Source organism: Larkinella soli (assembly GCF_003703975.1).
GTDB lineage: Bacteria > Bacteroidota > Bacteroidia > Cytophagales > Spirosomataceae > Larkinella > Larkinella soli.
In genome coordinates this window covers 1-57,671 of the sequence record NZ_QTJY01000019.1, presented here as the reverse complement: position 1 = coordinate 57,671, position 57,671 = coordinate 1, and the positions used below count along the sequence as shown (strand labels likewise).

Here is a 57,671-nt window from a genome sequence, read left to right as displayed (position 1 = left end):
TTTTACCTCTTCGTATATTTGAATTTGTTGCTTAGTCTGACTACTCAACAAAGATTCCTTTCAACTGTCTTTTTTTAAGCTTGTAGCAAACCGGCCGGCGGCCGGGCACGGATGGATGCGTTTACGGTCGGCTTCGGGTAAAATCGGGGCCGGTGCGGTCATTTTTAACTTACCGACCCAATTCTGACATGAAAGTTTCCCCTGCTGAACCCTTTCGGCTGGTTTATTCCCTGCTGGAACACGAGTTTCTGGGCTATTTATTCGAAGCGTTCGTCGTGCAGCTAAATGCCCGCGGTGAGCTGACGCTGCTCAACCAGACGCTGTCGGTCAAAAATGCCGGTGAGTTTTCCGAAGGGCTGGATGAGGCCGATTTCGACCTGGTCCGGATCATTGACGAAATTCAGCAGGATGTCATTCTGAAAAAATTCAATCCGAAAAAATTACCGGCGGTCGATTTCTTCCTGAAAGTATACGATACCCAGAAGGGCGACAAGGACCTGCAGGACCGCATCTGCGAATACCTCGAAGTCCGGCGGGCCCAGATCCTGGAGCGGCTGACCGACAAGAAGCTGCATATCATGGGCAATGACGGCAACCCGGCCTGGATGCCGGTCGAGAGCATGCCCGAAAAAGCGCGCGTCTACTTCAATTTCGTCCGGACCGAAGCCGCCACCGAATACTTCCCGATTATCAAGTACCAGGGCGAGCGCGTCGAATTTCAGTTCAAGGATGCCCTGCTGATCTGCGACGATCCGGCCTGGATGATGGTCGGCAACCGGCTGTATCATTTCGACCGGAACGTCGACGGCAAGAAACTCCGGCCGTTTCTGAATAAACGAAATATCGTCATCCCGAAAAATATTGAGGATCAGTACTATCACCGGTTCGTAGCTCCCCTGATCGCTTCCTACGACGTGTATGCCAAAGGGTTTGAAATCCGCAGCGAGACGCTGACGCCCACGCCGGTGCTGACGGTGTCGGAGCAGGCGGTTCCTCACCGGGTTTCGACGCCCCTGTTCGATCAGGATACCCGGAACGGCACCCCCCTCCGGCCGTCGGCCGCCCGGAGCAATCTCACCCGGCTGAATTCGGCGGCCGACCAGGCCGTGGTCGAGGAAGCCGAACCCGTGGCCGTCGACGACTCGCAGGTGGTGTTCGATCTGCTGTTCCAGTACGGTGGGTTCACCTTCCGCTACGACGGTTTTACGGATTCTTCCAACGTCAGCATCGAGAAAAAGGGCGACGATTATATTTTCCACAAAATCCGGCGCGACATCCGCAAGGAACGCACGACGCTGTTCTGGCTGCGGGAAAACGGACTGGAACTGCGGGAAAACGGTCACGCCCGGTTTCTGAAAAGCTCGGCCTTCGAATGGCTCCAGCAGAACCATAACCTGCTGGTCGAAGCCGGGTTCCAGATTCGCCAGAACGCCGACGACGCCAAGCGGTATTTTCTCGGCTACTCGTCCATCGTGGTCTCGATCAACGAAACCCGCGACTGGTTCGACATCTACGCCAAGGTGCAGTTCGGCGAATTCGAGATACCCTTTATTCGCCTTCGTTCGCTGATTCTGAACAAAAAGCGGGAATTCGCCCTGCCCAACGGCGAAATTGCGGTCATCCCCGAAACCTGGTTTACGAAATACTCCGAGCTGTTCGCCTTCATGGAACACGAGGTCGACGGCGACCGGCTGATGCTACGGAAGCACCACATCGCACTGGTGCAGGAGTTGCAGCAGGACAGCCTGGCGTCGGCCGTGATCAGCCAGAAACTCGAAAAGCTGCGGAGTTTCGAGGAAATCGGCGCCCATCCGCTGCCGCATGGGTTCAAGGGGACGCTGCGGCCCTACCAGAAAGCCGGCTACGATTGGTTACAGTTTCTGAACCAGTACCGCTTCGGCGGCTGTCTGGCCGACGACATGGGCCTGGGCAAAACCGTCATGACGCTGGCGATGCTCCAGTCGCAGAAGGAGATTGCCGCTTCGGAAGGGGCCTCGGCCGGCCGACCGACACTGCTGGTCATGCCCACCTCGCTGCTGTACAACTGGGAACTGGAAGCCCGGCGGTTTACGCCCCACCTGCGCGTGATGTCCTATACCGGCACGTACCGCGACAAGAATACCGAACAGTTCGACAACTACGACCTGATTCTGACCTCGTACGGGATTGTCCGGATCGACATCGACCTGCTGAAGAATTACCGCTTTAACTACATCATTCTGGACGAGTCGCAGGCCATCAAAAATCCCTCGTCGCACATTACGCGGGCGGTGATGCAGCTCAACGCGGCCCACCGGCTCATCCTGACCGGCACCCCGCTGGAAAACAGCACGATGGATCTCTGGACCCAGATGACCTTCATCAATCCCGGATTGCTGGGCAGCCAGACCTTTTTCCGGAACGAATTTCAGGTGCCGATCGAGAAGAAGAACGACGAGCAGAAAACCCAGCGGCTCTACGGCATCATCAAGCCCTTCATGCTCCGGCGGCACAAATCGCAGGTGGCGCTCGATCTGCCCGAGAAGGTGGAGAGCATCCATTACAGCGACATGACGCCCGAGCAGGAGAAGCAGTATGAGGAGGCCAAATCGTATTATCGCAACCTGATTCTGGAACGCATCGAGGAAGACGGCATGGCCAAGTCGCAGATGGTGGTGTTGCAGGGCCTGACCAAGCTCCGTCAGATCGCCAACCACCCGCGCATGATCGACGAGAAATACGAAGGCAATTCCGGCAAGCTCGAAGATGTGGTGATGCGGCTCGAAGGGGCCATGGCCGACAATCACAAGATTCTGGTCTTCAGTCAGTTCATCAAGCACCTCGACGTCTTTCAGGAATACCTCCAGGAGCGCAACATCCCGTATGCCTATCTCGACGGTTCGACGCAGGACCGCCGGGGCCAGGTGAACCTGTTCCAGACCGACGACTCGATCAAGCTGTTTCTGATTTCGCTGAAAGCCGGCGGGCTGGGCCACAACCTGACTGCAGCCGACTACGTCTTCATCCTCGACCCCTGGTGGAACCCCGCCATCGAGGCTCAGGCCGTAGACCGCGCCCACCGCATCGGGCAGCAGAAAACCGTCTTTACCTACAAATTTATTTCCCGCAATACCGTCGAGGAAAAAATCCTGGCGCTCCAGCGTTCGAAGCAGAAGCTCGCCAGTGATCTGATTACCAGCGAGGAAAACTTCATGAAGTCCCTGACCAAAGAAGATATTCTGGTGCTGCTGGAGTGATCCTCACCGCAGCAGTTCGACCCAGCCTTTCAGGTCGCGGTTCAGTTCCCGGCTTCGGAGCAGGTAGTAATACAGCCCGGCCGGCTGGTTCTGGCCCGCCCAGTCGTTGGCGTAAGCGTCGGCTTTGTAGATGAGCCTTCCCCAGCGGTTGTAGATTTCCAGCCGCCAGGGAAGCAGGTCGATGTTGGGGATGAAAAAGGTATCGTTTTTCCCGTCGCCGTTGGGCGTAAAGACATTCGGAACCTGCCCCGGACAGTCGGCGAAGGCAATGCGGACGGTGTCGGTGAGGGCGCAGAAATCGGACGGCACCCGGACGGCGTAGGTTCCGGCTTCGGCTACGGTAATCCGGGCCTCGGTCGAGCCGGTATTCCAGGCATACCGCCCGATAGGGTGGCTGACCGACAGCGTCAGTTGTTCTCCCTTGCAGAGCAGGGTGTCGGGCGGCAGGCTGACCCTCGGTTCCACCCGGACCTGAATCGAATCGTAGGCGATGCACCGGCCCCGGGTGGCCGTCACCCAGTAAATGCCGGATTGCCGCACCGTATAGCGGGCCTGCGTCGAGCCGTCCTGCCATCGGTAGGTCGTTCCGGCGGTATCGGTCAGGGCGAGGGCCAGCGTCTGGGGGGCACAGAGCGTGGTGTCGGCCCCCAGCCGGACGGCGGGCGGCCCGGCGGTCACCGGCTCGACCGAGACGTCGTCGATGAGGTAATACGCCAGCCGGTTGCGGGGGGCGGTGGCGAACGAGGCCGCCTGCGTCTGGGCATCCTCGAAAAAATTGCCGACGGTCAGGTATTCATAAGCCTCGTCGGCGATGAAACAGCCGGAAACCGGCACCCATTTGAGCCTCTCCTGCAGCACCTGCGTCTGGTTGACCTGCGGCTTGTAGTTCAGCACGCTCCCGAACCGGAACGCCACTTCCCGCAGCACCAACGAGTCTTTCGAGAAATGCATGCCGAGGTTGTTCGTCGCCGTGTTGGACGTGACGCCCTCCGACGGGTTCGGGGGCGTGTAGTCGAAGAGCAGCACCCACATCTCCGCCCGGTAGGCTTTTCCTTTCACCAGCGGCTGTTTCAGCCGGACCTGGGCATATTCGCGGTAGGAGAAAGAGGAGGAGCCGGTGACGTAGGTGTACAGGCCGATGCACTGGTTGCCGTCGTGCACCGGGAGGGCGGTCGGGCTGAGGTATTGGGAGCAGGTGGTCGACAGGCCGGGATCCGACGACCAGACGTCGGAGGTGCCGCCCGTGGGCGCATACCAGTCCGTCAGGTAATTGCTGAGGTTGTCGGGGCGGCTGATGAAACTACAGGCCAGAGCCTTCTTCTGTTCGAATCCCGGGTTCGGCACCAGGTTCTGGCCGAAAACCGCTCCAGGAAGGAACAGCAGCAGAAAAAGCAGGCGAAAAACGCGCATCGACGGCACTGCCGGGAAGGTTTAGGATTCGATCGTTCTTCAATATTAGCGATTGTTTGTTAAATTTTTAGCCCTCATAAAGGCTCTTTTTCCGGTTCTTTGGCCCGGTGCCGGGAACGGTCGAAGGCAGTAAGCCGGTGACCGGTTAGCCTTTAAGGGAGCTTTCCCGGGGGCGTTACCGGATAACGGACACCGGTCATCTCTTCGCTCACCCTCCATAAGCGGTCTGCCACCTGTTGGTCCTTCGAATAGGCGTCGGCCTCCACTTTGACCGGATAACCCCGCATCTGCCGGAACCCATCCGGGCCGATAAAGTCTCCGCCCGCCACTTCAGGGCTCAGCGCAGCGTATAAAACAGGGAGCGCTCCCTGCCTGGCGGGTTGCAGAAACAGGCTTCCCAGCGGCCGGATCAACACGGGGAAATATTGATCCAGATTGGTTTTTGCAAGCCCCGGGTGGGCCGCCACCGAAAGGATGTCATATCCGGCGGCCGAGAGCCTCCGCTGTAGTTCGAAAGCGAAGATAAGACAGGCCCGTTTACTTTGCCCGTATGCCTTGCGACGGCTGTAGCCTTTCCCGGCGTGCAGATCATCGAAATCAATTTCCGCCCATTTGTAGGACAGACTGCTCAGGGTAACGATTCGGGACCCGGGCGTGCCGGTAAGCAGCGGAAGCAGCAGACCGGTAAGGGCAAAGTGGCCGATGTAATTGGTAGCCAGCTGGTTCTCAAAACCGTCTTCGGTCACCTGATAGGGTGACATCATGATCCCGGCATTGTTGATGAGCAGGTCCAGTCGGTCGTAGTGCTTCCGGACCTGTTCGGCCAGTCTTCGGACGTCCGATAACTTAGTCAGGTCGACTGTCACCGGATCGACCAGTGCGTTGGGATAACGATCGAGTATTTTACCCTTCGCTTCCTCCGCCTTTTTGCCGTTCCGGCAGGCCAGCAGCACCCGAACGTCTTTTTTCGCCAGTTCGAGGGCCGTCTCAAAGCCGATCCCGCTGTTGCCGCCTGTAATGAGGGCGACCCGGCCGGGCTGCCGGGGCAATGATTCGATGGTCCACTTACCCATTCCGTTAACGGATTGCTTCTCAACGCTGGTCGGCATTGGTGAATACGCTGCCACAGCTTGTTAACTTAAAACACTTCAAACAGCTTTATGTCCTGCGGCTTTGCCGGGGGACCGTAATCAATCCGGGCGGCTTCGAATGTTGGCTTGCCGAACGGCCGGTAGTTATTTCCAAACCCGACCGGCTCTCTCGGAACCCCAAGGAAGTTGCGGTCCAGCTCGCCATTGTCGTTGATGTCCTGATAGATGGATACGGCATATTTACCGGTCGGCACGTCAAACGAAGCCAGAGCCGTCGCATCGTTGGTGGACAAAACCACTTTCTGAAACGGATTTTTCAGCCAGCTCGACGGGTTGTTGTAAATCTCCACCACCAGTTTGCCCTTTTTCTTCTGCACATTGGAAATCCGGATCGTTAACGACGACGACTGACCGAACGAATCCGGGGTGGCCGAAGACAGGAGGAACAGGCCTGGAAGGAGGATGAACTCTATACAGCGCATAGGTTACTCGTTTTGAGTGGACGACATCTTCCGGGCAAAGGTGCGAAGCGGAGCGGATTGACGGCTAACAGAAAGCTTGCACTTATTCGGACAAATCCTGCCTGAGCCGGTTTCGATACTCGGAAGGCGTCAGGGCGGTCAATTGCCTGAACAGCCGGCCGAAGTAGGAAGGATCGGAAAAGTTGAGTTCGAAAGCCACCTGGGCAATATCGCGGGAGAAGTCCTGCAGGAGTACCTTGCTGTGATAAATAACCATCTCGTTGATGTGCTGCTTGGGCGGTTTGTTCGTAATCTGGTTCACACACCGGTTGATATAGTTTTCCGAGACGGATAGGGCATCCGCATAAAACTTTACTTCCCGGGTTCGCATAAAATGATCATACAACAGCTCTTTGAAAAGCATGGTGATCTCGGCGCTGCGACCCGGTTTGAACAGGGCCAGGGGCCAGGTTTCCGCTAATTTCAATATCACGGCTTTCAGCAACAGCACGTTGAGCTGACCGGCATCCGCAAGACGATTCTGCCGGATGATTAACTCACAGCACTGGCAGAGCCATCCCATATCCTGAGCCGAAACCGAGTGTTTGGGGTTGAATGTGAAGCGATTGAGCAGCGGCTTCCCGAAAAGTTGAGCCAGCAGGACACTGTCTATGTAAATAAAATAGCCGTCGGTGGCCGGGTGGATCGATTTGATGGCATTCAGGTGGCCTTCCCTGATGAAAAGGATATCGTTGGCCTGCAATTCGAACTGGTCATTATCGACCTGCTGCTCGCCCCCGCCCGCCCGGAACAGCAGAAAGAAGTTGTATTGTGCCCGAAACAGGGTAGTCGGGGCTTTGATGTAGGCAGGGGCAAAGGATAAGGGATAAATCTGTATCAGCTGTTGGGTGTAAACGAACGGTTCACCTGCGTTGCCCATAAACCGGGCAACAAACTGGTTGGAGCTGACGATATCGAAGTGATGGAGGCTCATCCTCAGGGATCGATCGGCGGGTCGGTTCTTAATGGTTACGGCGTAGCCCTGCAACGGCAAGTTACATACAAAGTCATTAGAAGCCGGGCCGATCGGGCGGCCATTTTCAGGGCCGGGGCGGGCCCATTTTCCCGACGGGCAAAAGTCCGTCAAAAATGTTAGCGCGGCCGGTATGGGGAAACGCCTGAATTGGAATTACTTTTGCGGACGGATTTTATGAATATGCCCACCTTCAACCCCAATACCCGCATCGGCATTCTTGGCGGAGGACAACTGGGCCTGATGTTACTACAGGCCGCCGTCGACTGGAATCTGAGCGTTCACATTCTCGACCCGGACGCCGAAGCCCCCTGCCGCCACCTGGCCGAGTCGTTCACCCAGGGCTCGCTGACGGATTACGACACGGTATACCGGTTCGGCCGGCAGGTCGATGTGCTGACGATCGAGATCGAGCGCGTCAACGTCGATGCGCTGGAAGCCCTGGCCCGGGAGGGTAAGCGGGTGTTTCCGCAGCCGGCCGTGATCCGGACCATACAGGACAAGCGCGAACAGAAGCAATTTTACCGCCGGCACCACCTGCCGACGGCCGACTTCATCCTGACCGAAAACCGGGCGGATGTGGCCCGCGTTCCGGAATCGGCCCCCGGGTTTCTGCCCGCCTTTCATAAACTGGGCCGCGACGGTTACGACGGCCGCGGGGTGCAGCGCATCGCGTCGGCCGGGGATTTCGCCAAGGCGTTCGATGCCCCCGGCGTACTGGAAAAAGCCGTCGATTTCGAGAAGGAACTGGCCGTGATCGTGGCCCGCAGCGAGCAGGGCGAAACCGCCACTTTCCCGACCGTCGAGATGGTGTTCCATCCGGAACAGAATCTGGTCGAATACCTGTTTGCGCCCGCCGACATTCCGGAGGCCGTCGACCGGCAGGCGCAGGAGATTGCCCGGAAAACCGCCGAGGCATTCGGAATCGTCGGGCTGCTGGCCGTGGAGCTGTTCCTGACGCGGGAGGGCGAGGTGCTGATCAACGAGGTGGCTCCACGCCCGCACAACAGCGGCCACCATACCATCCGGGCTAACGTCACCTCCCAGTTCGAACAGCACTGGCGGGCCATTCTGAACCTGCCGCTGGGCGATACGGCCATCCTGACCCCGGCCGCCATGATCAACCTCCTGGGCGAACCCGGTTACAACGGACCGGCACAGTACGAGGGCATGGAAACGCTGCTGGGCCTGTCGGGCGTGTTTCCTTTTCTGTACGGTAAAAAAATCACCCGGCCGTTTCGCAAAATGGGCCATATTACCGTTATTGGTTCGGATTTGAATGCGTTGCGGGCGAAAGCCGACCTCGTGAAAACAAGTATTAAAGTACGCAGTGAGCAGTAGGCCGCACCGGCCGGCGTTACGGCTGACTTTCCTCTGAAAAGTATGATTGGTATCATAATGGGCAGCAGTTCCGACCTGAAAGTGATGAAGGAAGCTGCCGAGATTCTGGCTGAACTGGGCGTACCGTACGAAATCGACGTGGTGTCGGCCCACCGGACGCCGGAAAAAATGGTCGAATACGGCAAAACGGCCCGCCAGCGGGGCCTCAAAGTAATTATCGCCGGGGCGGGCGGGGCGGCCCACCTGCCCGGCATGATAGCCTCCCTGACCACCCTGCCCGTGATCGGTGTGCCGGTTAAATCCAGTAATTCCATCGACGGCTGGGATTCGGTGCTGTCCATCCTTCAGATGCCCGCCGGGGTGCCGGTGGCGACCGTCGCCCTGAACGGCGCCCGGAATGCCGGGATTCTGGCCGCCCAGATCGTAGGCACCTTCGACGAAACCGTGGCCCGCAATCTCTACGAGTACAAGGAGGGGTTGAAGGTAAAAGTGGAGCAGATGAGCCAGGAGGTAAAATCGAATTGAACTTTAAGATCACAACCCCGGTATGGAAACCGAAAATGCGAAGCGTAACCCCCAGCCCGCAGGCGGCTCCAGCCTGCCCACGATTACGCTGGCGGTCCTGATTCTGACCATCCTGGCGCTGTTATACGTCGGTTATGAGTACATCGCCGACGACACCAAAGGCTCCGAGGAACTGACCAACGTTCCGCTGGACACCACCGTGCAGAACCCCGTTCAGCAGCCGATCGAGCCGGAACTGGCCGCCCCTATCGAAATCGACACGTCGAGCCGCAACGCTCCGGTCGATCTGTCGCAGTCGACTCCGGCAAAGATCGACGAGCCGGAAGAAGTCCGCAAACCGGCCCCGGCCCTGGATTCGGAAGAACGCCCGGCCGCGGGTAAACCGGCCGAAGAGAAGCCCGTAGCCGAAGCCCGGGAGGAAAAGCCGAAGAAGGAGCCGGTGGAAGAAAAACCGAAGGAGGAAAAACCTAAAGAGGAGAAAAAGGAACCGGCCCGAGTCAGTGTGCCCTCCGGTGGAGTGACGCACACCCACACCGTCCGGCCCGGCGAAACCATCTACAGCGTCGCTACCAAATACAACCTGAGCATCAATACCCTCAAGGCGCTCAATCCTGACCTCAAGGACAATGCCGTCAAAGCCGACGTGACGAAGCTGAACGTGAAGGTCCGGGCGATGCATACCGTCGGGCCGGGGGACATCCTGCGCGTAGTGGCGGAAAAATACGGCGTATCGGTCGATGCGCTCATGAAGGCCAACGGAAAAACCAAAAACCATGCGCAACGCGGGGAGAGACTGATCATTCCGTACGCTGATAAACAATAAAGGCTAACTTAATTTTTATGAAATCCCTGTTTCTTTCCCTTTTCCTCGTTGCAGCCGCCATGACCGGCTCGCTTGCCCAGAACAAAATGAATAAAGTCCAGCACATCGTCCTGTTCAAATTCAAGCCGGAAGCCGGCCCGGAAAAAGTAAAGGAGATCGTGGCCGCTTTCGAAGCGCTGCCTTCCAAAATCAAGGAGATCAAAGGTTTCGAGTGGGGAACCAACCACAGCCCGGAGAACCTCAACAAAGGGCTTACCCACGCCTTCATCCTGACTTTCGATAACGAAAAAGACCGCGACACCTACCTGCCGCACCCCGCCCACAAGGAGTTCGGCAAGATCGTAGGGGCCTGGCTGGCCGACGTGACGGTGGTCGACTTTACCAATCAGGCGAAGTAATTACATAGAATTATTTGATATGGGCCTGTAAGGCAGTGGCTTAGTCCGGTTGCTTTACAGGTTCTTTTCGATGAAGTCCGTCAGCATCCGGTAGAGGTGCAGCCGGGTATTGCCGCCATAGATGCCGTGGTTCCGGTTCGGGTAATAGAACGACTGGAACGGCTTGCCGGCCCTGATGAGCGCGTCGGCCAGGGCCACGGAATTCTGGAAATGCACGTTGTCGTCGCCGGTGCCGTGGACCAGCAGGAACGGCCCTTTCAGCTTGGCCGCGTGCGTCAGCGGGGAGTTGTCGTCATAGCCCGAGGGGTTGTCCTGCGGCCGTTTCAGATACCGCTCCGTATAGATGGTGTCGTAAAAGCGCCAGGTCGATACGGGTGCCACCGAAATACCGGTTTTGAAGACGTCGGCTCCCAGCGTCATGCAGAGCGCCGACATATACCCGCCGTAACTCCAGCCCCAGATGCCGATCCGGCTTTTGTCGACGTAGGGCAGCGTGCCGAGATAGCCGGCCGCGTTGATCTGATCCTGCGTTTCGAGTTTACCCAACTGGGCGTAGGTGGCCGTCCGGAAGGCGTTGCCCCGCCCGCCGGTGCCCCGGTTATCGACCGAGACGATCAGGTAGCCGCGTTCGGCCAGCGTCTGGTACCAGAAGAAATCCCGTGTATCCCAGCTGTTATTGACCGTCTGCGATCCCGGTCCGCCGTAGACGAACATCAGCACCGGGTACCGTTTCGTGCTGTCGAAATTCATGGGCCGGATCATCCAGCCGTTCAGGCTGACGTTGCCGGTCGTCGTAAACCGGAAAAACCGCTTCGGAGAGAGGGCATACTGACCCATGCGGGTCCGCAGCTCGCGGTTGTCCTCCACCGTCCGGATTTCTTTAGAAGCCGCCCCGTTCACCGTCTGCTGCACCGAAACCGTCACGGGCGAGGCCGCCGAGGTGTGGTATTGAAGGTAGTAACTGAAATCGGGGCTCATGTTGACGGTGGTCGTGCCGGTTTGACCGGTCAGCCGCAACTTGTTTTTCCCGTCCAGACCGATGCGGTACAGGTGCCGTTCCATCGGCGACACTTCCGTCGACGTAAAATACACCGCCTGGTTCTTCTCGTCGACCCCCAGCACACTGGCCACCTCCCACTCGCCCGTAGTGACGGGCCGGATCAGTTTACCGCTCAACTCATAGAGATACAGGTGTTTGAAGCCGCTGCGTTCACTGGAGTGCAGGAACGTCCGGCCGTCGGCAAGGTAGGTCAGGTCGTCGGTGAATTCCAGATCGACGTAGGTAGGGCTTTGTTCGGTCAGGACGACGGTGGTTTTGCCGGTGCGGGCGTCCGCGTGGAGCAGGTCCATGCGGTTCTGAAGCCGGTTCATGCGCCGGATCGACACCAGGTTCGGATTTTTGGTCCAGCCGATGCGCGGCAGGTAGGTATCCGGGTCGGTGCCGGTATCGATGCGGGTTTTCTTCTGCGAAGCCACCTCCACTACCCAGGCCGTCACGACGGAGTTGGGCTCACCGGCTTTGGGGTATTTGAAGCGGTAATCGGTCGGGTACAGTTCCCCCCACAGCTGGAGGTTGTATTCCGGCACCCGGCTTTCGTCGAAGCGCAGCCAGGCGATGCGTTTGCTGTCGGGCGACCACTCGAACGCCCGGGCGAAGCTGAATTCTTCCTCGTAGACCCAGTCGGCCCCACCGTTGATGACGGCATTCCGTTTGCCGTCAGTGGTCAGCCGGGTCTCGCGGCCGCTCGTCAGGTCGGTCACGAACAGGTCGTTGTCGCGCACGAAAGCCACCTGTCTTCCGTCGGGTGAGAACGTGGCATACTGCTGCTTGCCGTTTGCCGAAAGCCGGGTCAGTTTTTTGGTGTTCAGGTCGTAGACAAAGAACGACGCCCGGGTCGACCGGCGGTAGATAGGTTCTTCTTCGGTGGTAATAAGCAGTTTGCGTTCGTCGGCGCTGAGTTGGTAGTCGCTCATCCGGACCGCCTGGGCCGGTCCCTCAGCCCGGGCCTGCTGCTCGTCGAACAGCGTCTCGACGGCTTCGCCGGTGGCAATCGACCGCCGGACGACCCTGCCGCCTTCCAGGGCGGTATAAAAGCCGCCCGCCTTCATCCAGTTGACGCTCTGGACGGTTTTCTGGGTAAAGGTGCCGGCCCGGCTGCCCCAGATTTCATCCAGCGTCACGCTTTTTTTGTCGCGGGTCGTTTCGGGGGCGGGGGGGGCCGTCGTCTGGGCGGAAACCGGGAGGGAAAAGAGGCCCATCCACCCGAAAAGAAGGAATTTTTTCATAAAGGATCGGTCAGAAACAAAGCATACGCCGACGAAACGATCCGGTCTGGTCCATTTCGCCCGCGTATGCTTTGTGTTCAGGAAATGAATCAGGCCAGCAACCCTTTCCGTTTCAGCAGCGTATCCATAAAACGCAGGTCGTTTTCGCTGGTGAAGATGGAATAGGGCAGATACAGGAACTGGGCATCTTTCATGCCTTTGGCGACGGTTTTCGCCAGCCAGTTGGCTTTCATGCCGTTCATGGCCTGCTCGTTGGAGACCACCAGCACGTAGGCTTCCTTATCTTTGAAGGCGCTGCGGATCTGGTCCCACTTCAGAATGCCGCCCTCACGGGCGTTCAGTTTCAGGAGAATCTGGCGGCTGTCGATTTCGTAGACATATTTCTGAAACAGGGCTTTGGACTGTTCCATCTGGGTGATTCCGGTGAACTGCACCGCCCAGAAGATGACGTACAGGAGGGTGAGCAGAACGATCACAACGTAAATCCACCAGTTCTCGTAAACGCCGGTCAGGTTCAGAAGGACGTTGGCGATGATCAGGCCCAGCGGAACGAAGCCCCAGTACCAGTTGTGCTTCAGCCAGCTGCGCATGGTCAGACTGATGTAGGTCTTCTGGTCGAGAGCGTACTTTTTGGTTTTAATGATCATGAAAAGGAAAAACTTTAAGGTCACAAAAATACGAAAGGCGCCGGTTATTTTGAGCCTTAGTTGTTTGCGATTATTTTTCAATTTTGCAGGGAAAATTAAAAACGGCGTATGACTTCCCAGACCACCCAGATTCTGACGCGCGTGCAGGTCGAACAGAAAATCCGGCGCATCGCGTTCGAGATATATGAAAACAATTTTGAAGAGTCGGAAGTCGTGCTGGCCGGCATTTCGGGCGAGGGGTACGCGCTGGCCGGGCGGTTGGCGGAGGTGCTGCGGCAGATTGCCCCGCTGGCCGTCAGCGTCATGAAAATCAGCCTGGACAAGAGCCTGACGCAGCAGTCGCCCATTCAGCTCGACGCCGAAACGGAGGATTTTACCAACAGATCGGTGATCGTCGTGGACGATGTGCTGAACACCGGCCGGACGCTGGCCTTCTCGCTTCAGCCCTTCCTGAACGTGCCGCTGACGAGCCTGAAAGTGGCCGTCGTCGTCGACCGCGACCACAAACGCTACCCGATTGCCGCCGACTACATCGGCTACAAACTCTCCACCACCCTGACCGAACATGTCGAAGTCGTCCTGAGCGACGAAGAGCGCATGGGGGTGTATTTGCGATAAAAAGTGTTTAACTTTTTTGGAGATACAAATGATCCGTCGCCATGCGTATTCAATATCTGACTGATAACCAGGGGAAGAAGACCGGGGTCTTTATTCCGATCAAGGATTGGGAAGCTTTGAAAAAGCAATACCATCTGTCCGAGACCCCCGAGGAGGAATACCGGGAACCGACTAAAGAAGAGATTCTTCAAGGCCTGAAAAGCGCCATGGAAGAAGTAAAACTTCATCAGGAAGGAAAAATCAAGCTGAAATCTGCCCGTGATTTTTTAAATGAGTTATAAAGTAGTCGTTTCCACAAGCTTTCAACAGGAAGCGAAGCGAATGCTTAAAAAATTCGCTTCGTTAGCCCGAGACATTGAAAAGTTAATTGATTCACTGAAAGTTGAGCCGAAGCAGGGCACCTCTCTCGGAAAAGGTTGCTACAAAATCCGGATGGCGATCACTTCCAAAGGCCGGGGGAAACGAGGAGGAGCGAGGGTGATCACCTATGTAAGGGTGGTAGAGGAAACCGTTTTTCTGCTCTCCATTTAAGATAAATCAGAAAAAGAGAGTATTTCCGATGAAGAACTCGATCTGTTCATAACGGATTTGGAATAACAAAAAACCGGGTCGGCAACGACCCGGTTTTTTGTTTACTGTGTCTTCTGCGCGAGGCCGCCCTTGCGGCTGTCGACCTCGACGGTGTATTTGCCTCCGCCCTTCACCAGCCAGCGCACCTTGACGAAGCCCATGCCGGGGATGTTCGGCACCTCGATGGTGGCGGGGTTGTTACGTTGCTCACGCGTGATGTTCAGGTCTTCGTTCTCGACGATCATCCCGGCCAGCGGGGTGCCGCCCTTCAGGGTGATGTAATCCGGCCGCTCGATTTTGTAGCGGACGTCGTGCGACGAGTGGGTCGGAATCACCCGCTGGTTCACGATGGTGGCCGTCACCTCCGTCAGCCCGTTGCCCACCGCCCGGGTGTTGATCGACTGCACCTCCAGCTTCGGGGTCTGGTGGGCGTGGTAGAGCGTGAACGACATGTTGCGGTGGGCGTCCTCCTCCAGCATGAAGCCGGGGTGGTTGCGGACGTAGTTCTTCTTCGGACCGCCGATCTCGATGTCGCCGTACTGCGGGTGTTTGAACGGTTTCCACGCAACATACGCGTCGTCGAAGAGCAGGTATTTTCCGAACTGGTTGAACTCGTCGTTTTGGAAGCGGTTCGGGTCGTTCGGTTTCTGCCGGAACAGCAGATACGAGGTCATCAGCTCGTTCGAGAAGGTGAAAATGCCGCGCCCCAATGCCAGCCAGTCGATTTCCCCGCCGTAGACCGTATACAAATCCTTGTAAATCACGTAGTAATTGTAGCCGGGAATGATCTTTTCGCCCATCCGGCCGATGACGTCGTACACGGCGATGTCGCTCTGGTTGTAATACTGCTGGTCTTCCTCGGCGCCCGGCCCGCGCAGGAACATCCCGCCGTAGTTGTGATAGCTCTGCGCACCGGCAATGTTCGGATGGCGCATGATGTAGCGTTTGATCGCCTGCGTCTCGGGCAGGGAGCCGGGGTAATAGAGCGCCCCGTTCTGGACGTAGTTGGGCTGCCAGCTCCAGCCCCAGTCGCGGTTGGGATCGTAGTAACCGGTGACGTCTTCGTTGACCTGGCCGTCGCCGTCGTTGTCGATGCCCTCATAGCCCAGCAGTTCGTATTCGCCCGCTTCGTCGGGTTTGGCCGGGATCATCCGCGTCGGGTCGCCGGGGTCCTGTTTCATGCGTCCGAGCGGGGTTTTCCGGCGCATCAGCACGATGTTGCCGTCGCCGTCGAGGTCGTCGTATTTGTCCTCGTCGGCTTCGCCGTCGCCGTCGTCGTCCAGCGGCACCATGCCCGAACGGGGAGAGTTGGCGTTGTTCGGGTTCTTGATGAAGTCCTCGCGGGCGTCGGGGTTGATGGTCGGCGTGATGTAGAACACCTTGTCTTTCAGCAGTTCCGTGGTAAAGGCCACATTCCCGAAGTTTTCGGCCAGGTACCAGGCCGTATACATGGCGATTTCAGACCCCTGAAGTTCGTTCGAGTGGATGTTACCGTCGATGTAAAAGCCGGGTTTGCGGTCGGGGTTGCCGGTTTTGAAGTCGGTGACAACCAGCACCCACAGGTCGCGGCCCTGGAAGGATTTGCCCATCGACTCGATCCGCACCAGGTCCGGGTGCGCTTTGGCCATGTCCTGGCAGAACTTCGTGATGCCGGCGTAGTCGTTGTAGTGGTTCCAGCGCATCGGTACTTTCGGGTTGGCCGGCGAGCCGACGGCCCGCATCCCGCTCAGTTCGTCATTCTGGGCCGGTTTCTGCTGCGCCCATACGCCGAGCGGCAGCGTGATCAGGAGAAGAAGGAATATCTTTTTCATGAGTGCGTTAGCGGAGGGTGATTTCGACTGATTTCATACCGGTCATGGCGTTGCCGGCTTCAAGGGTAGCCCGTCCCGTTCCCGAGACGATGAAGCTGACCTCCATCGACTCTCCGGCGGCCATCGGCGCGCGCAGCAGCCGTTTGCGCCCCGAAACGACGGTCTGGCCGGTGCCGGTATTCATTTCCACCTTCATTTTCGGCACGAACCGCACCCGGTCGCCGATTTCGGAGCCGGTCGGCAGCAGGCCGGTGTTGACCACCTGCGCCGTGACGCGCGTCAGACCGTCGCTGAGCTTTTCGGTGCGGACATTCACGATGTCGATCACCGGCATCCGGCGCGCGAAGGCCGTCAGGAATTTCAGGTGGCGGTCGGCTGCGTCGTTCAGAAAGGAAACCGGCGGGTTCAGCCGGGCGTAGGGGGCCAGCCCGCCCACCTCGGCTTTGCGGCCCGGAAAGTCCGGGTGGTCGATGGGCTGCCAGGGCACGAAAACGTCGCGGAGGTTCTGCGACTCGGCCCAGCGCAGAAACTTCACCTCCTCGTTGTCGGAGGGTTTGGCGTCCGGTTTTTTCCCTTTGGCGGTATCGGCCGGAGTGGCGGCTTTCGGAACCCACCAGCCGGGCGTCGAGAAGCTGAAGCGGCCGTAGTGATAATAGGCGGTCTGCGCGAAATTGCCTTTGGCGGGCGGCCCGGCCGGCGCGTCTTTCAGGCCGGTCTGGCTGTTGTACAGCCGGGACACCTGCTCGCCGACCGGAGCGTCTTTCTCCAGCACGCCGGTAATGATGCGCCGGGTGGTTTTGGACCGGTCGAACTTCGGCGCTTCCGACAGATTGTTGTAGGGGCCGAAGGTAAAGACCGCATACACGTTCGGCGCTTTATACAGAAAGTCGAGCAGGGCGCGGTTTTCCGGCTCCGACACGGCCATTTCGCCTGATCCGGGGATAAAGATGGGGTAGTCGAAGGTGAAGTTGCGATCGAGGGAAACGCCCCCGGCCCCGTCTTCGTTGAAGGCGCCGTCCCTGTCGTTGTCGTTCCCTTCCGAAATGACGATGTAACGGCCGGTTTCCCCTTTGCCGGGGTCGGCTTTCACCAGCACCCGCGGGTCGTCGGGGCTTGGAACGAAGGTGCCGGTGGGGTCTTCGATGCGAATATGGGTGATCAGACCGTCGCGGTTCAGGTCCTCGAAGGGGTCTTCATTCAGGCGGCCGTCGCGGTCGTCGTCGGTGTCGGCGCCGTTGCCGCTGCGTTCGTAGCGGGGCCGGGCCGTAAACTGTTCCTGGGCGTCGGGGTTGATACTCGGAAAAATATAAAACATTTTGCCGTTCAGCAGCCGGGCGACGCTGTCCTGCCCCGAAGCCGCCAGCAGCTTTTCGGCCAGCTGCACGGCCAGTTCGGTACCGGCGAGGTGGCCGGCTTCCACGCCGGCCACGACGGCGACGGCCGGTTTCCGGGCCGCGTTGCCGCGCCCGACGGTCAGCAGCCAGATGTCCCGCCCGCCATGCGATTTGCCGATGGACTGCAGCTGCGCCAGGCCGTTATGACGGTTGGTCAGGGTGCGAAGCCGGTTGGTCAATTGAGTGAAATTCGGATACGGTCCGGTGGGTGGGGCCTGCGCAAAAGCCGCAGGATCAGAAGAAAGAAAGAGGAAAAGACTGCCCGCCAGCAAGGCTGAGAGGAAAGGTTGTTTCATGAAATCGGTTTTCAATCAGGTTTGTAGAATGGAGTGAAGCTTTAAATTTAAATAAATTGCGTTAATGTTACCGCAACCCCTCCTTTCGACTATGCATTTTGACCGACGTAATTTTCTGCAATCCCTGGCCGGCCTGACCGGCGCACTCTGGGCGGGGGAGGCCGCCGGAAGGCCGTTCCGACAGACGCGGCTTCCGATTGCCTGTAACCAGTATACCTGGCATACCTTCTACCAGCGGGAAGGGCGCGACTGGTCGGCCAATCTGGATGCGTCGCTGGATGAGTTTGTCCAGTCGGGCATTCCGGCCTACGAACCGTCGATCAACTCGGCGGACGATATTCGAAAACTGGCTCCGCTCCTGAAGAAATACCGCCTGGCGATGCCCTCGATTTACGTCAACAGCACCCTCCACCGAACCGACGAGGTGGAAAAGACCATCGGAACGGTAGCCGCCATCGCCGATGCTGCCAAACCGCTGGGGCTGAAGATCATCGTGACGAATCCCAGTCCACTGAAATGGGGGAGTCCGGAAGACAAGAACGACGGAGAACTCGCCACCCAGGCCGCCGGTCTGAATCAGCTGGGCGCGGAACTGAAAAAGCGCGGCATAACCCTGGCCTATCACACGCACGACATGGAGATGCGGAATGCGGCCCGTGAGTTTCACCATATGCTGCTCAATACCGACCCGGCCAACGTCTCGCTCTGCCTCGACGTCCACTGGATTTACCGGGGTGCCGGTAACTCGCAGGTCGCGCTGTTCGACATCGTCAAATTATACGGGAAACGGATTACGGAGCTGCACCTGCGGCAGTCGAAAAAGGGCGTCTGGACGGAAACCTTCGGCGAGGGTGACATCGACTACCCGCGTCTGGTACACGAACTGAAAGCCCTGGGCGTCAGCCCGCATCTGGTGCTGGAGCAGTGCCTGGAAAAGCAGTCGCCGAATACGATGGACGCCGTGTCGGCGCACCGGCGGGACCTCGAAAATACGCGCAAACTGTTCAGCGTGTGAACATAAAAAAGGCGGTGGCTATCTGATAGCCACCGCCTGAGAATTTCTAAAACCGCCTTCTTACTGAACCGAGAAGGATTTATCCTGCAGGCCTTTGTTGACGGCGATGGACTGGGTGGCGATTTTCATCTGCATCGGCCCCATGTTCTGCGTCCGGGTATGCGGAAACTTCACGCCGTTGACGTCCTTGTAGTCGCTCAGACCGACGTCGACGGCCATTTCACCCTGCGGCCCCGGACGGGTCGAACTCACCTGCACCTTGAGGCCGGTTTCGGTATCGAAGTATTCCGTGAATTTCTGGCTGCCCAGCGCGACGTCTACTTTGTAAGCATCGCGGCCGTTGATCTTCTCGACACCGGCCAGGGTGGTTTTGGCCCCCAGCGCTGCAAACTGAAGCTCGGGGAACAGGCTGTTCTGGAGAATCTGCACCCGGGCTTCGTCGCCCTCGATGGTCTGCGACTGGCCCATGCCGCCCATTTTCACCTTGCTGCCGTCGGAAACGATCTTCTGCATTTCCTGGCCGTTCATGGACACCGACATGGCGTATTTGTTCGGTGATTTCTGGAGGCTTTCGATCTCCAGCGTCCGCCCCTGCATTTCGGTCGACATCTTGTAGGTCACGTCCGAAATTTTGGCGATGGCGTCCTTTCCACCGACGGCCGTCAGGTACTTGTCGATCACCTGCTCGGCGCTCATCCCGGCCGGAACGGCTGCGGTGGTCAGGCGGCCGGGAGCCGGGGCTTCCACCTTCGTGCCGTTGAGGTCGAAGTATTCGATGTCGCCGAATTTCTTCAGTTTATCGGCGATCTCGGCTGCTTTCCCCACTACCACGATGTAGGCGGTCTCCGGGTTGACCAGCTTCTGGGCCGTGGCCTGCACGTCGGCATCCGTGACGGCGTCGACGTTCTTCAGGTAGTTCGAGAAGAAGTCTTCGGGCAGGTTGTAGCGGGCCGTGTTAATGGCGAAGTTGGCGATGGTCTGCGGGTCTTCGAGGGTAAAAATGAAGTTACCGGCAAAGGCGCTCTTGGTCCGGGCCAGCTCGTCGGCGGTCGGTTTGGAGTCGCGGATGGCCTTCAGTTCGTTCATAAACTCGGCGACGGAGCTGTCCGTCACGGCATTGCGGACGCTGGCGCTGGCCCGGAAACGGCCCACGAGCCGGTCGCTGGTCAGGGAGGAGTAGGCGCCGTAGGTAAAGCCGCGTTTTTCGCGCAGGTTGTTGAACAGCCGGGCTTCGCTGCCGCCCAGAATATCATTGGTGATGCTGGCCTGAATCGACTCCTTCGTATACGGTTTCAGCAGGACCGGATGCGTCACATACACCACCGACTGCACCGAGTTGCCGCGATCGACCAGCGCGATTTTAGTCTTGGCGGGCGGCTTCGGCAGGTCGTAGGTCGGTTTCGGCACCTCGCCTTTCTGCCATTTGCCGAAGTATTTCTCCACCATCGTGCGGGCTTCGGCGGGGGTGATGTCACCCACGACGGCCAGATACCCGATGTTCGGGCGGTAGTAGGTCTCGTAGAACTTCTTACAATCGTCGAGCGTGATCCGGTCGACGGTTTCTTCGGTATCCGGTTCGCCGTAGGGGTGGTCCTTGCCGTAGACGAGGATGCTGCTCACCCGCGACGCGATGGCGTTCGGGTTGTCTTTCTGAGCCGCCAGGGCGGATTTGGTCTGTTTCTTCAGCTTGTCCAGTTCCTCCTGCGTGAACTTCGGGTTCAGCACCACGTCCGACATCAGTTCGAGCAGTTTGGGCGTGTGCTTTTTCAGCGACATGGCGTAGACCCCGGTCGGCGAGGTGTTCAGCGTGGCGCCGATGAAATCCACCGCTTCGTCGAGCTGGTCCTTGGTCATTTTCTGCGTACCGGTACGCATCAGCTGACCGGCGATGTCCACATAACCGGCCTTGTCGCCTTCCCGGAAGGGCAGGTAGTCGAGCAGGAGGCTGAACGCCACCCGGGGCAGTTTGTTGTTCTGGACCACAAACACCTTCAGCCCGTTGTCGAGCGTAAAGGATTCGGGTTTGCCCACCTTGATGGTCGGAGCCGGCGCATCGGCGGGGAGTTTGGAGCGGTCGACCTTCTGGGCTGAAACCGTCAGGTTGAAGGCCAGCAGGCCGAGGGCGATACCGTATTTCGTTTTCATTGAATTCATCCAGCGTTCGTTATTCAATCGTTTTTATACCTTTCGTACGCTTACTTGCCTTTGTCCTCTTTCTTCGGTTCCATCGATTTCGGCAGGTAGTACAACACGACGCGGTTTTCTTTGGTCAGGTATTTATTGGCCACCCGCCGGAGGTCTTCCTTCGTCACCTTGTTGTAGCGTTCCAGTTCGGTGTTGATCAGATTGGCGTCGCCCAGATACATTTTGTAGTTGGCGAGGCTCTCGGCGATCCCGGAAACGCGGGAGTTTTGGTTGATGAAGTTGGTTTCGATCTGGTTCTTGACCTTCTGGAACTCTTCGTCGGTCACCAGCTCCTTCTTCACCTTGTCGATCTCGGCGTTCATGGCGGCTTCGAGGTCGGCGGCTTTCACGCCCATGTTGGCAATCCCGAGGGAGATGAACAGGCCGGGGTCTTCGGTCTGAAGCGGGAACACGCCCGTTTGCAGCGCTTTCTGCTGCTTGTCGACCAGTTCCTTGTTCATGCGGGAGCTTTCACCGCCGGCCAGCAGGGTTTGCAGCACGTCGAGCGCATAATAGTCCGGCGTTCCCTGGGCGGGCATATGGTAGGCCTGGAAGACGCCCGGCAGCGTGACGTTGTCATACACGATGTCACGCACTTCGGCCTTCTGTTCAGGTTCCTTGACGGTCGGGCGGTAGGGCGCCTTCGCCCCTTTCGGAATTTCGGCGAAGTATTTTTCAATCAGCTTCTTCGTATCCTCGACGCTGATGTCGCCGGCGATGGACAGGATGGCGTTGTTCGGCACGTAGAACTCCTTGTAGAATGCCCGGAACTCATCGATTTTGGCCGCGTTGAGGTCTTCCATCGAACCGATGGGCGCCCACTTGTACGGGTGTACCTTGTAGGCATGGCTCAGCACCTGCGGGAAGAAGCTGCCGTACGGCTGGTTCTCATACCGCTGCCGGCGTTCTTCCTTCACCACCTCGCGCTGGGTTTCGACGCCCTTTTCGTCCACTTTGGCGTGCAGCAGCCGCTCCGACTCCAGGTAGAGGCCGAGTTCCAGCTTGTTCGAGGGCAGAATTTCGTAGTAGAACGTCCGGTCGTTGGAGGTGTTGGCGTTGAGCTGTCCTCCGGCGGTTTTGACGACCTTCATGTACTCACCCCGTTTGATATTGTCCGACCCTTCGAACATGAGGTGCTCGAAGAAGTGCGCAAAACCCGAACGGCCCGGCTGTTCGTTCTTGGAGCCGACATGGTACATCATCGTGACGGCCACTAAGGGTGTCGAGTTGTCCTGGTGCAGAATGACGTGCAGGCCGTTGGGCAGATCATATTCCGTGAACTTGATGCGGCCCTGGGCGGAAGGTGTGGCGGAAGCCGTGGCCGTTGCTTTGGGGGCCGGCCTGGCCGGCTGGGCCGCAGTGGTTTTTTTCGGCGTTTGAGCCACGGCCGACCAGAGCAGGCACTGGCATAACGCAACGTACAGCGCGGTTTTTTTCATAAAAGATTTACTGAGGGTAAAATAGGTTGACTCCGATTAAACGGTCTTCATCAAATATACAATCCTTTTTCGTTGAGGGAAATACTTAAAAAATATCCGCATCACAAACTTTGTCGGAAGGTTGAAAATCAGGGTTGAGCGGTTTCGATTTAAGCTGCCGTGATGGCATGCAGGGCCAGAAAGACCATCGCCCCGGCCACGTAGCCGATCAGCGCCAGCCAGCTGATCTTTCGCAGGTACCAGACGAAATCGAGCCGTTCCATGCCCATCACGGCCACCCCGGCCGCCGACCCGATCACCAGCAGGCTCCCGCCCGTACCGGCGCAGTAGGCCAGAAACTCCCAGAGTTTATGATCCGCCGGAAACGTCTTCAGATCGTACATGCCCATGGCCGCGGCCACGATCGGGACGTTGTCGATCACCGCCGACGCCACCCCGATCAGCAGCACGATCAGATCCAGGTTGCCGATGGAATCGTTCAGCGATTCGGACAGACTCCGCAGCAGGCCCGTCGATTCCAGCGCGCCCACGGCCAGCAGGATACCCAGGAAGAACAGAATGCTCGGCGCGTCGATTTTGCTCAGCGCGTAGGCGGCCGTGAACCGCTGGCGGTCGGCTTCGTCCTTTTTGGAGTGAATCACCTCCGACAGCGCCCAGACGGCCCCCAGCACCAGCATCATGCCGGTATAGGGCGGCAGGTGCGTGACGGTTTTGAAGATCGGGACGAACAGCATTCCGCTGAGGCCGGCGGCAAACATGAGGCCCCGGTCCCGGCGCTGGACGGGCGTGACGTAGGGCCGGCTGATGCCGTGCGAGGCCGTGGCTACCTCCGCCTGCTGCTCCGGCCGGAGCAGCAGGGTCATCACCGCCAGCGGTGCCAGAACGCACACCAGGCTCGGGATCAGAAGCATGCGCATGATGTTGACCGTGGTCACCTGCCCGCCGATCCAGAGCATGGTGGTCGTGACGTCGCCGATGGGCGACCAGGCCCCGCCCGCGTTGGCGGCAATGATGATCATGCCGGCCATGAGTCTTCGCTGCTCGGCGTTGCGGATCAGCTTCCGGGCCACCGACACCATGACGATGGCCGTGGTCAGGTTGTCGAGCAGGGCCGAAAGGAAGAAAGAAAGCAGGCAGATGATCCAGAGCAGCACGCGGGTGTTGCGGCTCGCAATCCGGTCGGTAAGGATCGTGAAGCCGTCATGGGCGTCGATCAGCTCCACGATGGTCATGGCGCCGAGCAGGAAGAACAGGATTTCGGCAATTTGGCCCAGGTGGTGAGACAGCTGTTCGACGACGGGTTCGGGGTGCGGGGCCGAAAGGATGTAAACCGTCCAGCAGAGGATGCCGGTTATCAGGGCCGTGGCGGTTTTATTCAGGCCGATGGGGTGTTCGAGCGCAATCAGCAGATAGCCGATCCCAAAGACGACGGTGAGGGCTATGATCATAACGTATTGGGATACTTTCCTGCAATCTTACCCCTAAAAACCGTATTCCTATCGGCCGGATCGTTAAATTTAGTCATGATTGTGATTCGGGTTCCGTTTCTGTGGGTCGACGGCATGGCCCTGTTTCCGTTCGTGCTGGTCCGGACCGCCCGCCCCGACGCCGTGCTGCTTCACCATGAGCGCATCCACCTCCGCCAGCAGCTGGAAATGGGCGTTCTGCCCTTCTATATCTGGTATCTGATCGAGTACGGTCTCCGTCGCCTGCACTACCGGTCGCATTACGAAGCCTACCGGAACATCAGCTTCGAGCGGGAAGCGTTCGCCCATGAGGGGGACCTGTCTTACTGGAAAACCCGGAAATGGTATGGGTTTCGCCGGTATCTGTAGCTAAAGGGTTTCCGTCTCGCGGTAGCTGATCACTCCGGCCATCATGACCAGAGCCGTCAGCAGCACGACCAGCGTCAGAATGCCGTCGCGGAAACCGGTCAGCTTCAGATTCTCCGGGATGCTCAGGTACAGCAGCACCGTGATCAGCCCGCGGGGGGCGATGAACACCACCGGGTTGATGCTGCCTCGGAACGAAAGCCGCAGCGACGCCACCCGGACGGCAAAGATGATCAGCAGCAGCAGGAAGCTCACGATCAGGGCATCGGCGTCGATCAGCGCCTGAAGGTCGGCGGCATAGCCGAAGAGCAGAAAGAAGAACGTCCGCACAACGAAAGCGCCCTCGGCGGTCAGGTTTTTGAGTTGATCCAGTTCTTTTTCAAACAGGTCGTTTTTCAGAATCCGGTCGAGCCGGCCCCGGATGAACAGCTCGGTATTGTTCAGAAACAGCCCGAAAACCAGAATCAGCAGGAGCGAGGAGAGGTGGTAGATCCGGCTGACGGCATAGACCAGGAACAGCACCGAAATAATGGGCAGGAACTTAATGTGGTGGTTGATCTTACTGATCAGATACAACAGAAAGAAACAGCAGACCAGCGAGATGATGACCATTACGAGCGTATCCCGGGCGAAGGAAACCACCGACCAGAAGCCCCCGGCGGCATTGTAAACCAGGAAGTTGAAGATCATGACGCCCAGAATGTCGGACAGCGACGACTCATAAACGATAAAGGAGCGGGTGTAGGGGTTGAGGTTCCGGCCGCCCGGAATCGCCACGGCGCTGCTGATGATTCCGAAGGGCATGGCCGCCACCAGACATTTGAAATATGACTCCTCCATGAGCACGTAGAACAGCGCCCCCATCAGAAGCGAGGTGACGATGATGGAGGAAAAACTGACCCAGAACGCCTGCCGGATCAGCCCCAGCTTGTCGCCGGAAAGCTCCAGCTCCAGCGCCCCTTCCAGAACGATCAGGATCAGGCCGAGGGTGCCGAGCGTCGGCAGGATGGTATCGAGGTAGGGCAGCTGGAAAGCGAAATAATTGGTTACCTGGCGCATCAGCATCCCGGAAACCAGCAGCAATATGACCGAGGGCGTCTTGTACCGGCTGCTGAGCAGGTCGAAGACGTACGAAATCAATACCGATAAACTCAGAATAATAATCAGGTAGGACGTATCCATGCAGGCGGTTTTCGTCACCAAAGACGCAATATAGGTTTCCGCCGGCACTGATGCCTACAGAAAGCCCAAAAAACTACCGTTCACCGCATCCGTTCGGCGACCAGATCGGTGGCGATCCGGGCCGATTGCAGGCAGAGCGGGATGCCTCCGCCGGGGTGGACGCTCCCGCCCACGAAGTAGAGATTCCGGAACTGCCGGGAGAAATTGGCGTGCCGCAGAAAAGCCGCAAACCGGTTGTTGGAACTGTTGCCGTACAACGCTCCCTGGGCGCTCGACGTCCGGGATTCGATGGTGCGCGGGTCGAGCAGGGCTTCGCAGGCGATCAGGGGGGCGATTTCGGTGCCCAGCGCTCGACTCAGTTTGCGGATGACGTTCTGCCGCGTCCGGTCGATAAGGGCGTCCCAGTCCTGGCCGGTATTGTTGGGCGCGTTGATGAGGATGAACCAGTTTTCGCAGCCCGGCGGAGCGTCGTCGGGTTTGTGTTTGGACGTGATGTTGAGGTAAACGGTCGGGTCGTCGGACAGGTTCTGCCGGTTAAAGAGGGCGTCGAACTCGGCCCGGTAGTCGCTGCTGAAGAAGATATTGTGCAGCCCCAGTTCGCTGAATTCTTTCCGAATACCCCAGTAAAAGATCAGGCCGGAGCTGGATTTCGGCTGCCGGAGGATGCGCTCGGGCTGGCGGGCCTGGGGCAGCAGCTTCCGGAACGTGCTGACGATGTCCATGTTCGAAACCACCAGATCGAACGGCAGGGTTTCTTCGCGATGTTCCAACGCGCCCGAAAGCGGGTTGGCAGGTGCGGTTTTCAGCCCGACGATGCGGTTTTCTGTCGTGACGAGTCCGGTCACCCGGGTGTTGAAGTGAAACCGCACGCCCAGTTCGCGGGCCAGCCGCACGAGGCTGTTCGTGATCCCGACCATCCCTTCCTTCGGGAAGAAGGCGCCGATGTTGTATTCCAGATGCGGAATGATGTTCATCGTGGCCGGCGTCCGGTAGGGGTCGGAGCCGTTGTAGGTGGCATACCGGTTGAACAGCTGCACCAGTTTCGGATGCGCAAACCGCTTTTCGTTGGCGGCATTCATGGTTCTGAACACTTCCAGCTTCGGCAGGTTCAGGTAGCCCAGCAGCGCGTCGCGGTTGAGCCAGGTCGACAGCCGGTGCAGGGAGCGTTCCAGAAACAGCTTTTCGGTAATGCGGTATTTCTCGGCGCTGTCGGCCAGGTGGTCGAGGAGGTGGCCGGCGGGTTCGCCGATCTTCGTCTCCACCTCCCGGGCGAAGGCGTCGCGGTCGGCCCAGGCGGTCAGGCGGGTGCCGTCGTCCCAGAAATACCGGCAGGTTTCGTCCAGCCGGATGTACTGAAAATAGTCTTCCGGCCGGCGGCCCGCCAGCCGGAACAGTTCTTCCACCAGCTGCGGCATCGTAAACAGCGACGGCCCGGCATCGAAGCGGTATCCATCCTGTTCAAAGCCCGACAGCTTCCCGCCGGGATAGGCGTTGGCCTCGAAAACGTCGACCGTATAGCCCTGCACCGCCAGCCGGACGGCAGCGGCAATTCCGGCAATCCCGGCTCCGACGATGGCAGCAGACTTGAGCAACGGTTTTTAGTTTAGGAGTTGAGGGGTTTAGGAGTTTGGGAGTTAGGGAGTTGGGGCGTTGCGGAGGGTGGCGAGGCTTGTCATCCCGACGCAGGAGGGATCCTGTGGCCCAGTGACCAGTCAGATGGGTTATTGAGCCGCCAGATCCCTCCTGCGTCGGGATGACAAGGTCGGGAGGACAACCCCCAAACCCCTCAACTCCTAAACTCTTCCACTCCCCGACCTTCTCTACAACCGCTTGTAGTAGTTCAGTGTTATCGACGGCTGGTTGCCTTTTTCGGGGAGGGTGTAGTAGCCTTTGTTGTCTTTATCGAAGCAGACGGCTTCGCCCTGAAGGCCGAGCTGTTCGGCGGCCAGCGTTTTGTAGCTGGATTTCTGCATGGCGTCGGCCAGCGTCTGGCCGTCTTTCCGGCGCCAGTGGTAGGTGCCGATGTAGGATTTCAGCAGGATTTCCTGACCGTCGGAGGAGACGCTGCCGCCGGTGATCAGGTTGAGGGGCAGCTCGCCCTGGTAGTCGGCCCGCATCACGTCGCCGGTGCTTTGCGGGTAGGGCAGACGGTACATCCGCACTTTCTCCTCGCTCTTGGTCACGATCCAGAGGTCGCGGGTCTGGGGGTCGAGCAGCAGGGCTTCGGCGTCGCGCGGGCCGTCGGAATACCGGAAGGAGATGCGTTCGATGCCCGAGACGCCTTCGTTCTCATTCTTCGGTTCCGGGAAGCGGTAGATATAGCTGACGTCGTTTTTCTTCAGGTTGTCGCCGATGTCGGCCAGATACAGGTAGGAAACGCCGTTCTGCGGGCCGGGACCGATGGCGAGGTCTTCCCAGTCGCGGTTGCTGATGCCGGGCAGCGGGAAGCGTTTGACCAGTTTGCCGTCGGTGGTCATCAGGTTGATCTGGACGGGCGTGTCGCTGTCTTCCTGCACCCAGAGCCGGTTGTTCATAGTGCGGCTGGCGGCTATGCCCGAGGCTTCGTTGACGAGGTTTGGCTCGACCGGGAACCGTTCAGGAGACGTGGAAAAGCGGTCGGAAGAGCTTCCGGGGGAAGGTTCGTTGCAGGAAAAAAGCATCAGCAGCAGACCGGCCGCCAGGTGGGGATAATGCATAGATTCGGCTTCGACAAGGTTGTACGTTGCAAATAACGCGAAACCGGGGCAGAAAGGTAAGCGGCCGCCCGGGTTTTGTATGAACGGAGGCATGAAGTTTTCCCGTCGATACCCCGTATCTTTGCGGCAGATGAAAACCTACTTTCGCTTACTTTCCTATGCCAAACCGCTGGGCCGCTTCCTGGTGCCGTTTCTGACGACGTCCCTGCTGGCCAGTGTGTTCGGCGTACTGAATTTCACGCTTCTGATACCGCTGCTCAACGTCCTGTTTGATAAGGTCAATCCGGAAGCCCTCCAGGCTCTGCTCAGTCGTCCCGCTCCGGAATGGTCGCTCGACACGTCGCCGACGGACCTGTTTCAATATTATTTCGCGCAGTATTTCCGCCAGTACGGCAAGATCGGCGCCCTGAAGTTCGTCTGTACCGTCATTGTCTGCTCCGTTCTGCTCAATAACCTGTTCAAATATCTCTCGGTCCGGCAGCTGGAAGCCTTCAAGGCGAAAATGGTGGCCCGGCTGCGGGAGACGGTATTCCGTCGGGCCGTCGGGCTGCACCTCGGCTTTTTCTCCAACGAACGGAAAGGCAACCTGATCTCGCGCATCATGACCGACGTGCAGGAGGTCGAGAACTCCATCGCCAACTCCCTTTCGGCGGCTTCCAAAGAGTTTTTTCTGCTGGTGGCCTACTCGGTAACTCTTTTCAACATTTCCGCCCGGCTGACCTTTTTCGCCCTGCTGGTGATCCCGGTTTCGGGCGGGTTCATCGCCATGCTGGTGCGCCGGATGAAGCGCGACGCCCAGGAGGGGCAGCAGCGGCTGGGCGGTATTCTGAGCCTGCTCGACGAAACCTTCGGCGGGATGCGGGTCGTGAAGGGCTTCAACGCCGAACCGTTCATCACCCGGAAGTTTCAGGCCGAGAATGACGGCTACCGGCGGGCCGTGCAGTCGCTGGCGAACCGGCGCGAACTGGCCTCGCCCTTCTCCGAGTTCATGGGGGTGCTGGTGGTAGCCGGGATTCTGCTGTACGGCGGGTCGCTGGTGCTGTCGAACCAGTCGGAACTGTCGGCGGCTCAGTTCATTGCCTACATCGCCATCTTTTCGCAGGTGACGCGCCCGGCCAAGGAGATTTCCAACGCCTTCAGCAGTTCGCAGCGGGGCATTGCCTCCGGCGAGCGCGTGCTGGAACTGATCGATACCGAACCGGCGGTTCAGGATCGGCCGGGAGCCGTCCAACTGGAGGGTTTTCAGCGGGCCGTCGAGGTGCAGCATCTGTCGTTCGCTTACAACCCCGGAACGCCCGTCCTGCGCGACGTCAGCTTCACGCTGACCAAAGGGAAAACCATTGCGCTCGTCGGTTCGTCCGGGGGCGGTAAATCGACCATCGCCGACCTGATTCCCCGCTTCTACGACCCCACCGGGGGTCGGATTCTGATCGACGGCATCGACCTGCGCGACTGCACCGTGCAGTCGCTCCGCAACCAGATGGGCATCGTGACGCAGGAGAGTATCCTGTTCAACGACACCATTTTCAACAACATCGCCTTCGGGAGCGAGGCCGACGAGAAGGAGGTGATGCGGGCCGCTAAAATCGCCAACGCCCACGACTTCATCATGGCGCAGCCCGACGGCTATCAGACCCTCATCGGCGACCGGGGCGGGCGGCTTTCGGGCGGGCAGCGGCAGCGCATCAGCATCGCCCGGGCCGTTCTGAAAAATCCGCCGATTCTGATTCTGGACGAGGCCACTTCGGCGTTGGATACCGAGTCGGAAAAACTGGTGCAGGAGGCCCTGACCCGACTGATGGCGCACCGGACCACGCTGGTGATCGCGCACCGGCTCAGCACCATCCAGCACGCCGACGAAATTCTGGTGGTTCACAACGGCGAGATCGTCGAGCGCGGCACCCACCAGGACCTGCTGGGCCTGGATGAGGGCTTCTACCGGCGGCTCAGTTCGCTACAGGGCGTATAAGCCGTCAGCGGAGCTGGTTTTGCAGCCGTTTGGCGATGGAGTGACTTTTGAAGGTGTCGGGCAGCCGGTCGTACATGGCTTTGGCCTCGGTTTTCGGGAACTGCGGCCAGTACCAGTTCAGCAGGTAAAGACTCAGCAGCGAGTTCGGATTGTCGCGGATCATCTGCTGCACCTTCTGGTACTGCTCCTGCTTCAGCCGCTTCTCTTCCCGCGCTACACGGTTGGCCACGGACGTATCGCTGGCGGCCCGCTGGCGGTCGTTGTACAGGTCCATCAGCACATCCCGGTAGGGGCGCTCCACGTCGTTCTGAAACTTTAGCCAGGCATCCGTCAGGGCGGAGCCTTTCACCGCCGACTCGCGGAAATTTTCCCGCGAGCCCTCCAGCGTCACGTCCTGATCCCAGATAAACTGCACCTGGCCCGGCAGCCCGGCCGCCACGAGGCTGTAGAAATCCGTTTCCGGAACGTTGCGGCTGAACGAAAACCGCCCGTCGGTGGCGCGGGTCGAGTCGATGGTAATCAGGCGGCTATTGGTATTATCGGTTTTCTTGAGGTAAATCATGGTCGAACCCAGACCGGCCACATTGCCCTGCAGCCGCACATTTTTCTGGGCGTTTGCCATTCCGGCGACCAGGGTGAAAACAAGAATCACAACTACATTTTTCATGTTTGGAAGAACAGTCTTCATGGACATTACCGCTTGCTAAAAGGATTTGAATTACAGGATGTATTCAGGTATAATTACGGATATATAAACTACAAAAGTACGCTTTCGGTACCAGTTTACCCTACCCAAATTAGGCCTCGGCCAGCAATCTTATCTTCCGGCCTTGTCATTTCAAAATTATTGGTAGTAAAAACGTAACACTTACCTGTATGGACGCGCTCTCCCCTTCAGCCGCAGTCGCTACCGATGCCGGGCGTATGGAAGAAACCCTTCGGCCCGTTTCCAAAGCCGACCGGATTCAGACCGTCGACCTTATCCGTGGGTTTGCCCTGCTGGGCATTCTGATGATGAACATTCCCTTTTTCGGCCTTTCGACGGCCGCCATGCCCCGCATCTACACCGCCCCGGAGGGTTCGGCCGATTTTCAGACCAATCTGGTGGTTTCGGTCGTGTTCGAGGGCACGATGCGGGCGCTGTTTTCCATGCTGTTCGGGGCGGGGATGCTGCTGTTTTCGGCCAAGAAGGACCTTCAGATCGACGGCTATGGCCTTGCCGATTTCTACTACCGCCGGCTGTTCTGGCTGATTGCCTTCGGGGTGATCAATGCCTATGTGCTGCTCTGGCCGGGCGATATTCTGTATACCTACGGCATCTGCGGTCTGTTTCTGTTTCCGTTCCGCAAACTGAAGCCCCGGGCCTACCTGATCGCGGCTTTTCTGTGTGCCGCCGTCGTCTTTACCAAAGGCGCTTTCCATGCGATGGAGACGAAGGAGAAGCGGGAAAAGTATCTGAACGCCGTCCGGCTGGAAAAGCAGCAAAAGAAACTGACCGACGAGCAGAAAAAATCGAAGGAAGCGTGGCTGGACCTCGAAAAGCGCGTGAAGTACGACAAAAAGAAGGAGGAGGAACATAACCGGAAAATGCACGAAGGCTACGGCACGATCTTCAGCAAATACCTGCCGCTCAACGCCACGCTCGAATCGACGAAGTTTTATCAGAATTTCGTCTGGGACGCCCTGGCGATGATGTTCCTCGGGATGGCCCTGTTCAAATGGGGCTTTTTCTCCAACAAACTCCCTACCCGAACCTATGTGATCACCCTGCTGGCGGGGTACGGCATCGGCCTGACGCTCGGCTGGCTGGGCTTCTGGGATATGGTGGCGTGGTTCCGCAATCCGGGCCGGGTTCTCGACGCGGACGCCTTCCCCTTCCGCGCCCTGTATGACCTCCGGCGGGCCGCGTCGGCCATCGGACACGCCAGCCTGCTGCTGCTGATTTACCGCTCGGGCGTGGTACCCTGGGGGATGAAGGCCCTGGCGAACGTCGGGCAGATGGCGTTCACCAACTACCTGATGCAGAGCATTATCTGTTCGTTGTTTTTCTACGGCTACGGGCTGGGTTACTTCGGTCGGCTCGCCTTTTACGAGTTGTATCTGGTCGTGGCGGCCGTCTGGGTCTTTCAGATTATCTTCTCGGCCGTCTGGCTTCGGTTCTTTCGTTTCGGGCCGTTCGAATGGCTCTGGCGCTCACTGACTTACTGGAAACGACAACCGATGCGGCTGGCATGAGCGGGAAACGGACGCGGTTTTGGGTTACCCGGTTTCTGGCTGCGGTCGCGTTGTGCGGATCATGGGCTTTCGCCTTCGGACAGGATGCGGTGAGCAGTGTCCGGCCGCCTTCTCCTGAGGAGCTGGTGCAGCGGCAGATCGACGCCTGGAACCGCCATAACGCCGACGATTTCGTGGCGCCCTACAGCGACAGCACCAGCCTGTATCTGTTCCCGGACAAGCTCATCCGGCAATTTACCAGCAAGCAGGAACTGCGGGACTATTACGGCCACTTTTTTGAAAACAATCCCAACCTGCACTGCGAGGTCGCCGGGCAGCTCGTCTCCGGCAACACCGTCATCCTGCTGGAAAAGGTCACCGGCCGCGCCGATGGCCGCAACATCGAGTCGATCGTTACCTACAAGATCGTCAACAACCAGATTGCGAGGGTGTACTTCGATTACCGGAAGTAGGAGCCGGAAGCCTCACTTAGTTACCGAAATCGACTGAATCTTCGCAAACTTGTTCGGGCCGCCCTTTTCACCGACGGCCGGCTCGAAGCCCAGCTGAACGATGGTGCCCCGCCAGGTAGAGGCCTTCGTCAGGTCGATCTCGTAGGTGCGGTAGACGCCGTCGCCCGTGATCGGGAAGTCGATGTAGCGGTCGGGCAGAAATTCGGGGTCGCCCGGATACTTCCAGCGCAGACGGGCCTGCCCGGCGTCGGTTTTGAACGCTCCCTTCACATACAGCTTCGGGATGCCGGCGGCCTGCCATTGCTCCTCGGGGCCGATCAGCAGGAAGTTGCCGTTGTCGAGCGGAATGTCCAGTTCGTTTTTAATGGGCCAGCCCCGGTCGGCGCCCTGATAAAACCACCACGACTGCCGGTCCGACACGAAGCGGTAATCCGGGGCCGTGCGCGGGCGCGGCTGGTCGTACACGAACTTCCGGATCTGGTCGACCGACCCGACCACCAGCGTGTACTCGTATTCATACTGGATATTATGGTCGATCACTTCGTAGGTCGAGGCCGTGATGTAGGCCGAGTTGAAGTCGTACATGCCCTCGCCGGCGGCCGCCCCGAAGGAGCCGGCCACGAAATAATAGTGGTTGGGACGGTACAGGCCCACGCCGAAGCCGGCGTCGTTGACCAGAGCGGACCAGTTTTCGGTGCCGTGCAGGATCGCTCCTCCCAGGATCTGGTTGACGGTCTGGCTCTGGGTGCGGGTCAGGCCGTCGCCGGTGAAGGGCCGCCCGCCGGTGTAGGAGACGACGTTTTTGAAGGGCGCGTTCAGGAAAACCGCCGGAAGCTCCTGCGGCCGGGCCGAATACTGTTTCGTATCCGAGCGGTTGTTGTTCAACCGGTGGCGCACCCGCACGGTATTGCGGTCGAGCGTGACCCAGGTTTCGATCGTGCATTCGGCCGGCTCGTTGTTGTTGCCCCAGAGCAGCGGGGCCGTCCGGACGTAGATTTCGGTGCCGGTGATGCGGTGTTCGAGCACTTTGGAGCGGTTACCGTAGGCGTCACCGGCGATGATGGGGTTCCAGCCGACGTCTTTCCAGAGCGGGTGCGGCTGTTTATAGGGATTGGGGCCGGAATAAAAAGCCGTCTGAATAAGCCGCCCGGGGTCCCAGCCGTTGACCATGTTCTGCCCGTTGGCGGAGGTGGCCAGATAGGCGATCGCACCGCCCATCTTGAGGTCGATGCCCACGCGCAGAACGCCGTTGTCGATGTAGGAGGCTTTGGGCGGGGCGGTCGGCAGGTCGGTTTTGGGCGGTTCGCCGGGATTATTGGGGTTCCCGGGATTGCTGGGATCCCCGGGGTTGCCCGGATTTCCGGGATTTCCGGGAGTACCGGGATTCCCCGGGGTACCGGGTGTTCCGGAGGTGCCGCCCGGGTTGGTCGGGGAGGGCGTTCGCCATACCCGATCCTCGTATTTGCTGCAATGTGAAAACGTGAGGCCGATCAGCGCCATCAGAACCCAGACACGTCGACGGTTCATCATGAATCTGTGGATTGAAAATGCCTCGCAAATTGCACGGAATCGATCAGCTTTCGAAAAACAATTTTGAAAAAATTTCTACTTATTTCACCGCCATCCACTAATTTTGTGGGATTTTTGACCATACCGAAACAGATTGGCTTAGTAAGAAACTGATTGCCAACCTGTTTCCTTCGGGCCAGTACGTTTCAGGGGGTCAGGGATAGAACGTCGCGGATCGGCAGGGCGTGTCAGACATTTCGGTGTTGACCGTTTCTGTTTTATTCCGACGGGTTTACCACTTTTTCCGAAACGTTTTACACAAAAATGCCCAAAGACTCCTCCATCCGCTCGGTACTCATCATTGGTTCCGGTCCTATCATCATCGGTCAGGCTTGTGAATTCGACTATTCCGGCTCGCAGGCGGCCCGGTCGCTGCGCGAAGAAGGGATTGAAGTTGCGTTGATCAACTCGAACCCGGCCACGATCATGACCGACCCGCTCAATGCCGACTATGTGTATCTGAAGCCCCTTGAGAAAAAGTCGATCGTCGAAATCCTGAAAAAGCACCAGGAGATGGGTCGCCCGATCGATGCGGTACTGCCGACCATGGGCGGCCAGACCGCCCTCAACCTGGCCATCGACTGCGACAAGGCGGGTGTCTGGAAAAAATACGACGTCCGGATCATCGGCGTCGACATCAGAGCCATCGAGACGACGGAAGACCGCGAAAAATTCCGGCTGAAAATGATCGAACTGGGCATCGGCGTCTGCAAGGGCCGCACGGCCCGCTCGTTCCTCGAAGGCAAGGAGATTGCCCAGGAGATCGGCTTTCCGCTGGTGATCCGGCCCTCGTTCACGCTCGGCGGAACCGGGGGCGGTTTCGTCGACAAGCCCGAGAACTTCGACAAGGCTCTCAACAACGGCCTGCACGCTTCGCCGGTGCATGAGGTGCTGATCGAACAGAGCGTCATGGGCTGGAAGGAATACGAACTGGAACTGCTGCGCGACGGTTCGGGCAACTTCATCATCGTCTGTTCCATCGAAAACTTCGACCCGATGGGCGTTCATACCGGCGACAGCATCACCGTCGCACCGGCCATGACGCTGCCCGACACGCTGTACCAGCAGATGCGCGACCTTGCCATCAAAATGATGGACGGGATCGGGAAATTCGCCGGCGGCTGTAACGTGCAGTTCTCGGTCAACCCGGCCGACGACTCCATCATTGCCATCGAGATCAACCCGCGCGTGAGCCGCTCCTCGGCCCTGGCGTCCAAGGCGACGGGCTACCCCATCGCCAAGATCGCGGCTAAAATGGCCATCGGCTACAACCTCGACGAACTGATCAACCCGATCACCGGAACGACCTCCGCCTTCTTCGAGCCGGCCATCGACTACGTGATCGTGAAGGTGCCGCGCTGGAACTTCGACAAATTCCAGGGGGCGGACCGCTCACTGGGCCTCCAGATGAAATCGGTGGGCGAAGCGATGGGCATCGGCCGGAATTTCCAGGAAGCCCTGCAGAAGGCCTGCCAATCGCTCGAAATCCGGCGGAACGGCCTCGGCGCCGACGGCCGGGAACTGACCGACCAGGAGGCTCTGAAGCACAGCCTGGCGAACCCGAGCTGGAACCGCCTGTTCCATATCTACGACGCCTTCAAGACTGGTATTTCGTTCAAAACCATCCAGAACCTTACCAAGATCGACAAGTGGTTCCTCTACCAGATCGAGGAACTGGTCGAACTGGAGCGGGAAATCGAGAAATATACCATTCAGACGGTTTCGTACGACCTGCTGCTGTCGGCCAAGCAGAAAGGCTATGCCGACCGGCAGATCGCCCACCTGCTGCACTGCGTGGAGAGCGAGGTCTACCAACGGCGCATGGAACTGGACATCCGGCGGGTCTACAAGTGCGTCGACACCTGCTCGGCCGAGTTCGAAGCCCGCACGCCGTACTACTACTCGACCTTCAACGCCACGCACGAAAACCCGGACAACGAGTCGGTGACGACCGGGCGGAAGAAGGTGGTGGTGCTGGGCTCCGGCCCGAACCGCATCGGCCAGGGGATCGAGTTCGACTACAGCTGCGTACACGGCGTGCTGGCGGCCAAGGAGTGCGGTTACGAGACGATCATGATCAACTGTAACCCCGAAACCGTCTCTACCGACCCGGACATCGCCGACAAGCTGTACTTCGAGCCGGTCTTCTGGGAACACGTCTACGACATCATCCAGCACGAAAAACCGGAAGGCGTCATCGTGCAGCTCGGCGGGCAGACGGCCCTGAAAATGGCCGAGAAGCTGACCAAATACGGCATCAGGATCATCGGAACGGATTACGAATCGCTCGACCTGGCCGAAGACCGGGGGCGGTTCTCCAGCCTGCTGCGTGAAAACAACATCCCGTATCCGAAGTTCGGCACGATCCGGACGGCCGACGCGGCCAGCGATCTGGCCCGCGAACTGGGCTTCCCGCTGCTGGTGCGGCCGAGCTACGTGCTGGGCGGCCAGAGTATGAAGATCGTCATCAACGAGCAGGAACTGGAGCAGCACGTGGTCAAGATCCTGAACGATATTCCGAACAATAACATCCTGCTCGATCACTTCCTGGAGAATGCCATCGAAGCCGAAGCCGATGCCATCTGCGACGGCGAGGACGTCTACATCATCGGCATCATGGAGCACATCGAGCCGGCCGGGATTCACTCGGGCGACTCCTACGCCGTGCTGCCGACCTTTGACATGAGCGACGCCGTGGTGAAGCAGATCGAAGCCCACACGCGAACCATCGCCCGGGCGCTCAATACCGTCGGGCTCATCAACATTCAGTTTGCGGTAAAGGATGAGATCGTGTATGTGATCGAAGCCAACCCGCGGGCGTCGCGGACGGTGCCGTTCATCTGCAAGGCCTACCAGGAGCCGTACGTGAACTACGCGACGAAGGTGATGCTGCGGGAGAAGAAGGTGAAAGACTTTGATTTCAAGCCGGTGAAGAACGGCTACGCCATCAAGATTCCGGTGTTCTCGTTCAACAAGTTCCCCAACGTGAACAAGGAACTCGGGCCGGAAATGAAGTCGACCGGCGAAGGCATTTATTTTATCGAGGACCTCGACGACGAGTTTTTCCAGAAGGTCTACGGCGAGCGGAACCTCTACCTGAGCCGCTGAGACCTCCGCTGCCGACAAACGCAAACCCGCTGCCGGACGAACCGTCCGGTCGGCGGGTTTGTTGTTTTTGCCTCCCGGAGAATTTTACGACCGGTATATGCAGGAGTAAGGCAACTGTTTCGGCGTCTTTTGCGTTTACTGATAAAACAGTACCTTTACGAATTTCCCGGGTTAGACATGTTCAAATTCCTGTTTATTCTCCTGTTGATCATTGCCTTCGTACCTCCGGTCCGGCGGTTTGTCTTCTGGTTGCTGGTGGGCCGCCAGATCGTGAAAGAACAAAAGCGGGCCAACGATCCCTTCAGGGGCCATGCCGAAGGTCAAACCCGGGTGAACCATGTCCCGCCCGGAACCCAGGACTCCAAGCTGAAAGGCGGGGAGTATGTGGATTACGAAGAGGTAAAATAAGCCGGTCTGCTTACTCCGGCCGGACGACTTCCCGCTCCTGCAGGTATTTCACGGCCAGACCGCGCATCGAATAGCCGTTCACCGTCGTCGAGGTGTAATACTGGTACCGGACGGCGACCAGGGCGTCCGCGCCCAGCTTCTTGGCCTGCATCGTCAGCCGGGCCAGCAGCAGTTCCTTTTCCTCGATATTGTTTCCCCGCTTCACCATCCGGCCTTTTTTCGGCTGCTGATTTTCCGAGAGCGGCACTTCCTCCCTGTATTCCAGCCACTCCATTTCCGTAAAGGGCCGGTCGGGCTGCTGGTTTTCGTAAAAGACGTCCACCGGATAATTCGGCTGCATGGCGATGGGAATTGCGGGCCGGAAACACCCGCCCAGGCCGATCCACAGCAGCAGCCAAACCGCCCCCCACCGGCTCCCGACCCGATTCATTCGATATTCGGTATTCATCATTCGGTATTCGCTATTTTAACTGGTTTAAGACCTTCTCGACAATTTCCGGAAAATACCGGTGTTCCAGTACCTGGACCTTCCGCGCCACGTCTTCCGGTGTGTCGGTGGGGTCGAGCGGGCAGGCGGTCTGGAAAACGACGGCTCCCTCATCGTACCGTTCGTTCACGAAGTGAATCGTAATGCCCGATTCAGCCTCTCCGGCGCTCACTACCGCTTCGTGTACGAAATGGCCGTACATGCCTTTTCCGCCGTATTTCGGCAGGAGGGCCGGGTGAATGTTCAGCATCCGGTTGGGAAACGCCCGGACCAGGGCTTCCGGTATGAGCCACATGAAACCGGCCAGCACGACGAGGTCGATTTCCTGCTTCCGGAGGAGCCGGACGATCCGCTCGCTCCCGTAAAACGTGGTCCGGTCGAACACCAGCACCGGAATATGCAGGCGCCGGGCGCGCTCGATGACGCCGGCTTTCGGGTTGTTGGTCAGTATCAGGGAAATTTCAACTTCCGGCCGGTCGGCGAAGTATTCGGCAATTTTTTCGGCGTTGGAGCCTGAACCGGAAGCAAACAGGGCAATGCGTTTCATTGAATCGTTGAACGGAAGGGAAAACTTCGGTAAAGTTCTAAAACTTTGCGGAAGTTGATGGAAAACAACGTGGCAAACGATTTATCTTTGAAAAATTCCGCCAACGAAGTGCCGTATGCTACAATCGCATCAACTGACCTTCTCTTACTCGCCGAATAAACGCTTCACTTTTCCGGACCTTCGCTGCAATGACCGTGAGGCCCTGCTGATTCTCGGCAAGTCCGGGAAAGGGAAAACCACCCTGCTCCATCTGCTGGCGCTGCTGCTGCGTCCCGAAAGCGGCTCGGTCACGATCGGCAATACCGACCTGACGAAACTCACCCCGGCAGAAACCGCCGGCTTCCGGGCGGCCCACGTCGGAATCGTCTTCCAGAAGCCGCACTTCGTCAGTTCGCTTTCGGTGATGGATAACCTGCTGATGGCGAATTATCTGGCCGATAAGCCCCAGGACAGAACCCGCGCCCGCCAGCTGGCCGATCACCTCGGCTTCGGCGACCACCTCGGCAAGAAGACCCACCAGCTCAGCCAGGGCGAACAGCAGCGGGTGAGCATCGCCCGGGCCGTGATGAATGCCCCCGGCGTCATCCTGGCCGACGAACCCACCTCCAGCCTCGACGACGACAACTGCGCGCGGGTCGTCGCCCTGCTCCGGGAGCAGTCGGAAGAAATCGGGGCCAGCCTGATCGTCGTGACGCACGACCAGCGGCTGAAAGACATCTTTAGCAACCAGGTTTTTCTGTAAACTGAAATGAACCTCCTGAAAATCAGCTGGGCCAACCTGAAAGATAAACCGCTCAGCAGCTTCCTCAGCGGGCTGCTGATGACGCTCGGCATCACCATCATCTCCCTGCTGCTGCTGCTTAACAAGCAGCTCGACGAGCAGTTTTCCAAAAACGTGAAGGGCATCGACATGGTGCTGGGTGCGAAGGGAAGCCCTCTTCAGCTGATCCTATCCAGCATCTACCAGATCGACGCGCCGACGGGCAACATCCCGCTGGAAGAAGCCGAACGCCTGACCCGCAACCCGATGATCAAAACCGCCATTCCGCTGTCGATGGGCGATAATTACCGCTCTTTCCGGATCGTCGGAACCAACCGGAAATACGTCGATCATTACGGTGCCACCGTCGGGCAGGGCAAGCTGTTTCAGAACGATCTGGAAGTGACCATCGGCGCCCGGGTGGCCGACGTCACCGGCCTGAAGCCGGGCGATACCTTTTCCGGCTCACACGGTCTGGACGAGGAGGGCGAAGCTCATGCCGACACGCGCTACAAGGTGGTCGGTGTTTTTAGTCCCAGCAATACCGTAATCGATCAGCTGATCCTGACGCCCCTGTCGAGCGTATGGGCCATTCACGAGCACCACGAGGAAGGCGAAGCGCACGAAGGGGAAGCCGGGGAGGAACATCACGACGAAGAACACCACGAAGGCGAGGAACATGCCGAAGCGGGCGAAGCCCGTGAGATTACCAGCATGCTCATTCAGTTCCGGAACCCGCTGGGCATGATGATCGCCCGCGGCATCAACAATAACTCCAAACTTCAGGCGGCCCTTCCGTCGATCGAAATCAACCGGCTGTTTTCACTGCTCGGCGTCGGGGTCGATACGCTGCGGGGGCTGGCCGTCGCCATCATGATCATCTCGGGCATCAGCGTGTTCGTTTCGCTCTATAACTCTTTGAAGGAAAGGCGGTATGAAATGGCGTTGATGCTGTCGATGGGCGCAGGTCGGACGCAGCTGTTCGGCATGCTGCTGCTGGAAGGGCTGGTGCTGTCGCTGATCGGGTTCGTGCTTGGGATGCTGCTGAGCCGCATCGGCCTGCTGCTGTTCTCGATGCGGGCCGAGCAGGAGTTTCACTACAGTCTGTCCACGATGGGCATTCTGCCCGAAGAATGGGGCGTTCTGGGGGTGGCGATCCTGATCGGCGTCCTGGCGGCCGCCCTACCGGCCCTCGGCATCTACCGGATGAACATTTCGAGAACGCTGGCGGAGGAATGAGATAAAAAAAGCTCCCGGAATCGGGAGCTTTTTTTATCGGCCAATGGGCCGGATGCCGGACTTTCGGACGTCGCCGACGACGATGAAGCGGTAGCGGGGGTCGTTGTCGAACAGATTTTTTGAATCGCGGTATTGCTTCTGGGCGCGCTGACGGGCGTCGGCGAAGAGTTTGCGGCTTATTTTCTGACGCCGGGAAGACAACACCTTGCGCAGGTCCACGTCGCCGATCATCGAGGTCTCCAGGCAGACCAGATCCTTATGTTCCTCATCGCGGTAATAGCCCAGGAAGCAGTGATCGGCCAGCAGAACCAGAACCGGGTCGATGTGGATCGAACGCAGCACCGAAGCCATCAGGATCATGCCGTCCACGCAGTTCGCCTGGCGGTTGTTCCAGGTCTGGTCGATCAGCCGGACGCGCTGGCTGTACAGGTTCTGCGAAATGCCGGTGCTGGAGTTGGTCGAGATGGAGCTGTATCTGATGCCGTGTTTCTGCATGGCGTACCAGATCGAGAAGACCTGATCGTCCACACGTTTTTTGTCCCCGGTCTGGTACCCGTCGAACGCGTCAACGATGTCGGTCTGCAGCGCCTGCGCCAGCACCTGGTCCACCACCGGATCGTCTTCGTTGATGTAGGCCACATACATGTAGTTCAGATCGAGGTCCTCGTCGTCGCTGCCGTCCCCTTCCCAATAATACGGACAATCGTTGACCGACCGCATCGTGGCCACCACCGTCCGGTGGCCGATCCTCTCCTGGTCGGTATACGCCGTGATGGTGAAATTGACCGGCGTCGGCTGCTGGAGGGCCCGAAGTTTCTGAAAATTCCAGGGGATCAGCGGGGTGATTTCGTATTCTTTGCCTTCTTCCTGGAGCGTTCCTTCGAAGACGGTAGCCTCACTGAAAGGCGTCGCGGCCACCTCCACCCGGACGGGAGTGTTGCGGCCGGGGTTCTTCACGAAAATCGCCACATGGCCGTCGCCTTCGCCGAGAGTATATTTGTCGTTTTTTTCCGACAGAGCCGCCGTCGCCAGGAGATAGGAGGGGAAAATCTGCTGTTCCATACCGACCACCACCGACATCCGCCGGGAGGCATCCGGCGCGGAAGATGAGGAGGACGCCGGGGAAAGGCGTGCCAGAACATCGCTGCCGGAGCCGGAAGGCGCCATCTGTGCGAAGCCGGCGGCAGTTAGAAAATAAAATGCACTAAAGGTCAGAACATTGCGGAACAATATCATCTCAGGCGGTACGGCTACAAACTATTCTACGGTCGGTAATGCGAATATGCAAATTTTGGTCCATTTAATCAATGGACTACCTCCCGAATCAAAAATAGAAGTTAGTTTTCGCAATCCGGCTCGTTGCAGGGCGCCTGCGTCCACTCGGTTTCGAGCGTACTGTGCTGAATGTTCAGGTGTTCCAGTTGGTGACGGACCCGGTGTTTGAGCGGTTCGATTTCGGTGGTCGGCACGTCGTCGCGCAGAACGAGATGGGCAGTCAGCGCATTTTCCGTCGTGCTCATCGCCCAGACGTGCACGTGGTGAACCGCCTGGATACCGCCGACCCTGCCGATTTCGGCCTTGACGGCTTCCAGATCGATGTCGGCCGGAACCCCGTCGAGCGACAGCCGGACGCTGTCGGAAAGCAGCTGCCAGGTCGAGACGAAAATCACGACCGCCACGGCCAGCCCGGTGGCCGCGTCCAGCCAGAACCAGCCCGTATACTGAATCAGGATTCCCGATACGACCACGCCCAGCGAAACCAGCGCGTCGGCCGCGAGGTGCAGGTAAGCCCCTTTCACGTTCAGGTCATGGTCCTTATCGCGGTAAAACAGCAGTGCTGAGGCCGTATTGATGAGGATGCCCAGCCCGGCCACCCAGGCCACCGGCCCGCCCTGAACCGGCTCCGGACTGCGGAAGCGGTGGACGCTCTCCCAGACGATGGCCCCGATGGTCACCAGCAGCAGAACGGCATTGATGAGTGAGGCCAGCACGGTGCTTTTCCGGAAGCCGTAGGTGAAGGTGGACGTCGTGCGGACCCGCGCCAGCCGGAACGCCAGCAGCGACAGCAGCAGGCTGACCACGTCGCTGAGGTTATGGCCCGCATCGGCCACCAGCGCCAGCGAGTCGTAATGAAACCCCGCTCCGAACTCCGCCAGCACGTAGACGGTATTCAGAATGACGCCGATCACCAGCGCCCGGTTGACCGAGCGGATCGCCGGGGCGTGGTGATGATGGCCGTGGTCGTGGGTATGGGAATGCGAATGAGCCATATCTCTGCCGGTTAAAAGAATAACTTAATACCGCCGTTAATGATTCGGCCGTCGGTGGGCGCCCAGATTTCGCGCACGAACTGCGGCCGCTGCCGCGTTCCGCTCACCATCGGCTGGAACCGGGACAGGCGCGTGTCGGTGAAGTTCTCGAAGTTGATATACAGGCTCAGGTGTTTCCAGCGCCGTTCGGCCATGAAGCCCATCAGCCAGTAGGGGCGGGTCCGTGTGCCCGACTCCAGCTCCTGCGACCCGGTATGGTATAGTTCGTACCCGAGCCGGAGTTTACCCTCCACTTCATACATCAGCACGAACCCGGCCCGGTGCCGCGCCGTCAGCGGAATCGGGCGGTTGATTTCGCCGTAATGCCGCTTCGTGTCGGTAAACGTGTAATACGTGTACAACCGGAAGTCGTGCCAGGTCAGCTTCAGGTTGGTTTCGAAGCCCCGGCTGTCGGTATGGCCGTCGGCGTTGACGTACGACCAGGTCGAGTCGGGGTTCTCCGTCAGCACCAGCGGCCGCCGGATGCGGGTGTAGAAGAACAGGTGGTTGAACGACAGGTTCAGGTCGTCGGTCAGGTCGGTGGCGTAATTGACGTCCCAGTTGACGCCCTGCGAGGTTTCGGCCTTCGTCCGCAGGGGATCGATCGGGCGGATGTTCTCATACAGCCGTTGTTCGGTTTCTTCCGTAAACACGGTCGGGGATTTATACCCCAGCCCACCGCCCAGCCGGGAACTCAGGCCGTCACTGATCCGGAACAGGGCCGAAACCCGAGGCAGCAGGAAGGTCCCGTAGGTGGCCTGATGGTCGAGCCGCAGACCGGTTTCCAGCGTCAGGAACTCCTCCGGACGGAAGGTGTTCTGGACAAAACCGCCGACGGTGTTGAGCGTGTAGTTGCGGTTGGGCGTCGAAAGCGGACGGCCGTCTTCCCGAAACTGGTCGGTCCAGAGGTTCAGCCCGGCCACCCACTCCGAGCGTTGGCCGTAGCGGTTGACGCCCAGTTCGGTGAAGCCGGCCCGCTGGCGTCCGCCGAAGCGGTAGTCCGGCACGGTAAGGGTGCGGTCGAAGAACGTAAAGCTGTTTTTCAGATAGACCGACGTATGCTCCGAAAACCGGTGGCTGACCCGTAACTGGGTGGTATAGCGGTCGGACCGGTTTCGTTCGGTGTAATAACCGCTCAGGTCGTTGCGGATGGCGGGAACGTCGCCCCCCAGGCGGTTTTCGACCGATGCGTTGACGCCGACGCTGGCGGTGGTCCGGTCGCTCAGGTAGACGAACAGGCGCGGGTTGATGTTCAGCCGCCGGGACTGCGGAATGTCCGAAAAGCCGTCCCTGTTTGGATCGTAGGCCCGCTGGCTGTTGTGCGAAAGAAACAGCGTGACGCCCACTTTTTGCCATTTTTCGGAGTAAAAGGTGTTCAGATCCAGTCCGCCCGCCGTGGTGCCGTTGACCATCAGCGAGGCTTCCCGTTCGGCGGTCGGTTCTTTCGTGACGAGGTTGACGATGCCCGCGATGGCCCCACCGCCGTAGAGGGTCGAGCTGCTGCCCTTGACGATCTCCACCTGCTTCAGGTCCAGGGGCGGTATCTGCATGATGCTGAGTCCCGAAGCAAAACCGCTGTAGAGCGGCAGTCCGTTCTGCAGAAGCTGCGTGTAGCGCCCGTCGAGGCCCTGAATCCGGAAGGTCTGGTTGGCCGAGGTAGCCGAGGTCTGCTGCACCTGAATCCCCGGCGTTTCCTTGAGCATGGTCGAGATGTTCGACGCGTTCATATCCGACTTTTCTTCCAGCTCCTCGGTGGCGATGACCTCCAGCCGGGTCGGCTCGTCGGCGATGGTGCGGGTGCCGCGGGTCGTGGTAACGATGATTTCTTCGAGTTCATGGCCGCCGGGTTCGAGCCGGAGCCGCAGTGTATCGGCGACGGGCGTCCGGAACGGATGCCGCAGCGTTTCGTACCCCATGAAGGACACTCGAACCCGCTGCGGGCCGTCCGGTACGTTCGTGAGGGTGGCCCGGCCCGCCGAATCGGTCATGAAACCGGCTTTGGTACTTTCCAGAAGGAGGGTGGCGCCCGGTAAGGGCCGGTTGGTTTCGGCACCGCGGACTTCCACGGAAACCGTATGCTGACCCCACACCGGCAGGCGGATGGTCAGAAGTAAAAATAGAATGACGTTTTTCATGAGAATGTACTATAAATCAATTCGATACCGCCTTCGCGAAGGCGGCAAAATGAAAAAGGCAGGGAAAAACGTCAGATTTTGGGCGGTTGCCAGACAGACCGGAAAATGTCGTCCGGAGTCGGGGAGGAGTAGGCAAACTGCGGCCGGAATACCGGCTTGAAAGAGATGGCCGGAAGGGTGGACCAGAGCGGCTGCGGAACCGTAAAACCGGGGCAGACGGCGCAGTGGCAGAAGGGCGAACAGGGCGCTTCGTCGGGCTGGTGGTCGGCCGGAGGTTGCGAAGCGGAAGCCGCCGGGTGGTTGTGGCCGTCGAGGCAGTGCTGTTCGGGGCAGGGAACGCCCGACAGCGCCATCAGATACATCGACCAGATCAGTAACCACAGCTTCATGCCGGCAAAATTACGGCCGGAATACGTGCAACAGGGAATCAAAAAGGGCTGATAGCGAAAAATTTTGCGGAGATCGATTAATTTTAGCTTAATTTTCCATTTCGTACATCATGGTTACAAAGTTGCTTCGTTCTCTACGGAGAAGATGCCCGATCCGGGAATAAACCCAGATGGTATGAAAAAAACGTTATTCTTTCTTTTCCAGGCGGCAACGCTTGCCTTTTCCGTAACCTCCTGTAAACAAGACGATCCGGCTACCCCCGAAATCGGCTCGGTCGTGTTGCGGTTCGACCATGTGGTCGGCAGCCGCGACCTGGTCCTGAACGACAGCACCTACACCAACGGCGGGGGCGAAAGCTTCCGGGTAACGACGCTCAACTATTTCGTGAGCAACATCCGGCTGAAACGGCCGGATGGCTCGGAGTTTGTGGTGCCGCAGGATAAAAGCTATTTTTTAGTGAAGGAAAGCGACGCCAATTCGCAGAAGATTACCCTGGATGAGATACCGGCCGGGGAGTATTCGGCGGTTTCGTTCCTGATCGGGGTGGACAGCCTCCGCAGCACCATGGACATCGGCCGGCGCACGGGCGCCCTCGACCCCGGCGGGGCCGCATCCGGTATGTACTGGGACTGGAACTCGGGATACATCTTCCTGAAGCTGGAAGGAACCTCGCCCCTGGCGCCGATCGGAGCCAACGGCCAGCGGAGTTTCTTCTACCACGTCGGCCTGTTCGGTGGTTATAAATCGAAGACGCTCAACAACCTGCGTACCATTCAGGTGCCGTTCGGAAGCTCGCGGGCCACGGTGTCGGCGGGTCCGGCGGCCGCCGTGACGATCAAAGGGGATGTGCTGAAGATTTTCGACGGCGTCAAGGCGCTTCGCATCGCCACCAATCCCGACATTATGGTTTCGCCCCTTTCTGCCGACCTGGCCAACAACTACGCGGGCATGTTTCGTTTCGACAAGATTCAGGCCAATTAAGGATGAGACGCCGGCAACGCTTTGGCTTAGTGGCTTCCCTGGTTTTCTTCGGACTGGTCACGTCCTGCAAGACCGATTCGGGCGGGGGCGATCCGGACCCGGGGCCGTCGGTCGAGTTCAAGCCGACGCCCTACGCCTGGAAAAAACCGGCCAATTTTCCTGACCCCGTCTATAATTTCTCGAAAAATACACTCACTCAGGAAGGCGTTGCCCTCGGCAAGGCGCTGTTCTACGACGGCCTCCTGTCTCGCGACGGCACCATCTCCTGCGCCTTCTGCCACCAGCCCAGTGCGGCTTTTGCCCATACCGACCACCCCGTCAGTCACGGCATCGGCGACCGGATCGGCACCCGCAACGTGCCCGGCATCCAGAATGTCGCCTGGGGGTCGGCCTTTTTCTGGGACGGCGGCATCAACGACCTCGACCTGCTGCCGATCTCCCCGATCCAGAACCCGGTGGAAATGGGCGATTCCCTGAAAAACGTGCTCAATAAAGTGCGGAACAACGGACAATACCGGGCGCTGTTCAAGGCGGCTTACGGGACGGAGGAGGTCACGACGGAGCGGTTCCTAAAGGCCCTGTCGCAGTTTATGCTGACAATGGTTTCCGGCACATCCAAATACGACAAATACGCGCGACAGGAGGGCGGAACCCAGCTGACCGAGTCCGAACAGCGCGGGTTGACGCTGTTCCGGCAGAACTGTGCCTCCTGCCACCAGGGCGAGCTGTTCACCGACGGGAGTTTCCGGAACAACGGTCTGGCAATGCGCCTGGTCAACAGCAGCGACTACGATCTGGGCCGGTATCTGATCACCCTGAACCTCGACGACTATAACAAGTTCCGTGTGCCGAGCCTGCGCAACGTGGAGCGAACCCCGCCCTACATGCACGACGGTCGCTTCCAGACCCTGGAGCAGGTGCTGAATCATTACGTCAACGGCGTCACCGACAGCCCGCAGCTCGACCCGCTCCTGAAAAAGTCCGGTTCGGCCGGTCTTCCGCTGACCCGGCAGCAGCAGCAGGACCTTATCGCCTTCCTGCGCACCCTCACCGACTACGAGTTTCTGAGCGACCGCCGGTTTCAGCCGGAGTGAGAGGTGTTGGAGAGTTTAAGGGTCTGGGGGTTTGGGAATTGGGAGGTTTGTCATCCCGGGGAACGAGGGATCTTGTGCTTCGTTTCTCAACCAAAATGGTCAATTAGCCACAGGTTCCCTCCTGCGTCGGGATGACAAATTCACCGGGTAGGCCCGGCATGCCTTTTCGTGCCGGGGGTCAACTTTTTACTTCCCTTTCGATTCTTTCTCTTTTTCCTTTGCCAGCTCCGCTTTCTGGTCGTCACGGAGGGTGGGGTATTTGATCCCGAGCTGTTCGAGGTAGGTTTTGTATTTGGCAGGATCGTAATAATATTTCTTCAGTTCCGGTTTGAATTTGCTCATGATCTCCCGGTTCAGATACACCGCCGGGTATTCCTTCGGGCTGATCAGCGGGGTGTACTTGATTTCTTTCGTCTGCTCTTTGGTATAGTATTCCCAGGCATTTTTGATCAGTTCGGGTTTCATGAGCAGGTCCAGAAGGGTCATGGCCTCAGCTTTGGCGCCGGCCACCACGCCTTTGTGGGCGATGGGCGTCGCCATCGAAATGGCGTTCGACCAGTGGTGACCCGGCAGACCCGGGATGTTGGACGGGTAGCGCAGCACGACGGTAGGCAGCGACCAGGAGATGTCGGCGATGTCGTCGGAGCCGCCCCCGACCGAGGTCATCATCTGCCCGCCCATCATGGTCGGCGCCTGACCGACGGGCAAGCCAAGCGTATCGAGTTTGGTAGCCAGACCGGTTACTTTAGGCGCTTCGAGTTCTTTCTGGGAGGCTTTCGCCAGCATCTGGTCTTCCTCCGACCAGGTGGGCAGGCCCACTTTTTTGATGTTGTCGTACATGGCTTCGGCAATCGGCTTGTTGAAATGCCCCGGCCAGGCCGATCCCAGAATTTCGTAGCTAAATTTCGTGTCGGTCATCAGGGCCGCCCCTTCCGCCATCTTGACCCCGGTTTCGTAGAGCTTTTTGATTTTCGGGTAGGAACGTTCCCGGAAGTAATACCAGACCGAGGCTTTCGACGGCACGACGTTGGGTTGGTCGCCCCCGTCCGGGATGACGTAGTGCGAGCGCTGGGTCAGTTCGAGGTGTTCGCGCCGGAAGTTCCAGCCGATGTTCATCAGTTCGACGGCGTCGAGGGCGCTTTTCCCGCGCCAGGGTGCGCCGGCGGCATGGGCGGCCTGCCCCTCGAAGGTAAACTTGACGGAAACGAGGCCGTTGTTGCCCGCATCGCCGTACGACACGCCGAGGTTATTGCCCACATGCGTAAAAATGCAGGCGTCCACGTCCTTGAAATAGCCGTCACGGACGTAAAATGCCTTGGCGCCGACGAGTTCTTCGGCCACGCCCGGCCACAGCATGAGCGTTCCCGACAGCTTTTCGCGCTCCATCAACTGCTTAACGGCCAGCGCGGCCACGATGTTGAGCGCCTGGCCGGAGTTGTGGCCTTCGCCGTGCCCCGGCGCCCCTTCCACCAGCGGGTCGTGGTAGGCCACGCCCGGTTTCTGGCTGGCCTTCGGAATACAGTCGACGTCGGAGCCGATCGCGATGACCGGTTTGCCGCTGCCCCAGGTGGCGATCCAGGCCGTGGGCATATTGGCAATGCCCTTCTGGACTTTAAAACCTTCCTTTTCGAGGAGAGTCGTCAGGTAATTAAATGTCTCTTCCTCCTGAAAACCAAGCTCCGAGAAGCTGAACAGCATGTCGTTGATCTGCTGCGCCTGATCTTTTCGCTTCTCGATTTCGGCTGCGGCTTCCTTCTTCAGTTGATCCAGTCTGCCGACCGGTGCCTTGCTTTTTTTGCCCTGCCCGAAAAGCAGACTGGGGGCCAACGTCAGCAGCAGCACGAATCCTGTAAAGTTTTTCATGGATAAAGCCAAATTTTATTTGATGGAATAGAGGATAGCTTGCTAAATATAAGGGAATTCAGTCTTATGGCCGCATTTCTGACGGTTTAACTTTGATTTCCCCGTTTACCCACGATTTGCTACCTTTGCGGCTGATTTCCCGTATCTTTTCACCTGATTGATATCTGAACACAAATGGAGAAAATTAAAGTGGCTAACCCGGTCGTGGAACTGGATGGCGACGAAATGACCCGAATCATCTGGAAATTCATTAAAGACAAACTGATTCTTCCCTACATCGACGTTGACATCAAATACTACGACCTGGGCGTCGAATACCGTGATGAAACCAACGATCAGGTAACGATCGACGCAGCCAATGCCATCAAACAGTACGGCGTGGGCATCAAATGCGCGACGATTACGCCCGACGAAGCCCGTGTGGAGGAGTTCAAGCTGAAACAGATGTGGAAATCACCGAACGGCACCATCCGGAATATTCTGGACGGCACGGTTTTCCGTGAGCCGATCGTCATCAAGAATGTACCGCGTCTGGTGACCAACTGGTCGGCGCCCATCATCGTCGGTCGTCATGCATTTGGTGACCAGTACCGGGCAACGGACTTCGTCGTGCCGGGCAAAGGTAAGCTGACGATGAAGTTCGAAGGCGAAGACGGTTCCGTGCAGGAGTTCGAAGTCTATAACTTCAAGGGCGCGGGGGTGGCCATGGGCATGTACAACGTAGACGAGTCGATCCGCGGGTTTGCTCAGGCCTGCTTCAACATGGCGCTGCAGAAAGGCTGGCCGCTTTATCTCTCGACCAAAAATACCATTCTGAAAAGATACGACGGCCGTTTCAAGGATATCTTCCAGGAAATTTACGAAGCGGAATTCAAGGAAAAAGGCGTTCACTACGAACACCGGCTCATCGACGACATGGTGGCCTCCGCGCTGAAGTGGGAAGGCAACTTCGTCTGGGCCTGTAAGAACTACGACGGTGACGTACAGTCGGATACGGTAGCCCAGGGTTTCGGTTCACTGGGTCTGATGACCTCGGTGCTGGTGACGCCGGACGGCAAGACGATGGAGGCCGAAGCCGCCCACGGCACGGTCACCCGCCACTACCGCGAGCACCAGAAAGGCAACCCGACCTCGACCAACCCGATCGCTTCGATCTTTGCCTGGACGCGCGGTCTGGCGTTCCGGGGCAAGCTTGACGGCAACCAGCCGCTGATCGACTTCTGCAATGCCCTGGAGCAGGTGTGTATCGAGACGGTGGAAAGCGGCAAGATGACCAAGGACCTGGCGGTTTCCGTCTATGGCAACAAGGTCAACCACGGCGAGCACTACCTCTACACCGAAGAGTTCCTGGAAGCCCTCGACCAGAACCTGAAGGCCAAGCTGGGTTGATGGAAGTAAGAGATTGACCGGCGCGGGGTGTAGCTCCGCGCCGGTTTTTTTATTGCCTTGCAAGCCCGAAGTTCCCGGCACCGTTTGGCGCTCCCGCCCGAAGCCGGGTTTGATCTGCTGGTGGAAGACCTCGGGGCTGATCGTACCGGGGTTGGCCTTACCGATTTTAATTGATGTTTTAATTTATTTTGGAGTAACTGAATCGAGTGCCTCTTGCAAAGTTAGTGTTCGATTTAAATATCGTAGCTTTGGGACATACCAACGTAAATACTCTAATTTTTTTTCTTTGGACCAAAAGTTGTAGAGTAAGAGATCATTTTCAAATTCTTCTTCTAAACGATAGGGGGGCAGATAATGACTTCTATTTTTAGCTTCTTCATTATAGATAAGAAAATAGATTTCAATTTCTCCATTTGATGTATCAGCTATTGTTTTGGATAATCTCTCTAAAAAAAGTTTATATTGAGAAGGGGTCTCCTTACAAATATTATTAATTCCTACAAAGCAATAAGGTAACTTATGGTCCTCACCTCCAGTATAACTTTGTTTCAATACAAAAACATCATTTGTATCCAGTTTTACATGAAGAAATATGCAGCGGTGATTCCGAATAATTAAACAAAACGTTCCCAATATAAGCCAAATGAATAGTTTTGATATTAGTTTACCTAGCTTACCTTCCATGTGCGTTTCATTTTTACGGTGCAAATGAAATAATTATTGATAAGTGGATAACTTTATTAATTTTGAGTGGGGCTTTGCAATTATTTTACAATTTCTAGCGCTTCTAATCAATTCTTTTTTGCACTTCTAATAATTAACGATAGGAGGTAGGACGAAGTAAAAACCAAGAAATCAATAGCGATTGAAGAAGAGATAATTATTAAATCGTTTTTTATAGATAAATTTTCGTTAACCAGTTTTTCAAATATACTAAACGCAATAATAATTCCTTTTGGATATAGGAAATGAATGTCATAATAAAATGTATCTGGTTTTGAATATTCGATATAAGTTGATTTAAGAAAAAAATAAAAAGATATTTCAATTAAAAAAAAAATAATTAACAGAGTTTTATTCATTGAAATATTTGATTTAAAGCCTCGTCTTTTTTTTCTAAAAAAATTAATGATTATTATAGCCATTAGAAAATGAATACTTATACTAATGATTATTGAAGAGATACCAAGAAGAGTTCTCATTTTTTATTTAATGTTTTTCATCTCTGAGAAATTGAAAGTTTTTCCTGATTTCAGAGTTGAAGAATTCCCTGAATAAAGATATGAATGCTCACCGCTCCCAAATAGACTTAGAGGAGTTTCTTTAGACTCAATTGGGTTTTGGCGGAATAACAAATATGAGTTGTTTGTTTTGTTATCTACAATCCACATTTCATAAGCTGGAAATCCGTCTATTTCCGGGATTTCAATATTGTAGTCAAAGGTACCATTTTCTAATGGGGTAAGTTTTAATTTAACATTCGCGTTTATCTTGGGGGTGATGGGAAACAAAACTTGTGCTTTAACCTCAGCTTTATTTACAGCATCTATCTGAAAATTCATCATGACGCATTTGTAGCTGTTGCAAAAGGCCGTATTAATTGTTCCACAATCATCTGTACCCTCTGAAGTGATTACTACCTTCCCATTTTTATCTAATCCTTCTGAACCATTAGCCCATTTACGCTCACTGTGTGCCTTTGTCAAGAAGTCAATGTAAGTCCAGTGTTCCGTCCTAAACTTCTTACCTGCATCTAACTGATATTCCATCCTATTATCCCCACGGTGAAACGCTACACCAAAAAACCATCCGGATGGAGTTGCTGGAAAGCCTAAGAACTCAGGCATCTCAATTCTATCTTGGGGAATAAAAGCTCTAAAAATTACGTAGAAACTTCTCTTAATCTTTTCTACTGTCTCATTTTTTACCTCCGCATTGGTGCTAATGATCTGACGGTTGGCTTCTGCTACCGGCATCGTACCTGAATTGGCCTGAGCCAATAACTGGGCGGCTTTATCACACTCGCCTTTTGCCAGGACGTCAGCCACCAGCTTCAGATCGGCAGGAAACTGCATACCAGCAATCTTGCTTTGAACTACTGATTTCAGGCTCTCCAGATAAGCGAATGCTTTTTCCGAATCTCCCACATACAAATTCCTGGCCTGGCACAGCAGATTGCCGTAGTAGACCTGCAAAACCGTTGCTTTACTGATCTCGGCCAGCGGGGTGCAGGCGCCGGCCGCACTGCCCGCTATGGCCGCCAGCCGCGCATTCTTTGGGTCGGGGGCGGGTTGGAGCGTGCCGCTGCCCTGACATACGTTACCGTCTTTCAGGGTGCAATCGTAATAGTAGGTCACCGGCTGGCTGACGCGGCCTACCGAATACCGGTCTCCGTTGGTCAGTATGCAAACCAGCCCCGAGGCCGAACGGGCCGCATCGCGGTACCAGTTCACGCGCCCCGGACACCAGCGGGAGTTCAGATAGGCCACCGCGTCGGGGCTGCTGAGCGTTTTGGTTTCGTCGGAGCGCAGCTTTTCACAGGGGTCGCCCACCGGTTTCGGAGGCTCGGGGTCGGAACCGCCGGCCAGGGGTGGGGAAGAATTGGATAACGGAATCAGATTGACCCCGCCACTGCAGGGGAAGCCGTTTTTATAACAGACTACCGAATAGTTGCCGTCACATGATTCGGTAAGGCCGTTCGCTGAAGCCGGCCGTTTCACCCTGACTTTATCGACGTCCCGCCCAATCACCTGCCCATCGGTCAGACAGCCCAGGTGACTGCGCCAGACGATGGGCCGGTTTACGTCACACTGGCCGGCTTTCAAACTGATGCTGGCGGTGCCGTCGCTGTAGTATTTGATGTCCGGCTCCACGGCGCAGTCCACCGGCTGGACGGGAATTTTTACCCGCACCGACTTGTCGTTGCATGTGACCTTATATTCCGTTTCTTTTGTCAGCACCACCTCGATGGAGGACCCCGTCTGATTGGGATCGTTGGAATTCCACTTGTCCCAGGTATAGGTGCCTTCCTGGCCGCAGACGGTCGTCGGGCAGCCGTAGGCCATCAGCGTGGTCGGAAAACCGGCATACACGGGCGGATGCACGACCGACATCGACCCGGGCTGGGCCTGGATCGCCAGCCGGGCCGTGGAAGCGATGCCGTAAGGCGTCGTGCAGGTCGCTTCGACGGTCTGCGGCTGGTTCACCATCAGCGCATACGGCTCGGTCGGGCCGGTTTCTTTTCCGTCACTCCACCGCACCCGGCCGCCCGCCGGGCAGCCTTCGGGGGTCAGGGTCACCGTCTCGTTCGTGCAGCCCACTACTGCCGTCGTGCTGGCCGTCAGCCGGAAGGGCGGGCACTGAATCGAATCCGGCGGGGTGTTGGTGACATCAAGCAGAAACCGACCCTCACAACGGGCCTGCCCGCCCAGCAAGCAGGTGGCCGAAACCGCCCCGCTCTCCAGCGGACGAACCACCACGACGGCTCCTTCCTCGCCCGTGTCCCACACTACCTGCCCACCTGAGCAGCCCGCGGCCGTGAGTGACACCGGTTCGGCCAGCGTTACCACAGTTTTCGGAGCGGTGATCTCCATCCGGCAGGGTTTGACGTCCAGGGTAAGGTGCTGTCCACAACCTGGATCGTCGCAGACGGCACTATAGGTAATCGGACCGGTCGTTGTCGGAGTAACGGTCACAGTTGAACCCTGGCCCAGCACTCGATTTCCTGTCGAACTCACTTCCGACCAACTGACCGTACCGGGGCAGTTGCGGGCTTCCAGCGTGACAGCCTGCCCCAGCGTGGGGGTCATCGAGGAAACAATCAACTGAAGGCAGCTGCTCGATGATACCAGAAGGCCCTTGGCCGAGACAGCGGGGTAAAGAAGTTCCTGCCCGTTGCTGTCCTTTACCCGGCAGGCCGCCTGGTAAAAGGTGGTCCGGTCGGGCAGGCTCTGATAAGCCCTGGCAGGAAAGACGGCCGCCGGTTGATTCGAACCCAGCAGCAGGGTTCTGGACACCCAGGTTGCCGGCGATGGCTCCATCCTGTTCCAGACAACTTCTCCGGGGCAGGAGGGCATCAGGCTCATCTCTACCTGATAGCCCGCGGATTTGGAAGGAAGCGGGAAGGCATCAGTCGGAAAGTAGTTCAGCCGGACCGGTGACAGAGTACTATAACCACTTTTCCAGTCGATGGTATACACCGGCGCTTTGACCAGCGCCGAGGTTTTACAGCCGTTGGCAAAGGTGGCCGTATAGACCTGATCCGCTGTCGAGGTCTTCACCTCGATTTCGGATACCGGCTGCTGCTGCACGAACCGTCCGGTTTCGTCCGTCAGAATGAAAAGACCGGTTTTCGATTGTAGCCTGTACACCCCTTTCTCTTCTTTGGGAATGACTGCCAGCACTCCGTCACCACACCGTTCGGCCGCTTTGATCGTCAGGCTCACCGCCGGACATGGGCCGGCTGCGGAACTCCCGCAGCGCGCCGAGAGGATCAGGTCGCCTTTGACCGACTCGAGGTAGTAGCCGTTAGAATTGACAGGTTTACCCGAACCCGGCCCGCTCAGCGTCCAGTTGATCGGCCCGGGTTCACATCCTTTGGTATAAACGAACGAATTACCCACCAGATACAGCCCCTTCAGGCAGCGAGAAATAAGAATTTGAACCCCTCTGGCGTAGCATAAGCCGGCTTCCTGCCGGCAGGTGGCCGTCACGGTCAGGTCGGTCGAGGGGATCACGACTACGGAAGTCCCGGTTCCCAGCCCGTTCGACCAGATCACCGTTCCGGCGCAGCCGCTCGCCGTCAGCGTGACGGCCTCGCCCTTCTCCACGTCGGTTTTCGAAGCCTTGAGCTGAAAGCCGGCGCAGCCAGGTGCGGAGACGGCTACCTCGACGGTCTGGGAGCAGATCGACCCGTCCTTCATCCGGCACAGGGCCGTGTAGTGGGTGGTCCGGACCGGGGCCACCAGAAAAGCATTACCCAGTAAGGGAATTCGGAGCGTATCGCCCATTGGCCCGCCCGACCATTGAATCGTTCCCCCGCTACAGCCGATCGGCATCAGCCAATGCTGTTTTCCAAGCGGAGTAGTATTGGGATTTAGCACCATCACGGTCAACTGACAGTTGGCGGCCGTTGTTCGGCCTGACGGGTCGGTCTGAGGTGAAGAAAGCATCCGGAGTTGTTCAAGCGCCACGGCCACCACCAGGCTCGCTTTCCCGGCCGATGAAAGTGTGCGCTCCGGGCAGTTACCTGACAAACAAGCGGCTATGCTCCCTAAATCGGCCGAAAGGCTGTCGAGTTGGCCAAGAACCGCAGTGACTGCTACCGGATAGGAGGGGCCATACACCGTTTCGATGGCCGACCGCCAGCACTGGAGGCCCTGTTGGACGGCCGGCAGGTACGTTCGCAGACCAGAAGGGTCGGCTGCTCCGGCTGCCCCTGCCAGACCGTTTAGAGCTTCGCCCAGAGTGCCGGCAAACGTGGGAGCGGAGGCCGATGGCAGGAGAGACTGAATCTGAGCGGAAAGGTTCTCTGCGGCCCTGGTACTGTGGACTTGTCCGCTGGTCACACAACCTCCGCCGGTCGTGTTGGCGGCCTTCACTACCTGAAGGTCTTCAAATGCGACCGGCACGAAGGCGCCCCCGGCAAAGTTCCACGGCATCAGCCCCTGCCCGCTGAAACGCCCGGCCCCGCCCGAAACCTGAGTCAGCAATACTTTATACTGATCGATCATCAGCACCTCGCCGGGTTGCAGGCGGCCCTGCGGTTCACCGGTGGGCGGGGGCAGAGCTACGGTTTCCTGACAGCTATACCCGGTAACTTCACTGCCCGGACAGCGGGGCAGCCGCGTCGAGTCGGTCAGGAGCCGGGTCAGGGCGGGTGAGCGCAGCAGGTCGGCCAGACTCCGGGCTGAGTCCGCCGGAGGAGTTGAAGTGGTGTTGACCGGGCAATGATAGGGGTCGAGCATGGTCATCCGTGCAGCCGTCAGAGGCAGAGAATCCGACGGTGCACCCGGCTCTGGTGTCGGCAGTCCGGCCGTAAAGGTAGCCACCTGACTCAGGCCCTGGTTGACGTAGAGGTCCTGCCCCCTCTCATCGAAAGCCTGCACCTGCCAGCCGTAACGCATCCCCGCCTGCAGGGGCGGCAAGGCCGGACCGTAGAACAGGCTGGGCTGAGCCGTCGTCTCCTCATAGAGGGGCGGCTGGCTCAGCGCCACGGCGTTGGCGTCCTGGCCCTCATCGCGCAGCTCCCACAGCCGGAAGGTGTACAGCGGCAGGCCCGAGAAAGCCACCGTACCGGCGTTGCGGGGCGTCCACTGAAACAGCACCGCCGGCTGGGGCTGGTGGGGCAGCGTCTGGCCGGGGGCGGGGAAGGTCAACAGGGGCGGGTAGTGCAGCAGGACGGTCATCAGGGCCGTGCCGGCATTGGAGACGGGCTGGCGGTCGCGGT

The 57,671-nt window shown here is 58.0% G+C and carries 44 protein-coding genes; 19 read left to right on the top strand and 25 right to left on the bottom strand.

Going from position 1 to position 57,671, the window contains the following annotated elements:
* Positions 1–188 precede the first annotated feature (188 nt).
* On the top strand, positions 189–3,236 hold the full coding sequence (locus DX909_RS25165; protein ID WP_128548007.1) for a DEAD/DEAH box helicase: 3,048 nt from the start codon (positions 189–191) through the stop codon (positions 3,234–3,236).
* Positions 3,237–3,239: 3 nt separating this feature from the next.
* On the opposite strand, the gene DX909_RS25160 is transcribed toward DX909_RS25165, so the two are convergent.
* The 4 genes from DX909_RS25160 to DX909_RS25145 form a co-directional block, all read right to left on the bottom strand.
* A complete protein-coding gene (locus tag DX909_RS25160; protein ID WP_128548006.1) occupies positions 3,240–4,646 on the bottom strand; it encodes a T9SS type B sorting domain-containing protein in 1,407 nt (468 codons plus the stop codon).
* Between the two features lie 152 nt (positions 4,647–4,798).
* Positions 4,799–5,755, bottom strand: a complete 957-nt coding sequence (locus DX909_RS25155) for an oxidoreductase (protein ID WP_229311182.1) — start codon at positions 5,753–5,755, stop codon at positions 4,799–4,801.
* Positions 5,756–5,784: 29 nt separating this feature from the next.
* On the bottom strand, positions 5,785–6,219 hold the full coding sequence (locus DX909_RS25150; protein WP_128548005.1) for a DUF2141 domain-containing protein: 435 nt from the start codon (positions 6,217–6,219) through the stop codon (positions 5,785–5,787).
* A gap of 82 nt (positions 6,220–6,301) precedes the next feature.
* Positions 6,302–7,192 (bottom strand): helix-turn-helix domain-containing protein, encoded by an 891-nt coding sequence (locus DX909_RS25145; protein ID WP_128548004.1) that lies wholly within the window; start codon positions 7,190–7,192, stop codon positions 6,302–6,304.
* A 222-nt stretch (positions 7,193–7,414) separates the two neighbouring features.
* On the opposite strand from DX909_RS25145, the gene DX909_RS25140 reads away from it, so the two are divergent.
* Genes DX909_RS25140 through DX909_RS25125 form a run of 4 tightly spaced genes read left to right on the top strand, consistent with a single transcriptional unit; the run spans position 7,415 to position 10,318 of the window.
* Positions 7,415–8,572, top strand: a complete 1,158-nt coding sequence (locus DX909_RS25140; RefSeq protein WP_128548063.1) for a 5-(carboxyamino)imidazole ribonucleotide synthase — start codon at positions 7,415–7,417, stop codon at positions 8,570–8,572.
* A 42-nt stretch (positions 8,573–8,614) separates the two neighbouring features.
* The gene (gene purE, locus DX909_RS25135; protein WP_128548003.1) at positions 8,615–9,097 is read left to right on the top strand and encodes a 5-(carboxyamino)imidazole ribonucleotide mutase; all 483 of its coding nucleotides are present in this window, start codon (positions 8,615–8,617) and stop codon (positions 9,095–9,097) included.
* Positions 9,098–9,119: 22 nt separating this feature from the next.
* Positions 9,120–9,920, top strand: a complete 801-nt coding sequence (locus DX909_RS25130; RefSeq protein ID WP_128548002.1) for a LysM peptidoglycan-binding domain-containing protein — start codon at positions 9,120–9,122, stop codon at positions 9,918–9,920.
* A 59-nt stretch (positions 9,921–9,979) separates the two neighbouring features.
* Positions 9,980–10,318: a Dabb family protein gene (locus DX909_RS25125; protein WP_229311186.1), complete on the top strand. Its 339-nt coding sequence runs from the start codon at positions 9,980–9,982 to the stop codon at positions 10,316–10,318.
* 54 nt (positions 10,319–10,372) lie between these two features.
* Here the strand turns inward: DX909_RS25125 and DX909_RS25120 are convergent, their stop codons facing one another.
* Both DX909_RS25120 and DX909_RS25115 read right to left on the bottom strand, forming a co-directional pair.
* Complete coding sequence (locus DX909_RS25120) at positions 10,373–12,604, bottom strand: S9 family peptidase (protein ID WP_229311181.1); 2,232 nt, start codon at positions 12,602–12,604, stop codon at positions 10,373–10,375.
* An 89-nt stretch (positions 12,605–12,693) separates the two neighbouring features.
* On the bottom strand, positions 12,694–13,251 hold the full coding sequence (locus tag DX909_RS25115) for a YcxB family protein (RefSeq protein ID WP_128548000.1): 558 nt from the start codon (positions 13,249–13,251) through the stop codon (positions 12,694–12,696).
* Between the two features lie 108 nt (positions 13,252–13,359).
* Between DX909_RS25115 and DX909_RS25110 the strand changes: the two genes are divergently transcribed.
* Both DX909_RS25110 and DX909_RS25105 read left to right on the top strand, forming a co-directional pair.
* On the top strand, positions 13,360–13,869 hold the full coding sequence (locus DX909_RS25110; protein WP_128547999.1) for a phosphoribosyltransferase family protein: 510 nt from the start codon (positions 13,360–13,362) through the stop codon (positions 13,867–13,869).
* Positions 13,870–13,910: 41 nt separating this feature from the next.
* Positions 13,911–14,150 (top strand): hypothetical protein, encoded by a 240-nt coding sequence (locus tag DX909_RS25105; RefSeq protein WP_128547998.1) that lies wholly within the window; start codon positions 13,911–13,913, stop codon positions 14,148–14,150.
* A 351-nt stretch (positions 14,151–14,501) separates the two neighbouring features.
* On the opposite strand, the gene DX909_RS25100 is transcribed toward DX909_RS25105, so the two are convergent.
* Both DX909_RS25100 and DX909_RS25095 read right to left on the bottom strand, forming a co-directional pair.
* On the bottom strand, positions 14,502–16,250 hold the full coding sequence (locus DX909_RS25100) for a M14 family metallopeptidase (protein WP_128547997.1): 1,749 nt from the start codon (positions 16,248–16,250) through the stop codon (positions 14,502–14,504).
* 7 nt (positions 16,251–16,257) lie between these two features.
* On the bottom strand, positions 16,258–17,940 hold the full coding sequence (locus DX909_RS25095; RefSeq protein ID WP_128547996.1) for a M14 family metallopeptidase: 1,683 nt from the start codon (positions 17,938–17,940) through the stop codon (positions 16,258–16,260).
* A 91-nt stretch (positions 17,941–18,031) separates the two neighbouring features.
* Between DX909_RS25095 and DX909_RS25090 the strand changes: the two genes are divergently transcribed.
* Positions 18,032–18,955: a sugar phosphate isomerase/epimerase family protein gene (locus DX909_RS25090; RefSeq protein WP_128547995.1), complete on the top strand. Its 924-nt coding sequence runs from the start codon at positions 18,032–18,034 to the stop codon at positions 18,953–18,955.
* 60 nt (positions 18,956–19,015) lie between these two features.
* Here DX909_RS25090 and DX909_RS25085 read toward each other — a convergent pair whose 3' ends face one another.
* The 3 genes from DX909_RS25085 to nhaD form a co-directional block, all read right to left on the bottom strand.
* A complete protein-coding gene (locus DX909_RS25085) occupies positions 19,016–21,100 on the bottom strand; it encodes a M16 family metallopeptidase (protein WP_128547994.1) in 2,085 nt (694 codons plus the stop codon).
* A 50-nt stretch (positions 21,101–21,150) separates the two neighbouring features.
* Positions 21,151–22,578, bottom strand: coding sequence for a M16 family metallopeptidase (locus tag DX909_RS25080; protein WP_128547993.1), 1,428 nt, complete (start codon positions 22,576–22,578; stop codon positions 21,151–21,153).
* A 149-nt stretch (positions 22,579–22,727) separates the two neighbouring features.
* A complete protein-coding gene (gene nhaD, locus DX909_RS25075) occupies positions 22,728–24,026 on the bottom strand; it encodes a sodium:proton antiporter NhaD (protein ID WP_128547992.1) in 1,299 nt (432 codons plus the stop codon).
* Between the two features lie 75 nt (positions 24,027–24,101).
* Between nhaD and DX909_RS25070 the strand changes: the two genes are divergently transcribed.
* Positions 24,102–24,413 (top strand): hypothetical protein, encoded by a 312-nt coding sequence (locus DX909_RS25070; RefSeq protein WP_128547991.1) that lies wholly within the window; start codon positions 24,102–24,104, stop codon positions 24,411–24,413.
* On the opposite strand, the gene DX909_RS25065 is transcribed toward DX909_RS25070, so the two are convergent.
* The 3 genes from DX909_RS25065 to DX909_RS25055 form a co-directional block, all read right to left on the bottom strand.
* Positions 24,414–25,610 (bottom strand): cation:proton antiporter, encoded by a 1,197-nt coding sequence (locus tag DX909_RS25065; protein WP_310589883.1) that lies wholly within the window; start codon positions 25,608–25,610, stop codon positions 24,414–24,416.
* Between the two features lie 62 nt (positions 25,611–25,672).
* Positions 25,673–27,184, bottom strand: a complete 1,512-nt coding sequence (crtD, locus tag DX909_RS25060; protein ID WP_128547989.1) for a 1-hydroxycarotenoid 3,4-desaturase CrtD — start codon at positions 27,182–27,184, stop codon at positions 25,673–25,675.
* 228 nt (positions 27,185–27,412) lie between these two features.
* Complete coding sequence (locus DX909_RS25055) at positions 27,413–28,288, bottom strand: PE-PGRS family protein (RefSeq protein ID WP_128547988.1); 876 nt, start codon at positions 28,286–28,288, stop codon at positions 27,413–27,415.
* 130 nt (positions 28,289–28,418) lie between these two features.
* On the opposite strand from DX909_RS25055, the gene DX909_RS25050 reads away from it, so the two are divergent.
* Positions 28,419–30,257, top strand: a complete 1,839-nt coding sequence (locus DX909_RS25050; RefSeq protein WP_128547987.1) for an ABC transporter ATP-binding protein — start codon at positions 28,419–28,421, stop codon at positions 30,255–30,257.
* Between the two features lie 4 nt (positions 30,258–30,261).
* Here the strand turns inward: DX909_RS25050 and DX909_RS25045 are convergent, their stop codons facing one another.
* Positions 30,262–30,924 (bottom strand): DUF4369 domain-containing protein, encoded by a 663-nt coding sequence (locus DX909_RS25045; protein ID WP_164851401.1) that lies wholly within the window; start codon positions 30,922–30,924, stop codon positions 30,262–30,264.
* A gap of 209 nt (positions 30,925–31,133) precedes the next feature.
* Between DX909_RS25045 and DX909_RS25040 the strand changes: the two genes are divergently transcribed.
* Together DX909_RS25040 and DX909_RS25035 are read left to right on the top strand one after the other, a co-directional pair.
* A complete protein-coding gene (locus DX909_RS25040) occupies positions 31,134–32,492 on the top strand; it encodes a DUF418 domain-containing protein (RefSeq protein ID WP_229311180.1) in 1,359 nt (452 codons plus the stop codon).
* Complete coding sequence (locus DX909_RS25035) at positions 32,489–32,944, top strand: nuclear transport factor 2 family protein (protein ID WP_164851400.1); 456 nt, start codon at positions 32,489–32,491, stop codon at positions 32,942–32,944. Before DX909_RS25040 ends, DX909_RS25035 begins: the two co-directional genes overlap by 4 nt.
* A 12-nt stretch (positions 32,945–32,956) precedes the next feature.
* On the opposite strand, the gene DX909_RS25030 is transcribed toward DX909_RS25035, so the two are convergent.
* Positions 32,957–34,474 carry a hypothetical protein gene (locus DX909_RS25030; RefSeq protein ID WP_128547984.1) on the bottom strand — a complete coding sequence of 506 codons (1,518 nt, stop codon included), beginning with the start codon at positions 34,472–34,474 and terminating at the stop codon, positions 32,957–32,959.
* Positions 34,475–34,777: 303 nt separating this feature from the next.
* On the opposite strand from DX909_RS25030, the gene carB reads away from it, so the two are divergent.
* Positions 34,778–37,621 (top strand): carbamoyl-phosphate synthase large subunit, encoded by a 2,844-nt coding sequence (gene carB / locus DX909_RS25025; RefSeq protein WP_128547983.1) that lies wholly within the window; start codon positions 34,778–34,780, stop codon positions 37,619–37,621.
* A gap of 177 nt (positions 37,622–37,798) precedes the next feature.
* The gene (locus DX909_RS25020; RefSeq protein WP_128547982.1) at positions 37,799–38,029 is read left to right on the top strand and encodes a DUF4834 domain-containing protein; all 231 of its coding nucleotides are present in this window, start codon (positions 37,799–37,801) and stop codon (positions 38,027–38,029) included.
* A gap of 10 nt (positions 38,030–38,039) precedes the next feature.
* On the opposite strand, the gene DX909_RS25015 is transcribed toward DX909_RS25020, so the two are convergent.
* Complete coding sequence (locus DX909_RS25015) at positions 38,040–38,480, bottom strand: YbjQ family protein (RefSeq protein WP_229311179.1); 441 nt, start codon at positions 38,478–38,480, stop codon at positions 38,040–38,042.
* Positions 38,481–38,490: 10 nt separating this feature from the next.
* Positions 38,491–39,063, bottom strand: coding sequence for a phosphoribosylglycinamide formyltransferase (purN, locus tag DX909_RS25010; protein ID WP_128547981.1), 573 nt, complete (start codon positions 39,061–39,063; stop codon positions 38,491–38,493).
* Between the two features lie 115 nt (positions 39,064–39,178).
* On the opposite strand from purN, the gene DX909_RS25005 reads away from it, so the two are divergent.
* Both DX909_RS25005 and DX909_RS25000 read left to right on the top strand, forming a co-directional pair.
* A complete protein-coding gene (locus DX909_RS25005; protein WP_128547980.1) occupies positions 39,179–39,805 on the top strand; it encodes an ABC transporter ATP-binding protein in 627 nt (208 codons plus the stop codon).
* Between the two features lie 6 nt (positions 39,806–39,811).
* Positions 39,812–41,062, top strand: a complete 1,251-nt coding sequence (locus DX909_RS25000; RefSeq protein WP_128547979.1) for an ABC transporter permease — start codon at positions 39,812–39,814, stop codon at positions 41,060–41,062.
* Between the two features lie 33 nt (positions 41,063–41,095).
* Here the strand turns inward: DX909_RS25000 and DX909_RS24995 are convergent, their stop codons facing one another.
* From DX909_RS24995 to DX909_RS24980, 4 genes are all read right to left on the bottom strand, one after another.
* Entirely contained in the window at positions 41,096–42,298 is a 1,203-nt protein-coding gene (locus tag DX909_RS24995) for a hypothetical protein (protein WP_128547978.1), read from the bottom strand.
* 101 nt (positions 42,299–42,399) lie between these two features.
* Positions 42,400–43,332 carry a cation diffusion facilitator family transporter gene (locus DX909_RS24990; RefSeq protein ID WP_128547977.1) on the bottom strand — a complete coding sequence of 311 codons (933 nt, stop codon included), beginning with the start codon at positions 43,330–43,332 and terminating at the stop codon, positions 42,400–42,402.
* Between the two features lie 11 nt (positions 43,333–43,343).
* Positions 43,344–45,506 (bottom strand): TonB-dependent receptor, encoded by a 2,163-nt coding sequence (locus DX909_RS24985; RefSeq protein WP_128547976.1) that lies wholly within the window; start codon positions 45,504–45,506, stop codon positions 43,344–43,346.
* Between the two features lie 71 nt (positions 45,507–45,577).
* Entirely contained in the window at positions 45,578–45,895 is a 318-nt protein-coding gene (locus DX909_RS24980; protein ID WP_128547975.1) for a DUF6660 family protein, read from the bottom strand.
* A gap of 175 nt (positions 45,896–46,070) precedes the next feature.
* Here DX909_RS24980 and DX909_RS24975 point away from each other — a divergent pair, with 175 nt between their 5' ends.
* Both DX909_RS24975 and DX909_RS24970 read left to right on the top strand, forming a co-directional pair.
* A complete protein-coding gene (locus tag DX909_RS24975; RefSeq protein WP_128547974.1) occupies positions 46,071–46,877 on the top strand; it encodes an MbnP family protein in 807 nt (268 codons plus the stop codon).
* A gap of 2 nt (positions 46,878–46,879) precedes the next feature.
* Positions 46,880–47,971, top strand: coding sequence for a cytochrome-c peroxidase (locus DX909_RS24970; RefSeq protein WP_128547973.1), 1,092 nt, complete (start codon positions 46,880–46,882; stop codon positions 47,969–47,971).
* A 186-nt stretch (positions 47,972–48,157) separates the two neighbouring features.
* Here the strand turns inward: DX909_RS24970 and DX909_RS24965 are convergent, their stop codons facing one another.
* Positions 48,158–49,834 carry an amidohydrolase gene (locus tag DX909_RS24965; RefSeq protein ID WP_128547972.1) on the bottom strand — a complete coding sequence of 559 codons (1,677 nt, stop codon included), beginning with the start codon at positions 49,832–49,834 and terminating at the stop codon, positions 48,158–48,160.
* A 174-nt stretch (positions 49,835–50,008) separates the two neighbouring features.
* On the opposite strand from DX909_RS24965, the gene DX909_RS24960 reads away from it, so the two are divergent.
* A complete protein-coding gene (locus DX909_RS24960; protein ID WP_128547971.1) occupies positions 50,009–51,223 on the top strand; it encodes an NADP-dependent isocitrate dehydrogenase in 1,215 nt (404 codons plus the stop codon).
* A 183-nt stretch (positions 51,224–51,406) separates the two neighbouring features.
* Here the strand turns inward: DX909_RS24960 and DX909_RS24955 are convergent, their stop codons facing one another.
* Positions 51,407–51,907: a hypothetical protein gene (locus tag DX909_RS24955; RefSeq protein WP_128547970.1), complete on the bottom strand. Its 501-nt coding sequence runs from the start codon at positions 51,905–51,907 to the stop codon at positions 51,407–51,409.
* Positions 51,908–52,428: 521 nt separating this feature from the next.
* The coding region (locus tag DX909_RS29640; protein ID WP_164851398.1) for a hypothetical protein at positions 52,429–57,671 on the bottom strand (5,243 nt) is incomplete at its 5' end.

Bases quoted from the DNA above. Each gene is read 5' to 3' on its own strand.
- DX909_RS24965 (WP_128547972.1), bottom strand. From the start codon at position 49,834: ATGAAAAACTTTACAGGATTCGTGCTGCTGCTGACGTTGGCCCCCAGT.
- DX909_RS25080 (WP_128547993.1), bottom strand. From the start codon at position 22,578: ATGAAAAAAACCGCGCTGTACGTTGCGTTATGCCAGTGCCTGCTCTGG.
- DX909_RS25150 (WP_128548005.1), bottom strand. From the start codon at position 6,219: ATGCGCTGTATAGAGTTCATCCTCCTTCCAGGCCTGTTCCTCCTGTCT.
- DX909_RS24975 (WP_128547974.1), top strand. From the start codon at position 46,071: ATGAAAAAAACGTTATTCTTTCTTTTCCAGGCGGCAACGCTTGCCTTT.
- purE (WP_128548003.1), top strand. From the start codon at position 8,615: ATGATTGGTATCATAATGGGCAGCAGTTCCGACCTGAAAGTGATGAAG.
- DX909_RS25005 (WP_128547980.1), top strand. From the start codon at position 39,179: ATGCTACAATCGCATCAACTGACCTTCTCTTACTCGCCGAATAAACGC.
- DX909_RS25085 (WP_128547994.1), bottom strand. From the start codon at position 21,100: ATGAAAACGAAATACGGTATCGCCCTCGGCCTGCTGGCCTTCAACCTG.
- DX909_RS24985 (WP_128547976.1), bottom strand. From the start codon at position 45,506: ATGAAAAACGTCATTCTATTTTTACTTCTGACCATCCGCCTGCCGGTG.
- DX909_RS25155 (WP_229311182.1), bottom strand. From the start codon at position 5,755: ATGCCGACCAGCGTTGAGAAGCAATCCGTTAACGGAATGGGTAAGTGG.
- DX909_RS25110 (WP_128547999.1), top strand. From the start codon at position 13,360: ATGACTTCCCAGACCACCCAGATTCTGACGCGCGTGCAGGTCGAACAG.
- DX909_RS25070 (WP_128547991.1), top strand. From the start codon at position 24,102: ATGATTGTGATTCGGGTTCCGTTTCTGTGGGTCGACGGCATGGCCCTG.
- DX909_RS24960 (WP_128547971.1), top strand. From the start codon at position 50,009: ATGGAGAAAATTAAAGTGGCTAACCCGGTCGTGGAACTGGATGGCGAC.
- DX909_RS25050 (WP_128547987.1), top strand. From the start codon at position 28,419: ATGAAAACCTACTTTCGCTTACTTTCCTATGCCAAACCGCTGGGCCGC.
- DX909_RS25035 (WP_164851400.1), top strand. From the start codon at position 32,489: ATGAGCGGGAAACGGACGCGGTTTTGGGTTACCCGGTTTCTGGCTGCG.
- DX909_RS25000 (WP_128547979.1), top strand. From the start codon at position 39,812: ATGAACCTCCTGAAAATCAGCTGGGCCAACCTGAAAGATAAACCGCTC.
- DX909_RS24990 (WP_128547977.1), bottom strand. From the start codon at position 43,332: ATGGCTCATTCGCATTCCCATACCCACGACCACGGCCATCATCACCAC.
- DX909_RS24995 (WP_128547978.1), bottom strand. From the start codon at position 42,298: ATGATATTGTTCCGCAATGTTCTGACCTTTAGTGCATTTTATTTTCTA.
- DX909_RS24980 (WP_128547975.1), bottom strand. From the start codon at position 45,895: ATGAAGCTGTGGTTACTGATCTGGTCGATGTATCTGATGGCGCTGTCG.
- carB (WP_128547983.1), top strand. From the start codon at position 34,778: ATGCCCAAAGACTCCTCCATCCGCTCGGTACTCATCATTGGTTCCGGT.
- DX909_RS25100 (WP_128547997.1), bottom strand. From the start codon at position 16,250: ATGAAAAAGATATTCCTTCTTCTCCTGATCACGCTGCCGCTCGGCGTA.
- DX909_RS25105 (WP_128547998.1), top strand. From the start codon at position 13,911: ATGCGTATTCAATATCTGACTGATAACCAGGGGAAGAAGACCGGGGTC.
- DX909_RS24970 (WP_128547973.1), top strand. From the start codon at position 46,880: ATGAGACGCCGGCAACGCTTTGGCTTAGTGGCTTCCCTGGTTTTCTTC.
- DX909_RS25015 (WP_229311179.1), bottom strand. From the start codon at position 38,480: ATGATGAATACCGAATATCGAATGAATCGGGTCGGGAGCCGGTGGGGG.
- DX909_RS25140 (WP_128548063.1), top strand. From the start codon at position 7,415: ATGCCCACCTTCAACCCCAATACCCGCATCGGCATTCTTGGCGGAGGA.
- purN (WP_128547981.1), bottom strand. From the start codon at position 39,063: ATGAAACGCATTGCCCTGTTTGCTTCCGGTTCAGGCTCCAACGCCGAA.
- DX909_RS25125 (WP_229311186.1), top strand. From the start codon at position 9,980: ATGACCGGCTCGCTTGCCCAGAACAAAATGAATAAAGTCCAGCACATC.
- DX909_RS25045 (WP_164851401.1), bottom strand. From the start codon at position 30,924: ATGAAAAATGTAGTTGTGATTCTTGTTTTCACCCTGGTCGCCGGAATG.
- nhaD (WP_128547992.1), bottom strand. From the start codon at position 24,026: ATGATCATAGCCCTCACCGTCGTCTTTGGGATCGGCTATCTGCTGATT.
- DX909_RS25130 (WP_128548002.1), top strand. From the start codon at position 9,120: ATGGAAACCGAAAATGCGAAGCGTAACCCCCAGCCCGCAGGCGGCTCC.
- DX909_RS25115 (WP_128548000.1), bottom strand. From the start codon at position 13,251: ATGATCATTAAAACCAAAAAGTACGCTCTCGACCAGAAGACCTACATC.
- DX909_RS25095 (WP_128547996.1), bottom strand. From the start codon at position 17,940: ATGAAACAACCTTTCCTCTCAGCCTTGCTGGCGGGCAGTCTTTTCCTC.
- DX909_RS25120 (WP_229311181.1), bottom strand. From the start codon at position 12,604: ATGAAAAAATTCCTTCTTTTCGGGTGGATGGGCCTCTTTTCCCTCCCG.
- DX909_RS25165 (WP_128548007.1), top strand. From the start codon at position 189: ATGAAAGTTTCCCCTGCTGAACCCTTTCGGCTGGTTTATTCCCTGCTG.
- DX909_RS25040 (WP_229311180.1), top strand. From the start codon at position 31,134: ATGGACGCGCTCTCCCCTTCAGCCGCAGTCGCTACCGATGCCGGGCGT.
- DX909_RS25030 (WP_128547984.1), bottom strand. From the start codon at position 34,474: ATGATGAACCGTCGACGTGTCTGGGTTCTGATGGCGCTGATCGGCCTC.
- DX909_RS25055 (WP_128547988.1), bottom strand. From the start codon at position 28,288: ATGCATTATCCCCACCTGGCGGCCGGTCTGCTGCTGATGCTTTTTTCC.
- DX909_RS25020 (WP_128547982.1), top strand. From the start codon at position 37,799: ATGTTCAAATTCCTGTTTATTCTCCTGTTGATCATTGCCTTCGTACCT.
- DX909_RS25090 (WP_128547995.1), top strand. From the start codon at position 18,032: ATGCATTTTGACCGACGTAATTTTCTGCAATCCCTGGCCGGCCTGACC.
- DX909_RS25160 (WP_128548006.1), bottom strand. From the start codon at position 4,646: ATGCGCGTTTTTCGCCTGCTTTTTCTGCTGCTGTTCCTTCCTGGAGCG.
- DX909_RS25145 (WP_128548004.1), bottom strand. From the start codon at position 7,192: ATGAGCCTCCATCACTTCGATATCGTCAGCTCCAACCAGTTTGTTGCC.
- DX909_RS24955 (WP_128547970.1), bottom strand. From the start codon at position 51,907: ATGGAAGGTAAGCTAGGTAAACTAATATCAAAACTATTCATTTGGCTT.